The sequence below is a fragment of the Luteococcus sp. H91 genome (assembly GCF_038433135.1).
Taxonomy (GTDB): Bacteria; Actinomycetota; Actinomycetes; order Propionibacteriales; family Propionibacteriaceae; genus Luteococcus.
Map to the genome: position 1 here is coordinate 1 of NZ_JBCDMV010000011.1, position 56,972 is coordinate 56,972.

The window sequence follows — 56,972 nt, forward strand, 5'->3', positions numbered from 1 at the left end:
CCCCCCCCCCCCCCCCCCCCCCCCCCCCCCCCCCCCCCCCCCCCCCCCCCCCCTCCCCCCCCCCCCCTCGCCGGTGGAACTGCTCGGGATCAGGCCTTGGCCGGATCCGGGGTCTCGTCGGTGATCGCGGGAATGGTGGAGGTGTCCACCAGGGAACCCACGCCCTCGTCGGGGGCGGTCTTCTCGACGGCGAGGTGGAAGTCGTCGCCATGGGCGGTGACGCCCTCGACGATCGCGCGTTCCACCGCGGCCTTGGCGTACCGGCCACGCACGATCATCGGATCGCGCGACAGGTCCTTCACCAGGGCCAGCGCCATGCCAACCATGATCACCATGAAGGGCAGGCCGGCCACGATGATGATCTGCTGCAGGCCGCCCAGGGCGTCCTCACCGCCGGTGACCAGCATGATCGCGGCCACCGCGCCGGTGGCGACGCCCCAGAAGATCACATTCCAGCGCGACGGCTCGATGGTGCCGTTCTCGCTCAGGGTGCCCATCACGATCGAGGCCGCGTCGGCACCGGAGACGAAGAAGATGCCGACCAGCACCATCACCAGCACCGAGGTGATGGTGGCCAGAGGCATGGTGTCCAGCAGGGCGAACAGGGTCGCCTCCTCGGAGCCCGCCTTGCTGAGCGCGGCACCCGCGCTCTCCGCGTTGATCGCCGCGCCACCGAAGATGGCGAACCAGATCAGGCTGACGGCGCTGGGAACCAGCAACACGCCGGAGACGAACTGGCGGATGGTGCGTCCCCTGGAGATCCGGGCGATGAACATGCCGACAAAGGGGGTCCAGCTGACCCACCACGCCCAGTAGAAGATGGTCCAGCCGGCCAGCCAACTGGAGGTCTTGTCCCCGCCGCTGACGCCGGTGCGGGCGCTCATCATCATCAGGTCCTGCAGGTAGGTACCCAGCGTGGACGGGATCAGGTTGAGGATGAAGACGGTGGGGCCGACGACGAAGACGAACAGGGCCAGCACCAGGGCCAGCACCATGTTGATGTTCGACAGGTACTGGATGCCCTTGCCGACGCCGGAGACGGCCGACAGGATGAAGCAGATGGTCAGCACGGTGATCAGCACGACCAGGAACTTGTTGCTGGCCTCGTCCAGCCAGCCGACGATCTTGGCACCCTCGGCGATCTGCAGCGCGCCCAGGCCCAGAGAGGTGGCGGAGCCGAAGAGCGTCGCGAAGATGGCGAAGATGTCGATGATCTTGCCGGCGGGGCCGTAGGTCTGGCGCTTGCCCAGCAGGGGCTCGAAGACGGCGCTGATGGTCAGCGGGCGCCCCATCCGGAAGACGCCGTAGGCGATGGCGACACCGACGATGGCGTAGATGGCCCACGGGTGCAGGCCCCAGTGGAACAGCGTGGTGGCCATGGCCTGCTTCACGTCGGCGTCACCGGTGCCGGGCGGCGGGGTGACGAAGTGCGTGAGCGGCTCGGCGGCGCCGTAGAACATCAGGCCGATGCCCATGCCGGCGCTGAACATCATGGCGATCCACGAAGTGGTGGAGAACTCGGGCTCCTCACCGTCGCGGCCCAACGGGATGCGGCCGTAGGGGCTGATGGCCAACCACAGGACGAAGAAGACGAAGCCAGTGGCGGCGGTGGCGAAGAGCCAGCCGGTGTTGCCGACCACCCACTCCAGGCCGTGGCCCGACGCGGTGTTCAACTGACCGGGGGCGATCGCACCCCAGATCACGAAGGCGATGGACAGGACGGCGGTGATCCCGAAGACCACCTTGTCCAGGCTGCCGGGACGCTCGTGCTTCAGGGCCTCGGCGGGCGGCTCGAGGGCCGGGTGCGAGGCTTCCAGAACGCGCCCCTGGCCGGTCAACCGGGCGATGCCGCCGCTGGAATCAAGCAGGTCTCGGGGACGCCCGGCGGTCAGCGGACTGCCGGTGCGGGTCTTGTTGCTGACGGGTCGCGCGGCATTGCCGGTGTGGCGACGCTCGCGTTTACGACCCGGCGGATTGGTGCTTTCAGGTCGATCTTGCTCGGCCATCTGATGTGCCTCCTGGGATTGACAACCCTATGAAGCTACACAGGCACCGGGCCAATGGCTAATTCATCACGGTAGCGCCCTCAGGGGCTCACGACACCCATCAGGTGCTTGTGGGACGCCAGATGTGGCCCTTTTCGAGCGAGAAGATTCATCGCTCAACCTGTCAGAATTCGGGACATTCGCCCAAGTCAGTGGGGGGATCACCACACCGACGAGTCGGGGCCCGGGAGCCGTGTACGGTGCTCCCGGGCCCAGAGGCAGGCGGCCCGCCGCCCCCCGGCAGGATCGCCCAGAATTTGTCAAGTGTTCAGATGTGCGCCGATCGCCTCAGCCGGCCACGATCACGTACAGCGTGCGCGGTCCGTGCACTCCCTCGACGCGGCTCAGCTCGATGTCCGAGGTCGCGCTCGGGCCGCTGATCCAGGTGATCGGGCGGCGTTCCTTCACGGAGCCTTGCAGACGCCCGACGGCCTCGGGGATGTCGGAGACCACCTGGTCCGTGCGCACCACGCAGATGTGGGCGTCGGGCACCAGGCTCAGGGCGCGTCGTCCCTGGTCGTCGGCGTGGTCCAGCATGATGGTGCCGCTCTCGGCCGCACCCACCCGGGCCCCGGTGACCACGGCGCCGGCCGCATTGAGCTGGTCATGGGTCAGGCTCGGCTCGTCCCGCACGACGGCAATGCCGGCTGCCTCGACGGCGGCCCGCCAGCCCTCGGGGATGCCGGACGGCAGGATCGCGTCCTTCACCCCGATCGCCTTCAACCCGTCGACCACGGCCTGCGCGATCTCGGCATCGGAGCCGCCGACGCGCACGACGGTGGCCTTGTAGTCGGCCACCCGCTCGCAGAAGCGGCCGATCACGTCGTCCATCGCGGTGGGCTGCTCATAGGTCCAGACCACCGGGGTGTCGGTGGCCGCGTCGCCGGCCGGCACATCGGCCAGCGCGGTGCGCACCCGACGCAGGATCTCGTCCTTGGCGTTCACTTCTTTTCTCCCTTCGGGGCCTCGACGGGCGCCGTCGCCTGTACTTCCTTCTCATGCGCGTCCCACCAGGCGCGGAAGCTCTGGGTGGGCACCATCGGCACGTCGCGCGCACCCAACCAGCGGTTGAGCGGGCCGGGGATCGGGCCGAAGTGGTCGAAGAAGCGGCCCAACACCTTGCCACCAAGATTCGTCTCGGCACCCAGGGCAGCGCCCCAGAGCTTGCCGTTGCCGAACATGACGCTCGTCGCCTTCATCGCGGTCGGCTCGAAGTGCACGCTGTAGCGCTTGTGGTCGGCCTTCTTCGCCTCGACGGCCTTGTTGCGCTCGTGGACGAGCAACTGCATCAGCGGGATCTTCACCGGGCAGACGTCATTGCACGCGCCACACAGCGACGAGGCAAAGGGCAGCGACCGGTCCACGGGGTTCTTCATGCTGCGCAGCTGCGGGGTGAGCACCGCGCCGATCGGTCCGGGGTAGACCGAGCCATAGGCGTGGCCGCCGACCTTCTCGTAGACGGGGCAGACATTGATGCAGGCCGAGCAGCGGATGCAGCGCAGCGCCTCGCGGCCCACCGGGTCGGTGAGCACGTCGGTGCGGCCATTGTCGATCAGCACGACGTGCATCTCCTGCGGGCCGTCGCCCTCACGGGGACCCGTCCACAGGCTGGTGTAGGGGTTCATCCGCTCGGCGGTGGAGCTGCGGGGCAGCAGCTGCAGGAAGACCTCCAGGTCCGCGAAGGTGGGCACGATCTTCTCGATGCCGACGACGCTGATCAGGGTGTCGGCCAGGGTGAGGCACATCCGGCCATTGCCCTCAGATTCCACCACGCACAGCGTGCCGGTCTCGGCGACGGCGAAGTTGGCGCCACTGATGGCCACCTTGGCGCGCATGAACTTCTCGCGCAGGTGGGCACGGCTGGCGGCGGCCAGGTTCTTCGGTTCGGTGTCGAGGTCCTCGGGTGCGGCCTTGCCGTAGTTGCCCATCTCGTCGAGGAAGATCTCGCGTACCTCGGAGCGATTGCGGTGGATCGCGGGCACCAGGATGTGCGACGGCCGGTCATGGCCCATCTGGACGATCAGCTCGGCCAGGTCGGTCTCCCAGGCGGCGACACCATTGGCCTCGAGGGCCTCGTTCATGTCGATCTCCTGGGTGGCCATGCTCTTGACCTTGACCACCTCCTGGTACGGCTCACCAGCGAGCTTGCCCTTGACCAGGCCGACGATGATCTCGTTGGCCTCCTTGGCATCACGGGCCCAGTGGACGGTGGTTCCGGCGGCGGTGAGCGAGGCCTCGAGCTGCTCCAGGTAGCTGTCCAGGTGGCGGATGGTGCGGTTCTTGATCGCCTCACCGGCCTGGCGCAGCTCCTCCCAGTTGTCCAGCTCGGCGGTGACGCGGGCACGCTTGGTGCGGATCGTCGTCATCGCGTGGTGCAGGTTCTTTCGCTGCGTCTCGTTGCCCAGTTCGCGACGGGCGGCGGCCGGGAAGAGCGGCGAGTCGGCCAGGTCACCCTCGGGCGGTGCCGGGGTGAGGCGAGCGACGCCATTGTTGTTCTTGGTGACCAGCTTCAGGCCGGGACGGTCACCCTGCTCGACCAGCGCTCCACCAGTTGCGTTCATCTTCTCGCTCACTTTGCGCTCCCCGTCTCGGTGCTGGCCAGGATCTCGGCCAGGTGGATCGGCTTGATGCCGGCCTTGTTCCGATTGAGGACGCCGGAGATGTTCAGCAGGCAGGCGTTGTCGCCGGCGACGAGGTATTCGGCCCCGGTCTCGGTGACATGACGGGCTTTGTCGGTGGCCATCGCGACGCTGACGTCGGGATTCTTCAGGCTGAAGGTGCCACCGAAGCCGCAGCAGCGGTCGGCGTCGGGCAGGTCGAGGATGTCGATGCCGCGCACCGCCTGCAGCAGCTGCATCGGCCGGTCGCCGACCTTGGCGACCCGCACCGAGTGGCAGGTGGGGTGGTAGGTGACCTTGTGCGGGAAGAAGGCACCGACGTCGGTGACCCCGAGCACGTCGACGAGCAGTTCGGTGAAGTCGTAGGTGCGGCTGGCAGCGTCCTCGGCGGCCTTCGCCAGGCCCTCGTCCTTGGCGTGGCGGGCCAGCATCGGGTGTTGTTCGCGCACCGCTCCGGTGCAGGAGCCCGAGGGAGCGACGATGTAGTCGTAGCCCTCGAAGGCCTTCACGTAGTTCTTGACGATGGGCAGGCCCTCGTCGAAGTAGCCCGAGTTGGTGCTCATCTGGCCGCAGCAGGTCTGGGCCTTGGGGAACTCCACGGTGCAGCCGAGCCGTTCGAGCACGGCGACGACCGCCTTCGGGGTCTGCGGGAACATCGCGTCGTTGATGCAGGTGGCAAACAGGGCGACGCGCTTGCCCTTGCCCACCGCGGCAAGGGATCTCACGTCGGTGAGGGTCTGGGTCACGGTGACCTCCTCGGGTCGTTGGTTCGGGACGGCTGGGTTCGGGACGGCTGGGTTGGGAACGGATGTGCGGGTGCTCATGGCAGCATCCAGGACAGGATCGGAGTGGACTGCAGGCCGACCATCAAGCAGATCAGTGCCAGCAGGCCCAGGGAGTAGCCGATGGTCTTGCGCAGGATCAGCGATTCCTTGCCCACCAGCCCGACGGCGGTGGCGACGATGGCGATGTTCTGCGGGCTGACCAGCTTGCCGGCGACGCCGCCCGTGGTGTTGGCGGTGGCCAGCAGCGCGGGGTTGAGGCCGGTCTCATGCCCGACGGTGGCCTGCAGGCCGCAGAACAGGGCATTGGCGGAGGTGTCGGAGCCGGTGACGGCCACGCCGATCCAGCCGAGCACCGGGGAGAGGAAGGCGAAGGCGGAACCCGCGCCGGCGATCCAGGTGCCGATCGTGGTGGTCTGGCCGGACAGGTTCATCACATAGGCGAGGGCGACGACCGAACCGATGGTCAGCACGGTGTAGCGCAGCTTGTAGGCCGTGTCGGTGAATTCCTTCAGCGCGGCGGAGAAGGAGACCTTGTAGATGATCGCGGTCAGGATACCGACCAGCAGCAGCAGGGTGCCGGCGCCGGAGAGCCACTGGAAGGTGTAGATCGTCGACGAGTGCACCTTGCCCGCGCCGGTGAGCACGTGGCCGTGCAGCCCGGGCCAGTGCACCACGACGTCGGTGCTGGTCAGGGCGCGCTTGAGCGGGCCCAGCAGGTTGGCGATGGAGAAGACGGCCACCACCAGGATGTAGGGCAGCAGCGCCATCGCGATCCGGTTGCCGGAGATGTGGCTGTCGACGTTGCGGTCCAGCACGATGTTGCCGCCCTCGGCCGCGCTCTCGTCGGCCAGCCGCTGCTGCGCCTCGGCGGTGCCCTTGGGCTTCCAGAAGCGCATCAGCACGACGCCGGCGGCCATCCCGACCAGCGAGGCGATCACGTCGGTGAGTTCGACGGAGATGTAGTTGGAGGTGATCCACTTGGCGACGGCGAAGGCGCCGCCGATGGCCAGGGCGGCGGGCCAGACCTGCTTGAGGCCGCGGATCCCGTCGACGATCCACAACAGCACGAAGGGCACCACCAGGGCGAGGACGGCGGTCTGCCGGCCGGCGATGGCGCCGATCTGCTCATAGGGGATGCCGGAGACCTTGCCGGCGGTGATGATCGGGATGGCGACGGCCCCGAAGGCGACGGGTGCGGTGTTCGCCACCATCACGGCGATGGCGGCCTTGATCTTGGGGAAACCGACGGCCAGCAGCATCACGCCGGTGATGGCCACCGGGGCGCCGAAGCCGGCCAACGCCTCCAGCAGGCCGCCGAAGCAGAAGGCCACCAACAGGGCGGTGACCCGGGGGTCATCGCTGATCAGGTTGAAGGTGGCCCGCAGATCCTCGAAGCGGCCGCTGACAACGGTGATCTGGTAGAACCAGATGGCCATCAGCACGATCCAGACGATCGGGAAGAGACCGAAGACGAAGCCCTCGGTGGCGCTCAGCGCCGCCAGCCCGATCGGCATCTTGAAGCCGAGTGCGGCGGTGGCCAGTGCGGTGGCGACGGCGGCCAGGCCGGCCACGTGCGCCTTCCACTTCAAGATGCCGAGGCCGACGAAGATCACCAGCAGCGGCAGGAGGGCGACGAGCACCGACCAGAGGGGGCCGAGCGGGTAGAGCTCGGGACGAAACGGGTTCATGGGGACTCCATTGTCCAACTCGGGGAGATTGGTATTACCTCATTTGGTCTAACCATAGATCGGGAAAATGAGCCAAGGGAAGAGTCAATTAGCGCAGGATTTTCGATCGTTAATCCCGCCCGGGCAAGGGGAACAGCTCCGGCGATTCCCCCGGCAAGGTGACACACTGGCCTCATGTCCGACCACATCGAGCAGGCAACGGCCACCGCACCCACCCAGCGAGCCTTCGAGACGGTTCTCCAGCACATCGAGACCCAGATCCTGGAGGGCAACCTGCGCGTCGGCGACCGCCTACCGGCCGAGCGGGAACTCGCCGTTCAGCTCTCGGTCAGCCGCCCCGCGATACGCGAGGCCATTCGCACCCTGGAGGCCCAAGGGGTGCTGGCCAGCCGGGTCGGGAGCGGAGCCCATTCCGGCACTCACGTGATCAACGAGCGCTCCCAGGCCCTCGCCCGTCTGCTCAAGCTCCAGGTGGCCCTCGCCCAGTTCCCGCTGGACGAAGTGGTGGTGGCCCGGATCGCGCTGGAGCGCAGCAGTGTCCAATTGGCGGCCAGCCAGCCCAAGGCCCCGGAGCTGAGCCGGATCGCCGATCTGCTGGACGAGATGGATCGCACCACGGACCCGGCACAGTTCAACGCCCAGGACACCCACTTCCACGTCTGGCTGGCCCAGATCGGCCACAACAACCTGGTGGCCGATCTCACCGAGGCCGTGCGGGAGAGCCTGCGCTCCCCCATCCTGCGCGCCGAACAGCAGATGGACGACTGGCCGGGCTTCCGGGCGCGCCTGGCCACGGAACACCGCGGCATCTTCGACGCGATCCTGGCCGGCGACGGCGCCCTGGCCGCCGAACGCGCGGAGGCGCACATCCGGGGCTCGTACACGATCCTGCCGATGAAGGACCTGCAGTCCGATCGCAAGACCTCGGAATAATTGAACTTTCAATTTCCTTGAGGGGGTATGAACGAACGTCAGCCCATCCTCTTCCTCAGCCACGGCGCCCCGCCGCTGGCCGACGACGCCGCCTGGACCGGCCAGCTGCACGACTGGTCGTCGCGGCTGGAAAAGCCCAAGAACATCCTGATCGTCTCTGCCCACTGGGAGAACGCCCCGGTCACGGTGAGTTCCTTCGAGCGCAAGAATCCCCTGGTCTACGACTTCTGGGGCTTCCCGGAGCACTACTACCAGGTGACCTACGACGCGCCGCTGGCCCCGGAACTGGCGATGGATGCGGCCAAGCTGATCGCCACGCCCGACGTGCCGATCCAGCACGACCCAAGCCGGGGGCTGGACCACGGCGCCTACGTGCCGTTGGTGGAGCTCTTCCCCGACGCCGACGTGCCGGTGCTGCAGATGAGCCTGCCGACGCTGGACCCACGCCAGCTCTTCCAGATGGGCCGAAAACTCGGGGAGCTTCGGGACCATGGGACGATGATCATCGGCTCGGGCTTCACCACGCACAACCTGGCGTGGTTCAACCCGTCGGCCCCCGCCGATGCGACGCCGCCCACCGAGAGCGCCGAGTTCGACCACTGGGCTGCCGATACCGTCGCCAGCGGGGACGTCGACGCAATCCTGGACTTCGAGAACCGGGCGCCCGGCGCGAAGATCGCCCATCCGCGGACCGAGCACTGGGCCCCGCTCTACGTGGCACTCGGCGCCGCCGCCGCCGGGGACCTTGCCGACAACCGGACCGCGATCGACGGCTTCTGGTACGGCCTGAGCAAGCGCTCGTGGCAGTTCAACTGAGGCGGCAGTTCACCTGACCCCAGACACACAGACGCTCGGGTTCCCGCGATCCGCTCGTGTTGCAACACACGCGGAACGCAAGAAACCCGAGCGTCCTTGGGAGCCCCCGGTCCTCGTTACTTCGCCGGGGCCGTGAGGTCGCGCTCCCAGAAGCGGAGCGTTCCGAAGGCCTTCACCGCCGCCTTCGCGTCGGCCAGGTCCACCCAACCCTTGTCCGGCACCGCGCCAGCGGCCACCGCGAGCGGCTTGGCCTCCGGGGTCCACCCGACGAACTTGCAGTTCACGTGCGCCTCGGTGACGAAGTCGCGGGCCTCGGGAATGTCGGCCAACTCCTTGGCAGCGGCCTCGGTGACCAGCAGAGCGACGGCGTCATAGAGCGCCGCCTTGGTGCCCTTGATGAACTGCAGACCGGGCTGCTTGGACCCGTCCGACAGGGTGACGCCACCCACCGTGGGGGTGATCATCTCCACCATGCCGCCGGCACCGGTCACAGCGTCAACCAGGGCCTTCAGCGCCTTGGCGTCGGTCTTGTCACCCACGACCAGGCCGAGCTTTCGGCCCTTGAAGTCCTTCGGTCCGTTCTTCAGGATGCTCAGCGCATCCGACGGGGCCAGGTCCTTGCGCGGCGTCACCGCCGGCTTGGAGGCCTCGGGCAGCTCCATGCCGAGCCCGGTGGCCACGCGAGCCGCCAGGTCCTCGTCGACATTGCGCAGGTTGCCCAGCATCCGCTCCCGGATCTGCGGGACCTCGCACTTGCTCAGCTCGAAGGTGAAGGCCGCGACGATGTGCTGCTGCTCCACCTCGGTCTGCGAGATCCAGAACTGGTGGGCCTGCGAGTAGTGGTCGGCGAAACTCTCCGGGCGCGCCTGGTGCTTCGCGCCGGTCACCTCGGCGGCCTGGAAGCGCAGCCCGAGCTCCTCGCTCTCCCGCGGACCGCGCTCGTCGCCCGTCCACGAATTCGGCTCGTAGTTGGCGCGGCCGGTGTGCACCTGGGTCTGCATGTGACCATCACGATGAAAATTCATCACCGGGCAGCGCGGGGCGTTGACCGGCAGCTGGGTGAAATTGGTAGAACCCAGCCGCTTGAGCTGCGTGTCCAGGTAGCTGAAGTTGCGGCCCTGCAGCAGCGGGTCGTCGCTGAAGTCGATGCCCCGCACGATGTTCTGCGTCATGAAGGCCACCTGTTCGGTCTCGTCGAAGTGGTTCGCGACGGTCCGGTTCAGGGTCATCTTGCCGATGGGGCGGACGGGCACCAGTTCCTCGGGGATCAGCTTGGTGGAGTCCAGCACGTCGAAGTCGAAGGAGTCGGCGAAGTCGTCGTCGAAGACCTGCACGCCCAGCTCCCACTCCGGGAAGTCCCCGGCCTGGATCGCATCCCACAGGTCACGCCGGTGGAAGTCCGGATCCGCCCCGTTGATGGTGAGCGCCTCCGGCCAGGTCACCGACTGCAGGCCCTGCAGCGGCTTCCAGTGGAACTTCACGAAACGCGCCTCGCCCTGGGCGTTGACGAACTTGTAGGAGTGCACGCCGAAGCCCTCCATGAAGCGGTAGGAGCGCGGGATGGCGCGGTCGCTCATGGCCCACATCACCTGGTGGGTGCTCTCCGGCAGCAGGGAGACGAAGTCCCAGAAGTGGTCGTGCGCGCTCTGCGCCTGCGGGAAGCCACGGTCGGGCTGCTCCTTGACCGCGTGGATCAGGTCCGGGAACTTGATGGCGTCCTGGACGAAGAAGACGGGCATGTTGTTGCCCACCAGGTCCCAGTTGCCTTCCTTGGTGTAGAACTTCGTGGCGAAACCGCGCACGTCGCGAGCCAGGTCGAAGGAGCCCTTGTTGCCGGCGACGGTGGAGAAGCGGACGAAGACCTCGGTCTTCTCTCCCTTGCGGGCGAAGATGTCCGCCATGGTGATGTCATCAAGGCTCTCGTAGGTCTCGAAGACACCGTGGGCGCCGGTGCCGCGAGCATGCACCACGCGCTCCGGGATGCGCTCGTGGTCGAAGTGGAAGAGCTTGTCCCGGAAGACGTGGTCCTGCAGCAGGGCAGGGCCCCGCGCGCCGGCGGTGGCGAGGTTCTGGTTGGTGGCCACCGGTCCACCCTGCTGGGTGGTCAGCACGTCGTCGCGGCCCTGGGCCTGCTGGTGACGCTCACCGCCCGGCGCGATGGGATCGTTGGGCCGCACCTCATTGGTCGGCGCGGGCTGGGCGGGGTACTTGGGCTCCCTGGTCTGTGCCACTGTCTTCTCCTCGTCTGGCCGACGCCGGGGCGCCGGGGGGTGGGAGACCACTGTGGCAAGGATCACAGTGGCCAACCACACCCCGACGGGGGCATTTCCTCGGCGTTCGTCGAGGGCTGAAGAACTCCACCCTTGCGGTTCTGCCCGCGATCGGTTGGGCGGACCGGCCGGTTGCCGGCATGAGCTAGGATTGACCAGTTGGTCCGCCCAGTCTTGCCGCGGGCCCTCGGTGATCGGAGTGCTTCATCCCCTTGCGGGTTTGGCTCCGCTGGCCGCGCCGCACCATCGTTCGTGATGGGTCAAGCTGAGCGCGACGCGCAAGACACCGATTGATTGGTATCTCCACTTGTCTGAACGCAATACCACTGTGTCCATCAACACCGTGCCCACCGCTGGCTTCACCGAGCTCGGCGTGCCGCAGAACCTGACCGACGCCCTGGCGGCGCGGGGAATCACCAGCCCCACCCCGATCCAGCTGGCCACCCTGCCCGACTCGCTGGCCGGGCGCGACGTGCTGGGCCGGGGCCGTACCGGTTCCGGCAAGACCTTCGCCTTCCTGCTGCCCACCGTCGCCCGGTTGACCTCCTCGCCGAAGCGCCGGGTGGCCAAGAAGCCGCGCGCGCTGATCCTGGCGCCCACCCGCGAGCTGGCCAGCCAGATCGAGGAGTCCCTGCTCCCGCTGGAGAAGAGCTCCGATCTGGTCAGCCTGACCATCTTCGGCGGCGTCGGCCAGAACCCGCAGGTCCGCACCCTCGCGAAGGGTGTCGACGTGTTGATCGCCTGCCCCGGGCGCCTGTTGGACCTGATGGGCCAGGGCCTGGTGGAGCTGTCGGCCGTCGAGATCTGCATCCTGGACGAGGCCGACCACATGGCCGACATGGGCTTCCTGCCGATGGTCAAGCGGATCCTGGACAAGGTGCCTGCCGACGCGCAGAAGATGCTGTTCAGCGCCACCCTGGACAATGGGATCGACGTGCTGGTCAAGCGCTACCTGCACCAGCCCGTCACCCACGAGGCCGATTCCGCCGTCTCCCCGGTGTCCGCAATGGACCACCATGTGCTGGAGGTGGGCAAGGACGACAAGACCGGCATCCTGGCCGATCTGGCCGCCGCGCCCGGAAAGACCATCCTGTTCACCCGCACCAAGCACGGCGCGAAGAAGCTGGCCAAGCAGCTGTTGGCGCGCGGTATTCCCGCCGTCGACCTGCACGGCAACCTCGCGCAGAATGCCCGCACCCGCAACATGGATGCCTTCCACTCCGGCCGGGTCTCCACGCTGGTGGCCACCGACATCGCGGCCCGCGGCATCCACGTCGACGACGTGGAACTGGTGGTGCACGCCGATCCGCCCACCGAGCACAAGGCCTACCTGCACCGCTCCGGGCGCACCGCCCGCGCCGGCAAGGCGGGCACCGTGGTCACCATGGTCACTCCCGATCAGCGGCATGAGGTGCGCGGCCTGATGCGCGCCGCCAAGATCACGCCGACCATCTCGCACGCCGACCGCGCGACGCTGGAGGGCCTTGCCCCCGGCGAGCGCACCTTCCTGAGCGCCGAGGATGCCGAGAAGGCCGCCTACCCGAACAAGGTGGAGCAGCCCCAGGGCACTGCCAATGGCGGTGGCCGGGGTCGCGGTGGCAACGGTGGTGGCCGGGGCCGCAGCGGTCAGGGTTCGCGTGGCGAGGCCGGTCCGGCTCGCTCCGGTGGCCGTGGCCGCTCCGATTCGGCCCGCCCGCAGGCCTCACGCACCGATGCCGGCCGCTCCCAAGGCAGTCGTTCCGATGGCACTCGCTCGGAAGGTTCGGCGCGTCCCGCCCGCTCGGGTGGCCGCCCGGGCGCCGGTGCCCAGAGCGCCGGCAGCAACCAGGGCGCGGCCGGTCTCTCGGCCGTGCAGGGTCGCCGTCGCGGCCGCCGCTGAGTCTCTCAACACAGACACCGGCCCGGCACCCCATTCTCGGGGTGCCGGGCCGGTGGCTGCTCTGGCCGGGTTGCCCCGTCAGCGGTCGTTGACCTTGGCCTCGAAGAGGTCGTCGGACAGGCCGTAGGCGTAGTGCAGGATCTCGACCGGGTGAACGGTGTTCACACCGGACCCCTTGCGGATCTGCCAGCGGCAGGTCTCGGTGTCGCAGGCGCCGACGCCGTGGTCATGCTTCTTCATGTGCTCGAAGACCGGCTTGCCGACGGCCTGCGCCACCTCGTACTTCTCCTTCTTCAGGCCGTAGGTACCGGCGATGCCGCAGCACGGCTGCCCGGACTCCTGCACGGTGACGCCGGGGATCAACTCCAGCAGGTGCATCGCGGGCATGCCCATCCCCTGGCTCTTCACCTGACAGGGCTGGTGGTAGGGGATCTCGATGTTCATCTCCCGCATGTCCAGCGGCAGTTCACCGGCGTCGGCCAGCTCCAGCAGGAATTCGCTGATGTCCCGGGCGCGGGTGCCGACATCCTTCAGCTCCTCCGCGTCGACGCCCATGATCTCGTGCGCCTCGTGCTTCAGCATGCCGACGCAGGAACCCGACGAGCTGATGATCGTGAGGTCCTTGCCGGCGCTGGTCAGCTGCTTGCACAGCTTGAGCACGTGCTTGGTGGCCTGCTCGAACAGGCCATTGGACTGTTCGGCCAGGCCGCAGCAACCCTGCTTGGGCACCAGCACCTCGTAGCCCAGGAATTCCAGCAGCTCGATCGACTTCTTGCTGGTCTGGACCTCGAAGTAGCCGCCGGCGCAACCGGTGAAGAAGACCACCGGGCCACGGGGGGCGGGGGTGGTGCGCGCCGGGCGCTTCTTCAGCCACATCCGCAGGGTCTCGAAGTGCGCCTCGGGCATCGGGGCGTCGCGGTGCACCCCGATCACCTTCTCGATCACGGTGCGCACCGGCTTCATCCCCAGCGCGGCATTCGCGACCGGGGCCAGCGGGCTCATCACCATGCCCTCGAGCATGGTCTGGGTCATCAGCCGGTCGCGGACCGGCATGTGGTCGGACTTCATCACGGCGCGGGCCTGCGAGTTCAGCTCCGCGATCTGCACGCCCTGCGGGCAGCTCAGCGTGCAGATGCCGCAGCTGGAGCAGTAGTCCAGCGAATGATCCACCGATTCGCCATTGCGGAAGCGCTCGGCCTGCGGACCGACGAACTTGGGCCCGCTGAACAGCGGGGTCACCCGGGCCACCGGGCAGGCGGTCTCACAGATGGTGCACTTCACACAGTGGTCCAGCGTGGCGCGGGTCAGTTCGTCCATCGCATGGTCGAGCGCCGCCTTCGCGGCCTCCCGCTGCTGGATCGGGGCAACCTGTTCGGTCTGGTCGGTCATCAGTTCGTCTCCTTCGCGGACAGGATCGCGTTGCAGGCTCGCACCGCGCTGCCAAGGGCGATGCCTTCGCCCGACTTCTCGGTCCACCGCTGGGCACCCGCCAGGATGCCGCCGCAGGCGTACAGGTTGGGGTACACGACGGCGTCATCGGGCCCGACGACGCGCATCTGGCGGTCGACGGCCAACCCGGCCTTGAACAATGGCTGGTCGCCGCCCCAGTAGTCGCCGTGCACCATGTCGTCGATCTTCCCGCCGCGCACCGGCAGCCCGAAGATCGTCTCGTGCAGTTCGTTGTGACTGTCCAGGGTCAGCGCGCCGGACTCGAAACCACCGGCGGCCAGCACGAAGTGTTGCGCGGTGTACTCCTGCTCGTGCCCGGTGCCGTGGATGGTGACCCCCTTGATCACGCCGTCCTCGACGCGGGCGCGGATCACCTTGGTGCCATTGACCACCCGCACCCGGGAATCCTTGACTGCCTGCAGCAGGGCCTCGTTCTGGCGCCAGCCCGGAACCGACGGCGGGGGCAGCGGGATCTCGAAGACCGGGGCCCCCAGCTCGTCCTGGATCTCGCGCCAGGCGGTGACATCGGTGGCGCCCAGCACGGCGGGCAGACCGACGGTCTCCCCCTCGCGAACCAGCGGCCTGAGGGCGGCGACGAAACGCTGCCGGGTCGCCGGATCGTCCAGCGCCCGGGCGATGTTCAACCCATTGGAGTCCGCCTCGCCGGCCCGGGCCGGGAAGCTGAGGTACTCGGCCCGGGTCTCAACCCGGCCACCGCCGGGCAGGTCGGTGCGGGCCAGATTCTCGGCCACCAGCTGCGAGTAGAAGTCCTTCAGCTCGCGGATGCCGACGATGACGAACTTCTTGCCGGCAACGCATGCGCCGTTGGCCATCGACGGCGGCACCAGCGCGGTGGGGCGCATCGCGCCAACCGCCGTCGGGTACAGCTCATTGCGGTGCAGATCACCGTTGAGCTGCTCGGTGCCCAGCACCTCGCCCAGCCAGCGGATGCCCTGTTCGATGTCCTGGCGCTCCAGCGTCGCGTAGGGGTGTTCGGGGTGCTCGGCGACGAAGGCCTCCAGCGCCTCGATGGGCCGCTCGACCCGGTGTGGCGCATAGCCCAGGATGTCGATGGTGCCCTGGCCCAGCTGCAGGCCGCCGATCCCCTTGTTCAGCAGGGTGACGGTCTTGCCCGCCTGGCGCAGCCGCAGCGCGGCGGTCAGCCCGGCCAGACCGGCTCCAATCACGATGACGTCGCTCATCACATGCCTCGCTTCGGCTCGACGGGGGTGGTGGCTGCGGCGCCGTCATGCGCCGAGCCCTCGATTGTGCCGGCATCATCGGTCTGTTCTTCGGCCCCGCGCTGGGTGCTCGGGACGGCGAACTGGTCGGGCCCCTCACCCGGGATCAACGGTCCGGAACCGGCGGGTGGCAGGTGCTCGATGTCCAGCGTGCCCTTGAAGATCCAGTTGTCCAGGGCGGTCTGGCGCACCTGGTCGCCGTAGAGGATCGGCCACAGCCCCACCCAGCGGTTCTTGAGGAACAGGCGTAGCTGCTCGGTGGCGCGGTCGACGTCGGCATGCCCGGTCTCCAGCGCGATGCCGGCGGCTCGAGTGGAACAGAAACCGCCCTGGCAAGGGCCCATGCCCAGCCGGAGCTGGCGACGCAGGTCGTCGAAGGTGGCGGCGGGCTGCTCGTCCATCAGCTCGGTCAGCTGGCGACGGCTCATCAGCTCACACTCGCAGATGATCTGGTCCTCCAGCCGGTCCTGCTCGCGTTCGTGCAGCCGGTGCGTGACCTGGTAGTTCTTGCCGGACTCGCTACCGGGCACCGCCTCGGTCTCGGTGGTGCAGGGCCGGTCGTCGCCGAGCTGTTCACACATCACGTCCACGATGTTCTTGGCCATCAGCCGGTAGGTGGTCAGCTTGCCGCCGCTGATGGTCAGCAGGCCCTTCACTCCATCGCGGGCCTCGTGGTCGATGATGCTCATGCCGCGGCTCATGTGCCGGGTGTCGGTCAGCGCAACCCGGGAGTCCTTCACCAGCGGACGGGCGCCGGACCAGGCGTGCACGGCGCGCGCATTTCGGAAGCCGGGCACCAGCGCCTCGCCGGCGTCCAGCATCTGCTGCACCTCCAGCCGTGGGATGGCCAGCTTGTCCGGGTCGTCCACCTTCACGTCGGTGGTGCCGATGATGCACACGGTGTGCACCGGCACGAGGATGTCGCCGTCGGCGGGGTGGATGCAGCGGTTGACCACCTGGTTCACCAGCCGGTGGTTCATCGCGATCATGATGCCGCGGCCGGGGACGACGTCCACGCCGGGGCATTCGGCCATGCCGGCGATCTGCCCGGCCCACGGGCCGCCGGCATTGATCACGAAGCGGGTGTCGATGGTGACCTGCTCATTGGTCTTCATGTCGGTGCAGATCACGCCGGTCACCTGGTCGCCGTCGCGGGTGATCCTGGTGACGGAGTGATAGGGAAGCACTTTCGCACCGTGGTCCATGGCGCTCCTGGCGGCCCCCCAGACCATCTGCCAGCCGTCGACGGTGCCGTCCTGCACGGCGAAGGCGCGCTTGATGCCGGGATTGAGCCGCGGTTCCCGCCGCAGTGCCTCGGCGACGCTGATCTCCTCGCACGGCACCTGGGTGGCATCGGCCGCGGCCTGGAACTTGTCGGCGTGCTCCTCGGTGTCCTGTGGGGTGACGACGAACAGGCCGCCGGTGGCCTCCACCGCGTCGGCGTGGATCCGGGTGATGATCGCATTCTCCTGCGCACACTCGGTGGCCGAGTGCGGATCGCTCACCACATAGCGGCCGCCGGAGTGCAGCAGGCCGTGGTAGCGACCGGTGGTGCCCTGCCCCAGGTCAGCCCGGTCCACCAGGATCGCGGTGTAACCGCGCATGGCCACGTCGCGCACGACCCCCGCGCCGGTGGCACCGCCACCGACCACGACCACATCGGCCTGCATTGTCCTCATGGAGTTGCTCCCGTCGTACGCCGGTGGACGCCGCTCCTGTGCGGAATCCCTCCGTCGCGATCAGCCTACGGATCGCCTCCGACAGTTTTCGACTCCTGGACGTAGATCCCCCCGACGTGCAACCAGACGACGACGCCACTGCACAATCGTTCACGCGACTCGGACATTTGTGCAAGAGCTCTCCTCAAGTGCCGCAGCCCCGCAGACCGACCCGCTTTCCGAAAACCGCCCTCCAGATTCGCTCACAGCGAGCCGCCCCACGCTCCGCACCCCGGACGTGGGCGAATCCGTGGGGCGATTCTCGGAATTGGACGCCTGATCCACCTGCTCGAAGCGCTCCGGTGGACCCCGGGGGTTCCCTTTCCAGCGATCCCGGCTTGAATGGAGTCATGGCTTCCACTGCTCTGTCCGCAACTCCCGACGCCGCGATCAACCTGCGCCTCGCCCTGCTGGGCCTGCCCTTGGCCGCCCAGCCCGGCTCCGACGCCGAAGACCAGCTGGTGGCGCCGATCATCGCCCGCCAGCGCGAACTCTCCCGTCGTCTGGGGGAGCGCCTGTCCGCCCCGGACCTGCGGATCCAGAACTTCCTTGATGACTACCTCAGCAATACCGGCACCAAGCCGGAGCTGCCGCACCGCACCCTGGTGCTGGATGCCCCGGGGCTGGCGCGGGCGCTGAGCCTGCCGCACGATGGTGACGAATTCCACTCCGACCTGCTCAGCTCCTACCGGCTGGCCAATGGCGTGCTGCACAACCCCGCCAATGACCGTCGCACCACCGCCGGTGTCTTCCACATCGCGGAGGGCGGGCTGCCCATCCAGGACGACAAGCTCGCCGTCCCGCTCGAGGTCTTCGGCCGCCTGCTGGAACTCGCCTTCCAGCCACCCGAAGAAGACATGGTGCTGCCCTACACCGCCAACCAGGAGGAGAAGGCGGCCTGCTTCGTCTCCCTGTTGATGCGCCCGCTGGTGCTGCCCGCCGTCCCCGGCTTCGCCCGGGAGCGCACGATGGAGGTCCGCTTCATCGTGCCCGGTGGTCTGGTGGCCAACCTGGACTTCGTTGAGGGCATCTTCGGCAATGCCGGCGATCCGCACCTGCCGGAGAACGACGCCAGTCTGGATCCGGAGGGCTGGACCGGCACCACCGGTGGGGTGATCCTGGCGCCGCACCTGACCAAGGTGACCAAGAAGTCGCTGGGCCTGCCGCACGTCAACGACGCCACCGATCGGCAGAAGCGCGACGGCATGTGCTGGGAGAACGACGACGAGTTGTACAACGGCGGCCAGGCCTTCAAGATCTGCGCCCGCGACGAGCGCGGCGTGATCGTCACCGTGATCGCGGACAACTACTTCGGCTACTGCAAGAAGGAGGTCAAGACCCAGATCTCCTACTCCGCCAACCTGTTCGGCCTGGCCGAGGAGGAGCACTCCGGCGGCGCCGTGGCCTTCCCCGCCTACAACCTGGGCCAGGAGTGGACCGACACCTACACCCCCGACGACTACACCGTCGCCGACGTGGTGGCCCGCAATCCGGAGCGCTTCGAGCAGCAGCCCGAGGGCCACGCCCTCGACAAGGAACAGGACACCCTGGTGGTGGTGCCCGGCAAGGCGTCGTACTCCATGCGGGAGCAGCTGATCAGCTGGACCAATCCCGACGGATCGCAGGGCAGCACCAAGCTGCTGGCTGGCAAGACCTATCTGGCGCCCAATGGCTACCGGGTACATGCCAAGCCGCGCGACGCGGACCCGACCCAGTGGCACCTGATCGGCACCTCGCCGCATTCGTCGCAGCTGCACAAGCCGGCGACGGTCTCCGGCGGCGGCAAGAGTGAGATCAGCAAGAGCCTGCTGGACGCCTTCGTCTTCGGCAGCGCCTACACCGCCGACTTCGACAAGGACATGGATCTGGTGCAGGAGCTGTTGGAGCACGACTACTCCAACCGCTTCCGCGACCCGGCCGCGCACGACGAACGGCCCCTGCTGGCCGACAGCCGGTCGCTGGGTTCGGTGATCAAGCTGCTCACGCCTCGGGCCGAGTTCACCGACGAGTACAACCAGTGGCTGGGCACGATCCCCGCCCACGTCAGCGAGCTGGTCTTCACCGTGAAGCGCTACTACAAGCCGGAATGGGGCACCGACTGGCGCAGCCACTTCACCGTCGGCATCACCAATGGCCGCAAGGGCAATTCACTGCGGCTGGACGGTGAGAAGATCATGGTCAACATGCTGCGGGTCGGCTTCGAGGCCGACGGCAGCTGGCGGCTGTTCAGCCTGCGGCCGGACTTCTCCCCCGCGGCCAAGGTGCAGACGGAGGACGACATCACGGCCTCGGTCGTCGCCCCGCCCGAGGGCCAGACCAGCGATCCGGTCAGCGCCAAGTACGTGAAGAACTGCGAACAGTTGCTCTTCCAGCGCCCCGACGACGCCATCCACCGCGGCTATGACAAGCAGACGGAGAAGGACATGGCCGGGGATGACTCGTTCATCTCCAACTTCCATCCGCTGACCCGCGCCGAGGCCCGGGAGATGGTGGCCGATGCTCCCGGACTGAGCCTGTTCACCGAGCCGATGCGGGAGCGGATCACCCGTTTCGCGGAGGGCGCCGACGAGGAGCGCCCGTTCTTCCTGGCCGTCTCCTCCGAGCCGCGGATCGTCGGCGAGGGCAAGCGCTCCAAGAACCCGCGCTACCTGCAGAAGCGGCCCGACCTGACCAATCCGGAGGCCACGGCCGCCGCCGATCTGGCCGCCCACCTGCTGCGCAGGGCCCCCGCCCAGGATCCCATCCGCATGCCGGTGGACGTGGTGGCCGCCGGACGGCGCAACAATGCCGCGGAGGCCGGGGTGCCGCCGCTGTGCGCCTACAACCCACTGCACTACATGGAACTGCCGGAGCTGTTCATGGAGTTCATCAGCTCCATGACCGGCAAGTCGCCGTCGACGACGGGGGCCGGCTCCGAGGGTGCCATGACCAAGGCGCCGTTCAACGCGCTGCCGTCGATCATCGACCTGAATGCCGCGCTGCTCAGCTACGCGCTGACCGAGACCGACGGCTGGCTGAGCTCGGCCGGCGTGATCGGCCCCAAGGTGCGGGTGGATCACGACATCTCGCTGCTGGTGCCGGAGATCTTCAGCCGGATGTGGCCCGACGAGCGCAAGGCAGCCACCCTGATCCAGGGCGGCTACCTGGAGAAGATCGGCGACTTCGAGCACAACGGTCGCACCGTGCAGGCCAGTCGGCTGGGTTACCGGATGAACGAGCTCTTCGCCACCACCTACTTTGGCCGGATCTTCCTGCACCCCGACGTCGTCTTCACCCCCGAGATGCTGCGTCCCGAACTGCAGGATGCCGACGTCTTCGCCGAGAGTGTCGACGTGATCGTCACCACCCACCAGCGGGTGGCCGAGACCTACTTCACCGACGGCACGATCGACCTGGCGATCCCGCCGTTGCGGGCCCTGCTGGAGATCATGGCGCACGGCCAGTCCGCCAAGGGCTGGACGCTGGACAGCCCCGACTTCCGGGCGCTCTTCGGCCGGCAGGCGATCCTGGAATCCGGATGGTATGCGCAGCGTCTGGCCGCCAAACAGGCCGCGGACATCGCGCTGCTGAAGCACGGCGTCGCGGATCTGGCACCCTTCGTCAAGAACGAAGGCAATGCCCGCCCCGTGGAGCGGCTCGGCCTGACCGACCGGCTGGCCAGCCTGCAGCGGCAAGTGACCCTGGTGCAGTCCCCCAAGTATCTGGAGGCACTCAACGGCACACTTGGACGTCAGGTGAACTTCGGCTGACGAACTGGCACCATTCAGAGGTGGAGACTTTCGGGGAGGCGCTCAAGCGGCGCCGCAAGGAGTCCGGAATGCGCCAGGTGGACGTGGTCGACGCGCTCGACCATGTGATCGCGCGTTCCACGCTGGCCAATGTCGAGGCCGGGCGGGAGCGTCCCTCGGCCCGGTTCTGGGCAAGCCTCCAGGAGTGCTTGCCGGACTGGGCCGAGGCGCTCGCGCCCTGCCACCCCGACCGGGCCCTCGCCCACCCCATGGCCCCGGATAAGTCCAGCTTCGACGTGGTGGAATCCACCTGCAGCTACACCTTTCGGGAGCACTCGTCGCCGGAGGAGATCCTGCTGACCCGCCGGGTGCGGGCCATCGTCGACGGCGTCGACGGTTATGACCTGCAGATCACCAGCGACCGTTCCGCCTTCGGGCTGGAGAGCGAACCGGTCTTCGGCGGTTGGATCGAGCGCAGCGAGCGACGGCTCGGCGCCGAGAACAGCGTCTACCTGACCCGCTTCCACTTCGACCGCACGCTGCGGGCCGGTGATGAGCACGAATTCGCGCTGCGCTCCTGGGTCAGCGGCGCCGATCCGGGCTGCTCCGCGCAGATCACCTTCACCTCCCCCACCCGGCACGCCCGGCTGACGCTGAACTTCTGGGGCAGCCGGCGGCCCACCGCCGTGTGGCGCTTCGGCCCGCTGCCCGACCCGCCGTTGATCCCCCCCGACGGCAACGGCTGCGAGCGGATCGAGCCGATCGCACCCGGCACCTATTCCTGGCGATTGAGCTCCCCGGAGCTGATGCGCACCTATGGGATGGGCTGGGCCTGGTGAGCACGACGTCGAGGGCCTGAACCGCCCTTCGGGCCAGACCGGGACCCCGCCCTCCCACAACGGGAGCGAAGGTCTTAGGGTGGTTGCCAACTCAACGAGGAGAGGCAATGACGCACCCACTCGACACTCCACCAGCCGAGGCATCCGACCAGCCCGACACCGCCCCCGTGGACGCGCAGAATCCCGGGTTGGCCGCCCTGCGCGAGATGCGTGAACGAGCCTTGTTGGGCGGCGGCCAGAAGCGGATCGACGCGCAGCACGCCAAGGGCAAGATGACCGCCCGCGAGCGGCTGGCGATCCTGTTGGACGAGGCCTCCTTCCAGGAGCTCGGCGCGCTGGCCACCCACCACACCACCGACTTCGGGATGGCCGAGCAGCGCTTCCCCGGCGATGGCGTGATCACCGGCTTCGGCAAGATCAACGGCCGTCGGGTGGCGGTCTTCGCGCAGGACTTCACCGTGCTGGGCGGTTCCTTCAGCGAGGTGCAGGCGCAGAAGATCAGCCGGATCCAGGATCTGGCGCTGGAATCCGGCATCCCGCTGATCGGGCTGAATGATTCCGGCGGCGCCCGGGTGCAGGAGGGGGTGCGCTCGCTGGCCGCCTATGGCGAGGTCTTCTACCGCAATGTGGCCGCCTCCGGCGTGATCCCCCAGATCAGCCTGATCCTGGGCCCGTGCGCGGGCGGCGCGGTCTACTCCCCCGCCCTGACCGACTTCACCGTGATGGTGGAGACCACCTCCAACATGTTCCTGACCGGCCCGGAAATCATCAAGGCGGTCACCGGTGAGGATGTCAGCGCGGAGGATCTGGGCGGTGCCCATGTGCACAACGGCCGCTCCGGCGTCGCTCAGTTCAACGCGGTGGGCGAGCAGCAGGCGATCGAGACGGTCAAGCGGCTGCTCAGCTACCTGCCGCAGAACAACACCGAGGATGCCCCGGCGATCGTCGCCTATGACTCGCCGGACCGGATGGACGAGGCGCTCAACTCGCTGATCCCGGTTGACGACACCACCGCGTACGACATGCTGGACGTGTTGGACAGCGTCTTCGACGCCGGATCGGTGCTGCAGGTGCACGAGCAGTGGGCCGGCAACGCCATCTGCGCCTTCGCCCGGCTCGACGGGCACTCGGTGGGGATCATCGCCAACCAGCCGATGGTGATGAGCGGCTGTCTGGACATCGACTCGTCGGACAAGATCAGCCGGCACATCCGCATCTGTGACATGTTCAACATCCCGATCATCACCTTCGTCGACTGCCCCGGCTATCTGCCCGGCGTGCAGCAGGAATATGCCGGCGTGATCCGGCACGGCGCCAAGGTGATCTACTCCTACTGCCAGGCCACGGTGCCGAAAATGAGCGTGGTCACCCGCAAGGCGATCGGCGGCTCCTATGTGGCGCTGAGCTCCAAGCAGATGGGCAATGACGTCGCCTTCGCCTGGCCCAGCGCACAGATCGCCGTGATGGGGCCCGACGGTGCCGCCCGACTGCTCAACCGGCGCCAGATCCAGCAGGCCGAGGATCCGGCCGCGGAGGAGAAGCGCTTCGTCGACGAGTACCGGGAGAAGTTCTTCAATCCCTACCGGGCCGCCGACGTCGGGCAGATCGACGAGGTGATCGAGCCCTGTGAGACCCGTCCCCGGCTGATCCGTGCGCTGGAGGTGTTGCGCACCAAGGTGCAGACCAACATCCCCAAGAAGCACGGGCTCTTCCCGGTCTAGGAGGCTGAGATGAACAATCTTGGTTGGGGCCTGGAGATGACAGTGGTGGGGATGGGCGTGGTCTTTGCCCTGCTCGCATTGCTGATGGGCGTGCTCACCCTGATGGGCAAGCTGGACCGGCCGGAGGATGCGGCCAAGCCGGTGGAGGCCGCCCCCCTGGCTGCCCCCTTCGGAGCCAACGATCCCGAAGATGCCGCCGAGCCCGCCGACGTCAGCCCACCGGCTGAGACCGCCCCCGCTGCACCGGCCTCCTCCGTCGAGGTCCTCACCGACGGACTCACCGTCGACCAGGCCACCGCCGTCGCGCTCGCCGTGATCACCCACGCCGAGGTGCGACGCCAGCAGGCCGCCCCCGCCATGCGCACCCACGCGCCCGGCAGCCAGATCCACACCAGCCGCTGGGTCGCGGTGGGACGTGGCAACCAGAACACGTCCTGGAAGAGGAGATGACCCCCATGCGCCGCTACACCATCTCGATCAACGGTTCCGACCACGAGGTCGACGTCGAAGAGGTCACCGCCAACACCTTCCGGGTGCAGATCGCCGGGCACGGCGTCGACGTCCGGCTGCGCGACCACCAGGATCTGGCCCAGGCCATGATCACCCCGAATGTGGAGGTTGGCCGGGCCAATGTCGTCGAGTCCGTCGACGCCCGGGACGTGCTGCCCGCCAGCCAGGCCACCGCCCCCGCACCCGCACCCCGCCCGGTGGCTGCACCCGTCGCCACCCCGGCGGCCGCCGCCACCGCCCCCGGGGCCGCCAGCTCCATGACCGCGCCGATGCCCGGCGTCGTGCTCACCGTCAGCGCGCAACCGGGGCAGAGCGTCAAGCGCGGCGACCCGCTGCTGGTGCTGGAGGCGATGAAGATGAAGAACGAGCTCAAGGCCACCCGCGACGGCGTGATCGCCCAGGTGCTGGCCGAGGTGGGCGCGCAGGTGAAGTTCGGCGATCCCCTGGTGGTGTTCGAATGACTGTCGCGATGGAGTCCACCATCGACCTGCTGCTGCGTGGCATCACCAATGTCACCTGGCAGTCGGTGGTGATGATGCTGGTGGGCTGCGTGCTGATCGCGCTGGCGGTGGTCAAGGAGTACGAGCCACTGCTGCTGCTGCCGATCGGTGCGGGCTGCCTGCTCACCAATCTGCCCTTGTCACCTCTGGTCGGCGACGAGGGCATGCTCACCGTGCTGCGCCATGCCGGCGTCGACAACGAGTTGTTTCCGCTGCTGATCTTCATCGGGATCGGCGCGATGACCGACTTCGGGCCCTTGTTGGAGAACCCGAAGATGGTGCTGCTGGGCGCCGCCGGCCAGTTCGGCATCTTCCTCACCCTGATCCTGGCCGCCCTGATGGGTTTCACCCGGCAGGAGTCCGCCTCGATCGGCATCATCGGTGCGATCGACGGCCCGACGTCGATCTATGTCAGCCGGCAGCTGGCACCACAACTGTTGGCGCCGATCACGGTGGCCGCGTATTCCTACATGTCGTTGGTGCCGATCATCATGCCGCCGATCATGCGGCTGCTGACCACCAAGAAGGAACGCAGCATCCGGATGCCGTACTCGCAGCGCGAGATCAGCAAGCGCACCCGGATCCTCTTCCCGATCGTCGTCACGGTGATCGTCGGCATCCTGGTGCCCTTCGCCACCCCGCTGATCGGCATGCTGATGTTCGGCAACCTGATGCGCGAATCCGGCGTGGTCGAGCGGCTGGTCGGCGCCTCCTCCAATGAGATCGCCAACACGGTGACCCTCTTCCTGGGCCTGGCCATCGGCTCCACCATGGTGGGCGCGTCCTTCCTGAAGTGGTCGACGCTGATGATCCTGGTGCTGGGCCTGATGGCCTTCTGCCTGGACACGGCCGCGGGGGTGATGTTCGGCAAGCTGATGAACCTGCTCTCGGGTGGCAAGTTCAACCCGCTGATCGGGGCGGCCGGCATCTCGGCCTTCCCGATGGCCGCCCGGGTGGTGCAGAAGGAGGCCTCCAAGGAGGACTTCGAGAACTTCATCCTGATGCACGCGATGGGCGCGAATGCGGCCGGACAGGTGGCCTCGGTGGTGGCCGGCGGCGTGCTGCTGGCCCTGATGGGCGCCGCCTGAGCGGATCACGAACACCGGCCGATCAGCCGCCTCCGGCTGCCGATCGGCCGGTGTTTTTCGTTGCTTTCTTGAGGAAATCTCAGCAACTTGTTGGGCTTTGGGGCTGTCCAACCCGTTGTGCCGACCGTCTGGTCACCGTACTGTCGAGTACATGAAGATTGGCACAGACCCCGGACAGGAGCATCGGCTGCGCACCCGAATCGCCGCCGTGGCCCTGATCGCGGTGGCGGCGCTCTTCGCCGAACCCGCCCTCACCCACCAGTCATCACCCGTCGCGCCCATCCTGCAGCAGCGCTGACCCAGACCTTCCACAACGTGCCCCAGCCATCGGCTGGGGCACGTTGCCGTTCTTCCCCCGACCTGTTGCCATAAGTGGAAGCTGAGACCGGGGGTAGTGCTTCTATTGCGTTGATCTTGGTTCTGGCCGCCACTTGTGGCACGGGTCAGGCGGCCTTCAATCCGCGTCGGGCACCCCACCAGTGATCCCCCCGGCGGATCATGGCAAGCAGGGACTGTTCCACCGTCGCCCAGCCGAACATCACCTGCTCGTAGGTGAGCCGAACCACGATGTATCCCAAGGCTCTCAGCTCCAGATCTCGCTCGCGGTCCTTGGCGTAGTTCTCCTCACCCGTGTGGTGGGCCTTGCTGTCCACCTCGATGATGAGCCGCTCCCCCACCAACAGGTCCACCCGCCCAACCTCACCAATTTGAACCTGGGTACGCAGTTGAACCTTCCGGCTGCGCAGCCGAAGCCGGGTGAACGTCTCGGTACCGGACTCGGCCCGGTCGCAGCGATCCAGCGCCTGTTCTGCCCGGGGGATCCCACCCAGGGCCGCTCGCACCTCGCCGAGGGTGGCCAGCTTGTGATGAACCACGGAGTCAACCGCAGCGATGAAGTTGTCCTCATCCAGACAACGCCAGGCGGAGCGGAGAGCGGTCAGCACATCATCGACTCCGCTCCGAGGTGACCTGTCCGGGCCGCCCACCGGTCTGCACCGAACCACCCCCACCGGTAGACGGCCGGATTCGTGATGGTCCGTGCGGATGTGGAGGGTGGTGTTCTCCGCCACCCAGACGCCGTGCAGTCGTAGTGCAGAGACACAGCCAACGCAGCCACGTAGCTTGACGGCACGCTCCACGGTGCCGTCCGATCGTGCCTCGGCATACCAGCCCCGGCGGAGATGCCGCAGGGACCCGCTCCGTAGGCGTTGGCGGATGAGAGTCTGTCCCAGGCCCGCATCGTTGAGTTGTCTGGTTGTCCACACTCCCCCGAGGGGTTCAATTGAGTCGCTCACACCAGAGAGTTTCGAAATCGGACCTCGAGAATTGTCACGGAACCGGCACCTGTGGAAAACACCCGCCCACTCACCGCGGCTGTGGAAAACTCCCCGCTGCCACAAATGGCCACTGAAACCAAGATCAACTCATCTAATGCACTATCCCTGCTCTCAGCTTCCACTTGCGGCAGGCGCCCAGGTCTACTTGCCCGTGTGCCACTTGCGAATGAGCCGGATCCGGGAGTCCACCTGGTCGGTGGAAGCCCGGGACAGCGGCGGGCCGCCGGCCTGGCGTCGCAGTTCGGCGTGGATGTGGGAGTGCGGTATGCCGCGGGAGCGCGCGTACTGGCTGACCAGCGAGTTGAGCTCCTTGCGCTTGGTCTCCAGCGCCCGGTGCAGGCTGATCTCCGGGGCAACGTGCTCCTTCTTGTCCCGCCGTTCCTGCCGCTTGAGCTGGCGGCGCTGTCGTTCCCGCAGCAGGTCAGTCACCTGCTCGGGCTCCAGCAGGCCGGGCAGGCCCAGATAGTCGCGTTCCTCGTCGGAGCTGGGTTCGGCGTTCAGCCCGAACTGCTGGGAGTCGAACATCACGTGGTCAAACTGCGCCACGGATTCCAGCGCCTCCCACTCGCCCAGCAGGTCGTCGGAGGCCTTCGCGTCCTGGTTGGCCTGCTCCACCAGCAGGTCCTCCTGGGCGAACAGGTCGTCCTCGTCGGACTTCTTGCGGCCACCGAGGACGTGGTCACGCTGCTGCTCCAGCAGGGCGGCGTGGGAGAGGATCACCGGGACGGTGGGCAGGAAGACCGTCGCCACCTCGCCCCGGCGGCGGGTCCGCACGAAGCGCCCGACGGCCTGGGCAAAGAACAAGGGCGTGGAGGTGGCCGTCGCGTAGACCCCGACGGCCAGCCGGGGCACGTCGACGCCCTCGGAGACCATCCGGACCGCCACCAGCCAGCGGTCGTCGGAGCCGCTGAAGGCCTCGATCCGTTTGGAGGCACCTTCCTCGTCGGAGAGCACCACCGTCGGCTTCTGGCCGGTGACGTGGTGCAGGATCTTGGCATAGGCGCGGGCCTGGGTCTGGTTGGTGGCGATCACCAGACCACCGGCGTCGGGGACGTGCCGGCGCACCTCACTGAGCCGGATGTCGGCGGCCTTGAGCACCGACTGCATCCACTCACCCTTCGGGTCCAGCGCGGTGCGCCAGGCGTGGGCGGTGAGGTCCTTGGTGAGCGCCTCGCCCAGGTTGGCGGCCAGTACCTCGCCCGCCTTGGTGCGCCAGCGCATCGGGCCGCCGTAGGCCATGAAGATCACCGGGCGCACGACATTGTCGCGCAGTGCCTCGGCATAGCCGTAGGTGTAGTCGGCCCGGGACTGCTTGGCGCCCGACGGCAGTTCCTCGTAGGTGACGAAGGGGATCGGCGACTCATCGGAACGGAAGGGGGTACCGGTCAGCGCCAGCCGACGCACGGCGGGTTGGAAGGCCTCCTGGATGGCGTCGCCCCAGCTCAGCGCGTCGCCGGCGTGGTGCACCTCGTCGAAGATCACCAAGGTCTTGAAGTTCTCCGCCCTGGCCCGGTAGTGGTGCACCCGGGCGGCGACGCCGGCATAGGTGACGGCGATCCCCTCGAATTCCTTGGAGCGGCCGCGCATGGAGCCGCCCAGCCCGGGATCGATGTTGATGCCCACCTTGCTGGCCGCCTCGGCCCACTGCACCTTGAGGTGCTCGGTGGGGGCGACGACGATGATCCGCGCGATGATCCGCTGGTGCAGCAGTTCGGCGGCAATCCGCAGCGCGAAGGTGGTCTTGCCTGCGCCGGGGGTGGCGACGGCCAGGAAGTCGCGGGGCTCGTCGCGCAGGTAGAGCTCGAGCGCCTCCTGCTGCCAGGCGCGCAGGCTGCGGGCGGTTCCCCACGGGGCGCGGCCGGGCCATGCCGGGGAGATGTGTTCGAAGGCCGAGGTGCTCATCGCGATGCACTCCTGCCAGCGACTGCCGGGGTCTGCTGGAGGTCACGCATGGGAGTTCGAGAGTACCCGAATCCGGTGACGGGCCAGAACGACGGCCAACCGCCAGCACCACGAAAAGGCCCTAGTCAGACACTTGTCCAAGAGCAGATCTGCCGCCAGAACCGCTAGTCAGAGCGCTTTACGAAACTGAAGATCTGCCGCACTGACGCCCAACTTGGTTGCGACGGCCAGTTCAACAATGCGAGCATCGAGACAGGCGGTGGGGACCGCCAGCAGGAAGACTCCTTGGCCGCGGGCCCAGGGAAGCAGAACTTCGCGGCGGGGGCCGCAACCAGTAGGACATTGCTCACGCTCCTTACCGAAGGACTCGTCATGGTTGCTCTCATCATCGCCGTTGCCGCCCTGTGGCTGGTTGCAGGCGTTCTCTGGCTGGCCGATGGCAGCAAGGCGCGTCCCAGCGTCGACGCGATCCTGGCCGACCGCAGCGAACCCATCACGCTCGACGACGTCCGTCAGCGCGAGGGGATGCAGCAGGTCGCTTGAAGGGATGACGAGCAGCCGCCACAGCAGGCTGCACAGTAGACCCAGCGCCGCCATGACCCGGCCCCCCCCTTCTGGGGAGGTCGGGTCTTGTCATGGGCGGGCATTGGTGAAATTCACCACCAGGGGCGCTACAGTTCTCTTCACCTCGATGACGAGGTGCGGTGATCGGGGGACCACCGTTTCGAGGAAGCACTGATCAGTGCTTCTCCACCCCACAGGAGAACCCATGACCGCACTTGCCGCCGTCGGCATTGTTGCCGCCCTCTGGCTGATCGCCGCCACGCTGTGGCTGATCGACGCGCCAGATCCCCGCCAGACCGCTGAACTGGTACTGGCCAACCGAGAAACTGATCGGGTGCACCAGCCGCTCCATCTGGCCAGCTGAATCCTCGACGAACAGTCCGGAGGCCGCCGACGCAGTGCGTCGGCGGCCTCCTCCATGTGTGGGTGAGTCAGAACAGCGCCGGGATGTTCTGCACGCCGATCCACAGCGACAGGCCAACCAGTAGGCAGGCGAAGGCGAACTGCAGGTGGCGTGGATCGGCCAGTCGGGCGATCCGCCCACCCGCCAGGCTGCCCAGGCTGGCGCCCACCGCGAAGGGTAGGATCACGGCCCAGTCCAGGTGCACCCCGATCGCCAGCCGGGAGCCCAGGGCGGTCAGGCAGTTGATCGCGATCACCAGCAGCGACGTCCCGATCGCCTGCCGGACGGGGAATCCCAGCACCAGGATCAGCGCGGGAACCACGGCGAACCCGCCGCCCACTCCGAAGAAGCCGGTCAGCATTCCCACCGCGGTGGCGGTCAGCAGGAGTTGCCAGAAGGGTCGGGGCACGCCGGCACCGTCACTGCGTCCGCGCCGACCCGAACGGAACATCAAACCGGCCACCACCAACAGCAGGACGCTGAACAGGCTGAGCAGCACAGCACCGGGAACACGCGAGGCGGCGGCGGAACCCGCCATGGATCCGACGATCCCCAGGGCACCGAACAGGGCTCCGTCGAACCAGCGGACCCGCCCACCCCGGGCGTGCGGCCACAACCCAACGAGCGACGAGATGGCGATGATCACCAAGGATCCCTCGGTGGCGACATGCGGGCTCTGGTGCAGCAGGTAGACCAGCAGCGGCACGGTGAGGATGGCACCGCCGCCGCCGAGGCTGCCCATCACCGCCCCGACCACCATCCCCAGAGGCAGGGTCCACCAGGTCATCCGCCGACACGCAGGGCGATCACCCGGCCGTCCAGGCTCAGCACCCGCAGGTTGCCGAAGGTGGCGCCGGTCTGCTCAGGCAGCGGCTGGTAGAAGTGCTCCGGCTGGGTGGCCGGTTCAAAACGATTCACGGTGGCGGTGCGCGTGGTCAGCTTGGCATTGCCGCGGTAGTGGACGTCGGTGCTGGCCACCTGGATGTTGACGCGTCGCCAGGTGACGTCACTGGGCAGCGCCGGGCGGGCGGCCCCAGTCAGGGCGTTGAGGAAGGTGCGGCCACCCGGTTCGTTCACCACGACGCCTGTGCCGCTGGTGCCGAGCGCACCCGCATCACGCCCACCCACTGCGAAAGGACGGCTGGTCCACACCCGATGCCCGTTGTTGGGGTCGATCCTGGAGACCACCATCCGGCCCCCGTCGATGACGCCGCTGGGACGCACGGTGCCGGCCTTCCACTCGCAGACCAGGACCACGTCGGTGCGCGAGCTGCAGCCGATATCGGCCCCTGGGATCTTCCACTTGGTCGCGCCGGTGTTGGCGTCGAAGCCGAGGGTGAGCCGGCGCTGGGGCATCGGGTGCACCACCCCGGCCCGGGGCAGGCCCACGGTGCCGTAGATCACCTTTCCGAAGCCGTTGAAGTTCCAGCCGCCATTGGGCGAGAGCTTGCCGAACATGTCGGCCTCCAGCCGGTGCCAGACCAGCTTGCCCTTGCGCTCCACACCGATCGCGGCCTTGCGGGTCTTGGGCTCCAGATAACGAACCAGCCCATAGCGGCCCAGGTCTTCATAGCTGTCGCCCACGTCGGGCAGGGGGCTTGCGGTCCAGCGACTCCGGACGGGCAGCCGTACCTCGACCGGTTTCACCCCAGCCAGGGCCTTGGCACACACAGCAGCCGAATCGTCGGGGCAGACCTCGGGAAAGCTGGTGAACTGGAAGATCCCGGTGTCGTTGATCGCCTTGCCACGCTCTTGCACGTCGAGCAGCCGCAGGCGGGCGCGCTGCCCGGGGCCACGCAGCGGTTCGAGCACCGCCACATAGCGCCCCTGCACCACGGTGACGGGCATCGCAAACTGCGGCGGCACCATGGAGGAACTCACCTGATGTGCCCATTTCACCGAACCATTGGCCAGGTCGAGCTCCTGCAGTTCCAGGTGCTTGTCCACGCTGGCCAGCACAATGGCGTGCCCCGACGCGTTCACCACGTCGCTGGCCGGTCGCGAGGCCGTGCTGCTCCAGACCACGGGCGCCTCGGACGGCTGGTTGGGGTCCGGTTTGATCTGGCTCTCGGTGTGCTCCGGCTGGCTGGCCGAATCCGTGGCGCTGGGTGAGCCGCTGGCACCACCGGGGTTGGGTGCGGCCGGCTCGGGCGTGCAGCCGGCCAGCACCAGGAGCGCGCAGGCACCAAGCAGGGTGACCCGCTTCAGAGGGCCAGGGCTCGATGCACACATACTCCGAGCCTACGCGGACACGGGCTCCAACTCACACCACGACCATCCGGCAGGGCGCCGCGACAAGCCACGAAAGAGCTGCATCCGGCACCAACAGGGTTCATCCCGGGTCAGCTGAATCGGCGGATTCCGAAAACCGACCGCCAGATATTGCCCCAGCAGGCCCCCGAGGCTGGCGGCGGCCGAGGTCGGCGGAATCTGGTGGTCACTTTCCGGAAGTGGTCACCTGACCATGAGCCTCCGCAAGGCTTCAGCCTGTGCCGCGCGGTCATGACACCTGTCATGGCCAGGACGTGACAGCCACCCGAGGCGTACACGGGCATGGCCGGGGAGGCTGCATCGAGCTGACGGATCTGCACAAGCACTTCGGCTCCGGCACCGGTACGGTGCGGGCCGTCGACGGGATCAGTCTGGGCATCGCACCCGGCGAGATCGTGGCCTTCCTGGGGCCGAATGGCGCCGGCAAGACCACGACGCTGGACGTGGTGCTGGGCTTCACCCGCCCCACCTCCGGATCGGTGAAGGTCTTCGACGGCAGCCCCTCGCAAGCGATCGCCACGGGCCGGATCGGCGCGGTGCTGCAGACTGGCGGCCTGCTGCGTGACCTGACGGTGGGCGAGACGGTGCGCTCAATCGCCGCCCTGCAAAGGGGTTCCCGGCCGGGCGGCGAAGGTGATGGCGCAGGCCAACATCGCCGCCCTGGCCAACCGCAAGGTCTCCAAGTGTTCCGGCGGCGAGCAGCAGCGGATCAAGTTCGCCCTGGCCCTGCTGACCAATCCGGACCTGCTGGTGCTGGACGAAGCGACCGCCGGCACGGACGTCGGCGCCCGGCGAGCCTTCTGGGCGTCGATGCGCAGCCAGGCCGAGGCGGGCAAGACCATCCTGTTCGCCACCCACTACCTGGAGGAGGCGCAGGACTTCGCGCAGCGGGTGGTGCTGATCGGCAAGGGCAGGATCCTGGCCGACGGCCCGGTGGCCGAGGGGCCGGCGGCCGGGATCTGGTGATCAGCGCCCCGACCCTGGAATCCACCTTCCCTGCACTCACCCACGAGGACGCAGCATGAACGCCACCTACATCCGGATCGACCTGATTCGGCAGTTGCGCAGCATCCCGACGATCGCCTTCACCTTCCTGATGCCGGTCTTCATGTACCTGCTCTTCGGCGGCCGCGCCCCCTATGGTGAACAGGCCGCGGGTGATGGCAATGTGAAGTTCTACGTGATGGCCTCGATGGCGGCCTATGGCGCGGCCACCGCGGCGGTCAGCATCGCGTCGATGGCCGCCACCGAATCCATGCTGGGCTGGGGTCGCCAGCTGGGCCTGACCAGGCAGCCGTCCTATGGCTTCGTGGTGAACAAGCTGGTGGTGGCGACCCTGATCGCCGCCGTCGCCCAGGCCCTGGTCTACCTGTCGGGTTGGGCCACCGGCGCGCACGCCACCACCAGGTAGGTCAGCCACCAGGCGTCGTGAAGGATGCGCCCGCCGACGAGCTGGCGGAGGCGGTCCGACGGGTGCACGCCGGCCTGCGGGTGGTGGATGCCGAGCTGGCCCAGGCGTCGCTGATGGAGGGCCCCAACCCGCTCAGCCAGCGCGAACAACAGGTGCTGCGGCTGGCGCGCCAAGGCCTGTCGGTGGCCCGGATGGCCGAACGCGGCTGGATCTGAGGGGGCGGCAGCTACTTGCGGTGCAGCAGCTTGGCCAGGGTGGACTGCTTGGTCTTGGGGTGGTTCTTCTCCCCGGTGCGCTCGTCAAGCTCGATCCAGCGGGAATCGCAGCCGGGGCAGCGGTAGACGGGCGCACCCTCCACCTCGTCCTTGGTCTTGATGATGCCGCAGGCGTCCTGACAGGTGTTCGCCTCAATGAATCGTGCCGCCATGTTTGCCATGGTGCACCCCGGGTCAACTCCGCCGCCAATCAGGGTAGGGACTTGGGATGCTTCAGAGGGCTGCAATTGTGGTGGGCTGAGCGATTTCCCAAGGACGTTGGAACCTGCAATCCCACCCCGGACGACGCAGAAGCGCCCCGGCCGAAGCCGGGGGCGTGTACTGCTGGGGGTCCGGGTTACTTCTCGCTGGTCAGGTCGTAGACGGTGGCGCTGCCCACGGTCGTGGAGCTGAAGTTGGCGGTGACCCACTCGGTGATCTCGGAGGCCGAGCCGGAGTTGCCGCCGGGGCCGCCACCCATGCCGCCGCCGGAGATGAAGTAGCTGATGTCCCCACTGGCGACGTAGGCCTTGAACTGCTCCAGGGTGACGTTGTTGTCGCTGCCGCTCCAGCCGCCGATCGACATCACCGCCGTGTCCGAGTTCAGGATGTAGCCCGCCGCCGTCTGGTCACCGATCACGGCCGCCGACCACCGGGAGCTGGTCTGGTTGAGCAGGTCGGTGAGTTCGGAGTTGGTCGACGCCGATCCGCCGGGCCCGCCCTGGCCACCGTCCTGACTGGCGGTACTGCCCGAACTGGTACCCGTCCGGGCCGTGCCTGTGGGGGCAGCGCCGCTGGGGGCGGCACCATCCTGGCCGGTGGTGCCGGTGGGCGGGGTACCACCCATCCGGCCGCCACCCACCAGGGCGACGTAGCCCATGGCCCCGGCGATGCCACCGATCAACGCCACGTAGCGGATCCAGGAGTGCCAGCCCGACGCGTTGAGCGCCAGCAGGTGGTAGCCCCAGCCCGCGGTGACGGCAATGGCCAGCCCCAGGACGGTGCGCCAGGCGACGCCGATCACCCCGTCGCGCAAGCCCGCGCGGAAGACCTCTCGGCCGGCCACCGCGATGGTGGCGGCGATCCCCCGGGGTCAGGGCGACGGCGTAGTAGGAGTGCACGGTGCCCTGCATGAAGCTGAGTACCAGCGCGGTGGAGAGCATCCAGCCGCCCCAGAGCACCAGCGAGGCGCGGGAACGGTCGGTGCGGGAGGCACGGCCGCGGGCCATGAAACCGGCGACCAGCAGGATGATCGTGGCGGGCAGGAACCAGCTGATCTCGGTACCGAACTGGCTGTTGAACATCCGGAAGATGCCGGTGCTGCCGCCGAAGCCACCGCCCTGGCCACCCCCGCCGCCACCATTGCCGGAGCCGCCGAAGATGCGGCCCAAGCCGTTGTAGCCCAGCGCCAGTTCCCACAGGGTTGTTGGTGGAGCCGCCGATGTAGGCGCGCTTGGCCGCGGGCCACAGCGAGACCAGGGTGATGAACCAGCCGGCGCTGACGATCATGCTGCCCGAGGCGGCCAGCAGGTGACCGATCCGGGTCATCAGGCTGTGGCGCGATGCAATCAGGTAGGCCAGCACGAAGCCGGGCAGCACCAGCAGGCCCTGCAGCATCTTGGTGAGGAAGGCGAAGCCGATCGCGGCACCGGCCGCCACCATCCACCACATGGCCCGGCGAGAGGCCCGCCCGGCACGCTCGCCGAGTCCGTCGAGGGCACGTCGAGCGCACGGACCACGAAGTAGCCGGCCAGGCTCATCAGCAGGGTGAGCATCGCGTCGGGATTGTCGAAGCGGAACATCAGCGCGGCAACCGGCGTCGCCAGCACCAGCGCGCCGGCCACCAGACCGGCCAGGTGGCCATGCCAGCGGCGCACCGCGGCGGCCACCGTCGCCACCGTGCCGACGCCCATCAGGGCCTGCGGCAGCAGCAGGGAGAAGGAGCTGAAGCCCAAGATCCGGGCGCTCAGGCCCATCACCCACAGCGAGGCCGGGGGCTTGTCGACGGTGATCGCATTGGCGGAGTCCAGCGAGCCGAAGAGCCACGCGCTCCAGCTCTGGGTCGCGGATTTCACGGCGGCGGCGTAGAAGTCGTTGGCGTAGCCGCTCACGGTGAGGCTCCACAGGTAGACGACGGCGGAGAGCGCCAGCAGCACCCAGAGCGCCGGGCGGGCCCAGGCCGGGTCGGTGGCGGATCCTAGGAAGAGGCGGGCCAGTCGGCCCCGCTGGGCAACGGTTCGCGGTGAGGCGTGGGCGTCGGGCCCGGGCTCGCTCACGGCGAGCGTCCCGACGGCGGGAGCCGCCCTTCGCTCGTCGAGCAGTGCGGCGGAGGTCATGGTGACAGAGCCTTTCGTTCAGGTACTGCTCCACCGTCGCGTCGGAGTCTGTGTGCCTGCTGTGCAGGCTCGGGGAGGCATCTGTGCATCGGATGTTTGAACGAAAAACTTCTCACTGCCCGGTTGCTTCCGGTTGGTAAGCAAGTGTGTTGCTTTCTCCAAGAATTCCGTGAACACCCTTACGAGCGCGGGATTGGCGGACTGATATTGACCCAGCACCCCCATGGAACCCAAGGAATGCGAGGAAGCATGCCCGCCAACATGATTCTGGTGGTGGAACGCGAGTTCCCCTATGACCGGGAGGTCATCTTCGACGCCTGGACCGTCCCGGAACAGATGAGCCAATGGCGCGGATCCCCCGGCTGGCACGTCGACCCGGCAACGGTCAGCAGTGACCTACGCGCGGGCGGCCGGCATCACCACGACAAGATCCGCGAATCCGACGGCCATGTGGTCGGCACCGACGCGATCTTCACCGAGTTCTTCCGCCCCGACGTCTTCGTCGCCAAGCAACGGATCACCGGCGACGACGGGATCAACCCCGACCAGCCGCTGGAACTGCGCGTCGAGTTCACCAAGATGGGCAAGAAGGGCACCCTGGTGCGGATCGTCCAAGGCCCCTATGACCCGTCGCAGAGTGAGCTGCACACCGAGGGCTGGACGCTGGAGCTGGAGCGCTTCAACCAGTGGCTGCAGAACAATGCCACCCCGGTGGGAGGTGCGCGATGAGCACCAGCATCACCACCGTGCGGCAGAAGCCGCTGATGAACATGAAGCAGATCCTGCTGATGAACCTCGGCTTCTTCGGCATCCAGTACTCGTTCGGCATGCAGCAGACCGCGATCAACCCGATCTACTCGATGCTGGGCGCCAGCCCCGAGGAGCTGCCGCTGCTCAACCTGGCCGGCCCGATCACTGGCCTGTTCATCCAGCCGCTGATCGGCGCGCTGAGCGACCGGACCTGGATTGAGAAGGGCTTCTTCCGTGGCCGTCGCCGTCCCTTCTTCCTGATCGGCGCCATCGGCTGCGCGGTCTGCCTGTTCCTCTTCCCCTTCGTCTGGGCCGTCTGGATGGCCGCGCTGCTGCTGTGGTTGCTGGACGCCAGCAACAACACCGCGATGGAGCCCTACCGTGCCTTCATCGCCGACAAGCTGCCCCCGTCGCAGCTCGGCAAGGGTTTCCTGGCGCAGAGCTTCTTCACCGGCCTGGGCATCACCCTGGCCAACCTGTCGATCAGCCTTTTCCAGGCCATCTTCGGCCTGGGCACCGGCGTCGGCATCCCCAAGTGGGCCTTCGGCGCCTTCATGCTGGGCTCGGTCTGCTCGCTGGTGACCGTGCTGGTCTCCGTCATCTCGACGCCGGAGAATGTTCCCTCCGACGCCGAACTGGCGGCCCTCAAAGAGAAGAAGAGCAGCGGCGGCGCCGGGGCCTTCCTCCGCGAGATCGGCGACGCGATCGTCGGCATGCCCACCGCGATGAAGGTGCTGGCACTGGTCTACTTCTTCCAGTGGTACGCCATGAACTGCTACTGGCAGTTCATCAGCCTGTGCATCGCCAAGGTGCTCTACGGCACGACGGACACCAAGTCGGCGCTCTACCAGGAGGCCGTGGCGCAGACCGGCAAGGTGAATGCCACCTACAACATCGTCACCTTCTGCATCGCCTTCAGCCTGGTGGCGCTGGCCAAGAAGCTGGGCGCCAAGTGGGTGCACGCGATCTGCCTGTGGTGTGCGACGGCCGGGTTGCTGATCTTCCCGCACATGAACAATCGTTGGCTGGAGATGGTGGCCATCGTCGGTCTGGGCATCGCCTGGGCCTCCATCATGGGCGTGCCGTACATCATGGTGGTGCGGATGATCCCCTCAACCCGTTACGGCGTCTACATGGGCATCGTGAACATGATGATCGTGATCCCGATGCTGATCCAGACGCTGACCTTCGGCTGGGTCTACAAGCACCTGCTGGGTGACAACCCGGTCAACGCCATCACCTTCGCGGCGGTCTTCCTGGCGATCGCCGGCGTGGTGATGTTGTTCATCAAGGAGCCGCCAATCGTCAAGGACGTCGAGGACATTGGCGCCGAACCCGGAACCGCAACGGTGGGAGCACACTGATATGTCCATGAATGACTACGAGACCATCGTCGTCGGCACCGACGGCTCCGCGCTGGCCGAGCCGACGGTGGCCCGGGCCGCCTGGCTGGCCGCCCGGGAGGATTCCGACCTGATCATCGTCTGCGCCTGGTCCAGCATGTCCCGCCGGGCCGAGGCCAAGAATGTCAACGCCCTGGGCAATGACGCGTCCAGTCTGGGGCAGGTGCACGGCCGGCAGGCCGCCACCCAAGCCGTGCAGCAGGCCGTTCAGATCGCAAAGAGCCACAAGGCCCGGGTCAAGGCAGCCCTGTTGGTGGACGGCGAGCCCGGATCGGCGCTGATGCAGGTGGCCGGGCAGCACCAGGCCGACCTGATCGTCGTCGGCGCGATCCAGGACGTGTCGATCGCCGATCGGCTGCTGGGCACAGTGGCCACCGACGTGGTCAAGCGCGCCACCTGCGAGGTGCTGATCGTGCGGCCCGCCATGCCGGTCACCGAGCTGGAGGTGCCGGAGGACAACACCGACGCCCCGGCGGTCCCCGAGGAGGTCCCGCTGGGCTGAGGTGCCCGCCGGGCGCACCACCCGCACCCGCTGACCGAGCTGGCCAAGGCCCCACCTTGGGTGGGTCGCCCGTCCAATTCCGAAAAGTGACCGCCAGATTCACCCCGATCCGGCCGCCCCCGCGGCGCCCACGCAGCAGGGACCGATCTGGCGGTCGTTTCTCGGAATCCGCCCCGTGAGTGCTCGTCGGACTACCCTGTGAGCGCCCACCGAAGGGAGCCACGATGAGCAATGCCCGACTTCAGTACGCGGCCTTGGTCAGCATCCTGCAAGTGCTTGCGCTGGTGGGGATGGTGTGGATCCTGGCCAATCTGACGGGCCGAAGTGTGCGTGCGGCCGCGCTGGCAATCTGGCCCGCAGTGGCCGCCGGTGCCGTCGGCATCGCGATCACCGCCACCCGCACCTACCGGTCCGGCCCTCCCGGGGATTCGCCCCGGGACTAGAGTCGTCTCACCGGCGTCCAGGGAGGTACGCGTGACCGAGTTCTTCGAGACCTTCAACAATGGCGCGCGCCATCTGCGCGAGGAGAAGGAATTCCAGAAGGTCAATGTGCTGCAGGCCAAGCGGGGTGGCCGCGGGCCGCAGCCGCTGGACCTCGAATCCGGCCGGATCGTGCTGGTGCGCCCCGGGGAACGGGTCGCCACCCGCGGGATCGAGGTGCGACGGGCCACCGCGGAGGATCATCGGGCCGCGGCCCGGGTGGCGGTGCACGCCTATCTGGACGGCGGGGAGCTGCGGCATGACGACCCCTACCTGGAGGTCTTGCGCGACTGCACCACCCGGGATCGCGACGGCGAACTGTGGGTGGCGCTGGACGGTGCTCGGGTGGTCGGCACCCTGACGTGGTGCCCGGCCGGCTCCCCGCTGCAGGAGGTGGCCGGCCCCGGCGAGGGTGAGTTCCGGGTGCTCGGGGTGGACCCGACCGCCCAGGGCAGTGGCGTCGGACGGCTGCTGGTGCAGGCCGCGATCGACCGGGCCCGAGCCGACGGCCTGAGTGCGATCGTGTTGTCGTCGTCCGAGTGGATGACCACCGCACACGCGCTCTACCGCTCGTTGGGTTTCGTCCGCACGCCCGAGCGCGACTGGTCGCCCCGCGAGGACGTGCACCTGCTCACCTACCGCCTGGAGCTGTGATTCGCCGCTGAGGGACCTCACAGGCTGCACTCCCATTGGGCTCGGCCGCCGTGGTCAGCTCCCTGCCCCACGAACCCACCCACGGTCCCCGAGCCTGTCGAGGGGTGCTGCGAGCGCGAGGAACGAGCGTGAGCAGCCCGCCCAGGCAGCGCGAGGAACGAGCGCGAACGCCTGGGCGGAACAGAAGGAACGGAGCGGAGCGACTCCCGAAAAGAGGGAACCCGGCCACCCACCAAAGTGGATGGCCGGGCTCGCTCAAGCCAGACTCGGGGCGCAGCCCCGATGGGGGTCCACGGGGGCGAAGCCCCCGTGTGTCAGCTCAGGGCCGCGCGGGCGATCTCGCGGGCTTCCTGGGTGTTGTTGGCAGCCAGGACCGCGTCGGCGGCGGCCTTGCACTGCTCGGGGGTGACCTTGGCCAGCTGGGCCCCGACGGCCGGGATGGCGGCGACGGCCATGCTGAGCGAGGTGACGCCCAGGCCCACCAGGACGCAGGCCAGGTAGGGATCGGCGGCGGCCTCGCCACAGACACCGACGGGCTTGCCGAGCTTCTGGCCGGCCGCGGCGGTCAGGCCGATCATGGCCAGCACGGCGGGCTGCCACGGATCGGTCAGCTTGGCGAGCTTGGGGCTCATCCGGTCGGCGGCCATCGTGTACTGGGTGAGGTCATTGGTGCCGATGCTCATGAACTCGACGTGCTCCAGGAACTTCTCGGCCTGGACGGCGACGGCGGGAACCTCCACCATGATGCCGGGCTTGAGGCCCCGCTCACGGCAGAGCGCGGCAAAGTCCTTGGCCTCGTCGATGGTGGCGATCATCGGCGCCATCACCCAGGTGGGCTTGCCGTCGCTGGCGGCCTTGACGGCATCCAGCTGGTTGGTGAGGATGGCGGGCTGGTTCTCGGCGATGCGCACGCCGCGCACGCCCATGGCCGGGTTCTCCTCCTCGTCGAAGTTGGCGAACTTCAGCGGCTTGTCGGAGCCCGCGTCCAGGGTGCGAACGACGACCTTCTTGCCGGGGAAGGCGCCGATCACGGAGCGGTAGATCTTGGCCTGCTCCTCGATGCTCGGCTCGTTCTCCGCGCTCAGGAAGCACAGCTCGGTGCGGAACAGGCCGATGCCCTGCGCCTCGCTGGCGGCGGCGCGGCCGGCGCCGGCGCCGTCCTGCACATTGGCCAGCACGTCAACCGGGGTGCCATCGGCCAGCTGGGCGGGTCCGCGCCAGCTGCGGATCGCCTCACGACGATCAAAATCGGCCTTGACCAGCCCTTCGGCCTCGCCGGTGTCGACGCCGGTCTTGATGGAGCCGGCGGCGCCGTCGATCAGCAGCTGGGTGCCAGCAGCGATGTGCTGCAGGCCCTCGACGGCCACGATGCACGGAATGCCCAGCTGGCGGCTGATGATGGCGGTGTGACTGGTGGGGCCACCAAGCTCGGTGACCAGGCCGATCACCAAGGTCGGATCCAAGCCAGCGGTGTCGGCGGGGGCCAAATCATCGGCCAGCAGGATGGAGGGCTGCTCGGGGGTGGGGACGCCAGGCTCCGGCTTGCCCAGCACCTCGGCGATCACCCGGTCACGGATGTCCTTCAGGTCGGTGGTGCGCTCGGCCATCAGGCCACCGATCTTCTCGAACATGGTGACGAACTCGTCGGTGGTGCGGGCGATGGCCAGGTGGCTGGGCATGCCGGTCTTGATCCGCTTGATGATCGCCTTGTGCCAGCCCTTGTCACTGGCCATGGAGGCATTGGCCTCCAGCACATTGGCGGCCACGCCGGTGGCATGGGAGGCACGCTGGGAGAGACGGCTGCTGACGGCGGCGGCAGCGGCCTGGAACCTGGCCACCTCCGCGTCGCGGCCGTTTTCGGGGATGTTCGGGCTGTGCTCGGGGAGCTGGGGCCGTGGGGCCGTCCAGATGGCGGGGGCGTAGGCGACCCCGGGGACGACGCCGGTGCCACGGAGTTCGGATGCACTGTTCATGTGGGAAAACCCTTCCAAGTCTCGCCGACGGCTTCGGCCGAGCTCGGCCGACAGCATCGAGAACCATCTGCTTCCACGCAGGTGTGGCAACACACTAGACCAAGCCTCCGACGCTTTTCAGGGGTCTGGACGAAATCAGCCGCGGGAGAAAGTTCCCCAGGAAGTTTCGCCTCACCTCTTGTGCATTCCCACACATAGCCATAGTCTTCAAACATAATCAGACACAAACCAATGTTGAATTGGGTCTGGTTGCGCCAAAGGAGGACGCACGCATGTATGCCGAGGAGCGACGACAGCTGATCGTCCAGCTCGCCCGCAGCCAGGGCCGCGTGCAGGTCAGTGCCGTCGCGGACCAGTTCAATGTCACCCCGGAGACCATCCGTCGCGACCTCGAGGTGCTGGACCGCCAGGGCGTTCTGCATCGGGTGCACGGCGGGGCGATGCCCTCGGAATTCCTGCCGCTGGGTGACCTGGCCGTCGTCGACCGGGAGAACAGTGCGGCCGAGCAGAAGGAACGGATCGCGCTGGCGGCCCTGCGGCTGCTGCCCAACCAGCCCTACAGCTCCATCCTGATCGACGCCGGCACCACCACCAGCCGCCTGGCCGCGGCGATCCCCACCAGCACCAAGATGACGATCTTCACCAATTCACTGCCAATCGCGGCCACCCTGAGCTCCCGCACCAGCGCCGATGTCCAGCTGCTGGGCGGGCACGTCCGCGGCGTGACCCAGGCCTGCGTCGGCGGCAACACCGTCGCCTGGCTGAGCAAGCTGCGGGTGGACGTCTGCTTCCTGGGGACCAACGGGATCTCCGCCGGCCACGGCCTCTCGACACCGGACAGCGAGGAGGCCATCGTCAAGGAACAGATGGTCCGCTGCGGGCGTCGCGTCGTGGTCCTGGCCGACAGCCGCAAATTCGGCGCCGAAACCGCCACCAGCTTTGCCACCATGGATGACATCGACGTGGTCGTCACGGATGCCGTCACCGATCTGCAGCGTCGCAGCTGCACCGAACGAGGAATTGAGGTCGTCGTCGCATGATCATCACCTTCACCGCCAATCCCAGCCTGGACCGCACCGCCCGGGTTGAGGGCACCGTGACCCGGGGCGGAGTGAACCGGCTGGGGCCGGCCACCAGCGAACCCGGCGGCAAGGGCGTCAATGTCGCCCGCGCCATCCAACTGGCCGGCCAGCCGGTCATCACCGTGCTGCCCGCCGACGACAAGGATCCGCTGCTCGCCGGGCTGGATGCCCTGGGCGTCGCCTACCGCAATGTGCCGACCGGCCGCCCGGTGCGCTCCAACCTGACCCTGGTGGAGGCCGACGGCACAACCAGCAAGTTCAACGAGCCCGGCCCGACGCTGGACGAGGAATTGCTGGTCACCCTGCGCAACACCGTGGTGGGCGCTGCCCGGCAGAGCAATGGTTCGGTGGCCAGCTGGGCCGTCCTGGCCGGATCGCTGCCGCCCGGCGCCCCCACCAACTCCTACGTCCACCTGATCAACCAGCTGCACGAGCTTGGCGTGCGGGTGGCCGTCGACACCTCCGACGCCCCGCTGCAGGCCCTGGCCGCGGTGCTGCCGAAGACCGCCCCCGACCTGGTCAAGCCAAATTCGGAGGAGCTGGGGCAGCTGTGCGGGATCGACGGGCTGGCGCTGGAGGACGAGGCTGCCAAGGGCAACTGGGCGCCGGTATTGGAGGCCGCCCGCAGCCTGACCGCGCAGGGGATCGGCTCCGTGCTGGTGACCCTCGGCGGCTCCGGCGCCCTGCTGGTCACCGCCGACGGCGCCTGGCATGCCACCCCCCCGGCCATCACCGTCGCCTCCACCGTGGGCGCCGGCGACTCCTCGCTGGCCGGCTACCTGCTGGCCGACGTCGAGGGCCTGGACGCCCCGGAGCGACTGCGTCGGGCCGTCGCCTATGGCTCGGGCGCCGCCGCGCTGCCCGGCTCCCAACTCCCCCACCCCGATCAGACGCTGCCCGACCAGGTCACCGTCACGCCCGTGGGCTGAGCCCAAACCCACCGCACAGCACCCGCAGTATTAACACCCCAGAGCCCACGGGCTCACCCATCTGGAAGGTTCCACATGTCCACACCATCACTGATCGAGCCGGGCCTGGTTGCCCTGGACACCGATCTTGGCCGCACCAAGGACGAGGTGATCCGCGGCCTGGCCGGCATCGTCGCCGCCACCGGGCGCGCCGAGGCCGACGGCCTGGCCGCCGATGCCCTGGCCCGCGAGGCCAAGTCCCCCACCGGGATGCCCGGTGGCTTTGCCATCCCGCACTGCCGCTCCGCCGCGGTGAACACCGCCTCACTGGGCTTCGCCCGGCTGAGCACTCCGGTCGACTTCGGTGACAAGGGCGGCCCGGCCGACCTGGTCTTCCTGATCGCCGCCGCCGAATCCGGTGGCGCGGACCACATGAAGCTGCTCACCAAGCTCGCCCGCGCGCTGGTGAAGAAGGATTTCCTGACCGCGCTGCGCGAGGCTCGAACGGCCGACGAGATCGTCACCCTGGTCAGGGGCGTGGTGGAGCCCGACGGCATGGACGCCGCCGCTGCCCCCGTCGCCGCCGCGGCCGCCGGTTCCACGGCTGCCGTCGCCAGCACCGAGGTCGGCAAGCCGTCGATCATCGCGATCACCGCCTGCCCCACCGGCATCGCGCACACCTACATGGCCGCCGACTACCTCACCGGCGCCGGCGAGGAGATGGGCGTCGAGATCGTCACCGAGCCGCAGGGTTCGACGGCAACCGATCCGGTGAGCGCGGATCAGATCAAGGCCGCCACCGCCGTGATCTTCGCCACCGACGTCGGCGTCAAGGGCCGGGAGCGCTTCGCCGGGCTGCCGGTGATCGAGTCCGGCGTGAAGCGCGCGATCAACGAGCCGAAGAAGATGATCGAGGAAGCCCTGGCGGCCGCCAAGGATCCCAATGCTCCCCGGGTGAAGGGGGATGCCGCCGCGGCGGCCGCCGGTGCCGGTGGTGCCCGGAGCCAGCTGGGCTGGGGCAAGCGGATCCAGCAGGCCCTGATGACTGGTGTGTCCTACATGGTGCCCTTCGTCGCGGCCGGCGGTCTGCTGATTGCCCTGGGCTTCCTGCTGGGCGGCTACCAGATCCCCTTCGTCGGGGATCACATCCTGGGCAACTACTCGATCACCAACCTGCCCAGCTACACCGAGGTGGCCAATGCCACCAAGGACGGCGCGGCCCTGTTCACCCCGGACAAGGTGAACAGCCTGCCGCACAACGGAATCCTGCTCTACCTGGGCGCGATGCTGTGGAAGCTGGGCGCCCTGGCCTTCGGCTTCCTGCTGCCCGCCCTGGCCGGCTACATCGCCTTCGCGATGGCCGACCGCCCCGGCATCGTCCCCGGCTTCGTCGCCGGTGCCGTGGCCGGCGCCACCGACGCGGGCTTCCTGGGTGCCCTGGTCGGCGGCCTGATCGCCGGTGCCGTGGCCGCCTGGATCGGTGGCTGGAAGGTGCCCCGCTGGCTGCGCGGCCTGATGCCCGTCGTGATCATCCCGCTGTTCGCCAGCCTGGTTGCCGGCGGCCTGATGTACCTCGTGCTGGCCAAGCCGATCTCCGCGCTGATGCGGATGATGACCAATGGCCTCAACGGCATGACGGGCGCCTCGATCGTCCTGCTGGGCGTGATCCTCGGCCTGATGATGTGCTTCGACCTGGGTGGCCCGGTCAACAAGACCGCCTACCTGTTCGCCACCACCAACCTGACCGTCGCCGCCGTCGCCACGCCGTCGATGAAGATCATGGCCGCCGTGATGGCCGCCGGCATGGTGCCCCCGATCGCCCTGGCGATCGCCACCGCGCTGCGGCCCAAGCTGTTCACCAAGGTGGAACAGGAGAATGGCACCGCCTGCTGGCTGCTGGGCGCCTCCTTCATCAGCGAGGGTGCGATCCCCTTTGCCGCGGCCGATCCGCTGCGGATCATCCCGGCCACCATGGTCGGCGGTGCCATCACCGGCGGCCTGACCATGGCCCTGGGCGCGGCCTCCAAGGCCCCGCACGGCGGCTTCTTCGTCTTCTTCGCGATGGACAAGTTCTGGGCCTTCGTGCTCTCGATCCTGATCGGCTCGGTGGTTGCGGGCCTGCTGGTGATCGTGCTGAAGTCGATGAAGAAGAAGGAAGTTTCGGACCCGACTGCCGTCGCGGCCTGAGATCAGTCACAATTGACCCACTCACTGTTGAAAGGAACCACCATGGCTAGCAAGACCGTTACCGTCGGCTCCAGCGTCGGCCTGCACGCCCGCCCCGCCGCCATCATCGCCGAGGCCGCCGGCGAGTACGACGACGAGATCACCCTGTCGGTCGATGGCGAGGAGGGCGTCGACGCCAGCTCCCCGCTGCTGATCATGACCCTTGGTGCCGAGAAGGGTGCCCAGGTCACCGTCGAGAGCGACGACGAGGCTGCCGTCGAGGCCATCGCCGCGCTGGTCGAGAAGGACCTCGACGCCGAGTGAGCATCCCCGCCTCCCGTCGCCGACGGGAAGCATGAAGAGGGCCGGACACCAATGTGTCCGGCCCTCTTTGACTTCCATGGACCCTCACCCCACCCCCTCGCCACGCATCGGTTCGAGATATGCCACTATTAGCACGGAATCTTCCGTACTAAAGGGGAATGTCTTGTCACTCAAGGAAAGTGCGCCGCCGGGAGGCGCCCAACCCGTCCCGCGCACCACCGGCCACCGGATGTCCAGCCGGGATCGCCGCTGGTGGATCGCCCTGGCCACCGTCGTCCTGGGCTCCTTCGTCGTGCTGCTCTACATGGGCATGCGGATCGACCACTCCAAGCCACCGATCCCCACCAGCGTGGTGGCCGCCGACGGCACCGAGCTGATCAGCAAGGGCGAGATCATGGACGGCCAGCGCGTCTGGCAGTCCATCGGCGGCCAGCAGGTGGGTTCGATCTGGGGCCATGGCGCCTACGTCGCCCCGGACTGGACGGCCGACTGGCTGCACCGCGAATCCACCTTCCTGCTGGACGGCTACGCCAAGGCCGATGGCGCCAAGGACTACGCCAGCCTCGACGCGGAGAAGCAGGCCGCCCTGCAGGCCCGGCTCAAGAAGGCCATGCGAACCAATACCTATGACTCCCGGACCGGCACCATCACCCTGGCGCCCGGCCGTGAAGCGGCCTTCAAGGCCAACTCCGCCCACTATGCGGACATCTTCGCCAACGGCCACGAGCCCTACGCCATCGCCAAGGGCGCCGTGAAGGATCCCGAGGCCATGAAGAAGATGAATGCCTTCTTCTGGTGGTCCAGCTGGGCCGCCTCCACCGACCGCATGGACGGCAGTGAGTCCTACACCGCCAACTGGCCGCATGAACCCCTGGTGGGCAATGCCCCCACCACCACCAATGTGCTGTGGAGCATCATCAGCTTCATCCTCTTGCTGGGTGGCATCTCCGGCATGGTCTGGTACCACAACCTGCATGACGAGGACGAGGTGACCGACGAGGCACCCGTCAACGACCCGCTGCTGGGCTACCAGGCCACCCCGTCGCAGAAGGCCACGCTGAAGTACTTCTTCGTCGTCGGCGGCCTCTTCCTGCTGCAGATCGCCATGGGCATCCTGTCCGCCCACTACGGCGTCGAGGGTGGTTCCCTGTACGGCATCCCGATCGACAAGATCCTGCCCTACACCGTCGTGCGCACCTGGCACACCCAGTTGGGCATCCTGTGGATCGCGACGGCCTGGCTGGCCACCGGCCTGTACGTCGCGCCCGCCGTGGGTGGCCGCGAGCCCAAGCTGCAGAAGCTGGGCGTCAACGTGCTCTTCTACGCGCTCGTGCTGGTGGTGCTGGGCTCCATGCTCGGCGAATGGCTGTCCATCCGCGGCTCCCTGGGCTACGGCACCGAACTGAGCTGGTGGCTGGGCACCACCGGCATGGAATACCTGGACCTGGCCCGTCTCTGGCAGATCGGGCTGTTCATCGGCCTGTTCCTCTGGTTCTTCCTGATGGCCCGCGGCATGTGGCCGGCGATCGGCCGCGCCAAGCAGCAGGGCCGGGTGGAGCCCACCGACGAGGCTCCGCTGCAGTCCGGCTCCCAACGCACCCTGGTGGCCATGCTGCTGATGAGCTGCCTGGCGATCGCCTCCTTCTTCGGCGCCGCCTTCGGGATGGGCCACGACACCCACCTGTCGATCACCGAGTACTGGCGCTGGTGGGTGGTGCACCTGTGGGTGGAGGGCTTCTTCGAGGTCTTCGCCACCGTGGTGATCGCCTTCCTGTTCAGCCGGCTGCGGCTGGTCCGTCCTGCCGTCGCGGCGACGGCCACCATCTCGTCGACGACGATCTTCCTGTTCGGCGGCATCATCGGCACCGGACACCACCTCTACTTCTCCGGTTCCGACGACGTGGTGATGGCGCTGTCCGCCGCCTTCAGCGCGCTCGAGGTGGTGCCGCTGGCCCTGATCGGCTTCGAGGCCATCCGCAACCTGCGGATCCTCAAGGTCAGCGAATGGGTGGCCGGCTACAAGTGGGCCATCTACTTCTTCGTCTCCGTCTCCTTCTGGAACATGCTGGGCGCCGGCGTCTTCGGCTTCCTGATCAACCCGCCGATCTCGCTGTTCTACGTCCAGGGCCTGAACCTCACCCCGCTGCACGCCCACACCGCCCTGTTCGGGGTCTACGGCATGCTCGGGATCGGCCTGATGCTGTTCTGCGTGCGCAGCCTGATGCCCGGCCGGGAGTGGAATGAGCGCTGGATCAAGTGGGGCTTCTGGCTGATGAATGGCGGCCTGCTGGCGATGAGCCTGCTCAGCCTGCTGCCGCTGGGTCTGGCGCAGGCCTGGGCCAGCATCTCGGTGGGAACCTGGTGGGCCCGCAGCGCGGACTTCCTGTACACCCCGACACTGACCGTGCTGCGTTGGATGCGCACCCCCGGCGACATCCTGTTCGCCCTGGGTGCGCTCTCGATCGGGCTGTTCATGGTGGGCCTGCTGACCGGCCACTCCTACCGCAGCCACGAGCCGATCCACCGGGCCGGACGACTGGAGGCGGACCCGCTGGAGGAGGACCAGCTGGTCTGAATTCCTCCTCCTAGTCCGGAGGGGTTTTCACGACGAGGGGTGGGGCTTCGGCCCCGCCCCTCGTCGGCATTCGCCGAGGCTGAGGATGTCTCAGCGAACCCTTGTCGAATTAACACCGGATCTGGTCTGAAGTACCCCTTGGGCGGGGGTTGGATGGACCTGTCACCCGCTGAGGGTCCCGGGTCGCGGGTGATGACGTCGAAGGGGAAGCAATGTTCAGCTCAGTCCGCAAGGGCCTCAACCGGGCCCTGGCCACCACGCTCACCACCGTCATGCTCGGCGGCGGTTTGTTGGGTCTTGGTTCCGGACAGCACAGTGCCGAGGCCGCCGGTGCCACCCACTCCTACCTGGTGAACGCCCGCACCCCCCAGCAGACCGCCGCCGCCCAGGCCGCCGCCGTGAAGGCCGGCGGCAAGGTGGTGCAGAGCTGGCCGCAGATCGGCGTGATCGTGGTGCGCTCCACCAACCCCAACTACCTGAGGTCGTTGAGCCGGCAGCGCAACAAGGCCGTCCTCTCCGCGGGCGACGCGCGGATGGAGGCCGCGCGAGAGAAGGCCGTGACCGGCCGTTCCGTCGCGGTCCCCGCGACCGTGCGCAAGGTGACCTCCGCCACTTCCCCCAGCGCCTCGCGAGCCAAGACCGACCCGATGGCCAGGAAGCAGGCACATCTGGGGGTCGTCCGCGCCACCTCCGCGCAGCAGCTGACCCTCGGTTCCCGCTCCGTCGTCGTGGGCGTGCTGGACACCGGCATCGACGACCGCCACCCCGACCTGAAGGCCAATTTCAGCCGGGCCGACTCGATCGACTGCACCGCTGGTGGCCGGCCGAACACCGCGAACCAGGCCTGGCGGGGCAACGACAGCCACGGCACCCACGTCGCCGGCACCATCGCCGCCGCCCGGAATGGCTACGGCGTCACCGGCGTCGCCCCCAATGTGAAGGTCGCCTCGGTGAAGGTGGTCAACTCCGCGGGCGAGAGCTTCCCCGAGTACCTGGTCTGCGGCTTCATGTGGTCCGGGATGCGACAGCTGACCGTCACCAACACCTCGCTCAACCTCTTCGACCTGTGGTGCGGCGAGCTGGGGATCACCGGCCCGGCCCGGCTCTCCGTGACCCGCGCGATCAACTACGCCGCCGGCCGCGGCGTGCTGCACGTCTCGTCTGCCGGCAATGCCGGGATGGACGTCAGCTGGCAGCGCGGCGAGACCTGCCACGACCCGGTGGCCGAGAGCCCCAATGTGCTGCACGTGGCCTCCGTGACCAACAAGGGCCGACTGAGCGAGTTCTCCAGTTATGGCCGACGCATGGTGGACATCGCGGCGCCCGGCGAGGGCGTGCTCTCCGACTCCACCGGCCGCGGCTTCGAGAAGCGCACCGGCACCTCCCAGGCCGCCCCGCAGGTAGCCGGCACGTTGGCGCTGATGAAGTCCCGCAAGCCGTCGGCCAGCAACACCCGACTGGTCAGCACCCTGCGCAAGACCACCAAGGCCGTGCTGCTGCGCACCGTCGGCCCCGACTGCCGGGGCACTGCCCGAAACAACAGCTGCACCGGCGCCGGCCAGCTGGACAGCTACGCCGCGGTCAAGGCGATCCGCTGACCAGACGTCGCGTTCGATTGGCCGCAGAACCCCGCCCCGCGTTATAGTTGCTCTTCTTGCGGGTGTAGTTCAGTAGCAGAACACCCACCTTCCTGGTGGGAGAGCTTGGTGCAATTCCCGGCGCCCGCTCCAAGACTCAGGGCCTTGGCCATCCGGCCAGGGCCCTGTTTTCATGACTGACCTGCAGACTTCGGTCGGATGGCCGTCGGTCCTGGGCTCCGTAGGCTGGTTGGTGTGACCTTCCCCATTGCCACGCCCCGCCCGTCCCTGCCCCGACGCCTGTTCCGCTGGGCCGTGCGCCTGCTGCTGGCGGGGGCGGTACTGCTGGGGCTGCTGGCCGGGATGAGCTGGTACGAGGTGACCCACACCAAGGTCGCGAAATTGGAGCTGACCAGCAGCAAGATCACCGGGCGAGCGCTGCGCGTGCTGCAGATCACGGACCTGCATGATCTGCAGTACACCAGTCAGCGCGATGACCTGATCACGATGGCGCGGACGCAGAATCCGGACCTGATCGCCCTGACCGGGGACTTCGTGAACACCAATACCCGCGACTTCGGCCGGCTCGACACCTGGTTCGGCCAACTGGAGGAGCTGAAGATCCCGATGTTTGCGGTGCCCGGCAACCACGACCACTGGCAGGGCAACCTGCCCGGGCTGGAGAAGATGCTGACCAGCCACGGGGTGGCCGTGCTGGACGACCGGCACGTCCGCCTCGACGGCCCGTGGGGCGCGCTGGACGTGATCGGCACCGATGACTACTACACCCGGCGCGGGCGGCTGGCACTCGCGATGGACGGCACCCGGCCCGACGCGTACCAGCTGGTGCTGACCCACGCGCCGGAGATCCGGCGGGACCTGGCCGCGTCCACCGCCGATCTGGTGATCTGCGGCCACACCCACGGCGGACAGGTACGGATCCCCGGGGTGGGGGCCATCGTGGCGCCCGGCCAGCCCTACTTCCCGGACTATGACAAGGGGCTCTACGAGATCGGAAAGTCCAAGCTGTACATCGATTCCGGGGTGGGCCAGACGGCACCGCTGCGCCTGTTCGACCAGTCCCAGATGACCCTGATCGCCATCAGACCCACCCGCTGAGCCATTCCCCGGGCAGGGCCACCAATTTCTGTCGGTGGCGAATGCTAGGTTCCCTGCATGGCACGAATCGGCTTCATCTCGCTGCACACTTCCCCGCTCGATTCGCCCGGCTCCAAGGACGCGGGCGGGATGAACGTCGTCGAGGTGCACCAGGCCAAGGCGCTGGCCGACCGGGGGCACGTCGTCGAGCTGGTCACTCGTCGGGACAACACGGAGCTGCCCGACGTGACCGAGATCCACCCCGGGGTGACGGTCCGGCAGATCGTCGCCGGGCCCACCGAGCCGCTGGCCAAGAGCGCCCAGGATGAGTGGATCGACGACTTCTCCGCCGCGCTGGCCCGGCTGGAACCCTATGACGTCGTGCACTCGCAGCACTGGATGAGCGGGGTGGCGGCGCTGCCGGTCGCGAAGCGCTGGGGCGTGCCGCACGTGCAGAGCTTCCATTCGGTGGCGGCGCTGCCGGGTGATCCGCTGAGCGAGGGCGAGCCGCCCGAATCGCCCGGACGCAATGCCGGGGAACGACTGATCGCGCGCGAGTCGGATCTGGTGATCGCCGTCAGCCAGTACGAGGCGAAGACCATCGTCGAGCGTTGCGGGGCCGATCCGGAACGCGTCATGGTGGTGCACCCCGGGGTGGACACGGAGCTCTTCCACCCGCTGGACGACGACTGCCGCCGGTGGAACCCGGAGCTGAACAGCCCGGACGAGCCGCCGCAGTTCGGCCCGGTCTGCGTCGCCCCCAATCCCAATGGCTACCTGCTCTTTGCCGCCCGGCTGCAGCCGCTGAAGGCGCCCGATCTGGCGCTGGTGGCGGTGGCCGGCATCCCCGACGAGCTCCGCCCCACGCTGGTGATCGCCGGCGAGGCCAGCCAGGATTTCGCCAGCTACCGCGACGAACTGATCGACCTGAGCCAGAACCTGGGGATCGCCCACCAGACCTGTTGGCTGGGATCCCAGACCCGGGAGGATCTGGCCCGACTGGTCCGAGGAGCCCGCGCGGTGCTGGTGCCGTCGTTCAGCGAGACCTTCGGGCTGATCGCCCTGGAGGCCCAGGCCTGTGGCGTCGCCGTGGTCTCCGCCGATTCCGGCGGCCTGCGGGAGGCCGTGGCCGACCAGGAGACCGGCGTACTGGTGACCGAGCGAAGCGCCGAGGCATGGACGTCGGTGTTGACCGATCTACTGCGTGCCCCGGACCGGTTGTGCGAACTGGGCCGGGCCGGCCGCCAGCGCGCCCTGGGCTTTGGTTGGGATGCGGTGGCCGGGCAGTTGGAGACCCATTACGAGTCGCTGGCCGGCAAGGGCCCCCTTGACAAAGCCTGTCCTGAGCCTGTCGAGGCCCCTCTCGCCCCGGCCGACCGCAGCATCCTGCAGGGTGTCACCCGGGTGCTCTTCTGCCACGCGCACCCCGACGACGAAACTCTCGCCACCGGAGCTCTGATCGCCCACCTGACCGGCCGCGGGATCGCCTGTGACCTGGTGACCGCGACCCGTGGCGAGATGGGCGAGGTGGTTCCCGGGCCGCTCAGCCACCTGGCCGGGACGCCGCAACTGGAGGCCCACCGGGAGGGTGAGCTGACCGGGGCGTTGCGGGAACTGGGCATCCAGCGGCACGTCTGGCTGGGCACCGAACCCGCCCGGGCCGATGCGCTGCCCACCCGGATCTACCGGGATTCGGGGATGGAGTGGATCCGCCCCGGTCTGGCCGGCTCCGCCGATGCCACCGACGAGCGCAGCTTCACCTTTGCCGACATCGATGATGCGGTGGCGGATCTGGCGAGCGCGATCAATGCCTGGCGGCCGGATCTGGTGGTCAGCTACGACGCCGAGGGCGGCTACGGTCACCCCGACCACGTCCGGATGCACGAAGTGGCCGGGCGCGCCGCCCGCCAGCTGGGGGTGCCGTTCGCGGAGATCCGGCACCAGCCGGGCCCGTCCGTGGAATGGTTCGAGCTGCCGGAGACCCTGCCCGTCGTCGCGAAGGCGCTGCGACAGCACGCCACCCAGCTGACGGTGCAGCCCAATGGCACCGAGGTGGTGCATTCCGGCGGGCAGCGGGATCCGATCGTGACCGCCGTCGGACTCGCGGCCCACTGACCCGGGAGCGACCCGGACACGGCAGGACCCCGGCCAGCTGGCCGGGGTCCGCCGTGGACAGGGTCAGCGGTGGCCGCGGATCCGCTTGTCCAGCAGGGTGTACAGGCTGACGGCGGCACCGGTGAAGGCCAGGCCTAGCGCCACGTGCAGCCACTTCAGGCCGCCGCTGCCGCCGATCATCTCGCCCAGACCGGTCTGCAGGATGGCCAGCACCGGCAGGCTCAGCGAATGGAAGAACAGGCCCTTGGCGCTCGCGTCGGCCTTGCGGGTCTGGAAGGCGAAGAAGGCGGCGACGACGCTGGCCAGCAGGGTGAGGTAGCCGAAGCCGCTGTGCGCCTTGGCGATCGCGACGGAGTTGTACCCGGTGAGCATGGCGATGCCCAGGGCGAGCTGCACGAAGACCGAGGCGATGATCACCAGCGCGGTGGTCTTGAGGCGGGAAAGGGTGGGAGTGACGGTGGTAGCCATGCTCTGAGCCTACGGGATTCTCCGTCGGTGACGGTTCACCCTCCGCGGCCACCGGCGCGCGCCCGCGACGCTAGTCTGGTCCCACCACCACCCGCGGAAGGCACCTCGTGAAGGACATCGTCATCTTCTCCGGAACGGCCCATCAGCAGTTGGCACAGGAGATCTGCCAGAACCTGGGCGTGCAGCTCAGCGGGGTCGACATCCGTCGTTTCAGCAATGACTGCATCCAGGCACAGCTGCTGACCAACTGCCGCCGCCGCGACGTGTACATCGTGCAGCCCCTGGTTCCCCCGACACAGGAGAACCTGATGGAGCTGCTGCTGATGATCGATGCCGCCCGCGGCGCCTCCGCCGAGTACATCACCGCCGTGATGCCGCACTATGCCTACGCGCGCAGCGACAAGAAGGACGCCAGCCGGATCTCCATGGGCGGCCGGCTGGTGGCCGACATGTTGAAGACCGCCGGTGCCACCCGCGTCCTCACCATGAGCCTGCATTCCCCGCAGGTGCAGGGATTCTTCTCCATGCCGGTGGACCAGCTGACCGCCATCGGGGTGTTGGCCGAGCACTATCAGGGCAAGGACCTGACCGATTGGGTGGTGGTCTCCCCCGACTTCGGCAATGCCAAGGAGGCGGCCACCTTCGCCCGGCTGCTCGGGCTGCCGATGGCCGTCGGCTCCAAGAAGCGGGTCTCCGACGACAAGGTGGTGATCGACTCGATCGTCGGCGACGTGGTGGGCAAGAAGGCCATCGTGATCGACGACGAGATCGCCACCGGCGGCTCGATCCTGGAATTGCTGGACAAGCTGGAGGAGTTCGGCTGTCAGCAGGCCTCGGTCTGCACCACGCACGGCTTGTTCAACGGCAAGGCCGTCGAGCGGCTGCAGGGTCACCACATGATCACCGAGGTGGTCACCACCAACACCGTTCCGCAGGATCACCCCGACTGGACCCACCTGCAGGTGCGCAGCGTCGCCGGGCTCTTCGCCGAGGCGATCCGCCGCACCCACGACGGCAAGAGCGTCAGCAAGCTCTTCCGCGGAGTGGATCCGCAGTACGCCCCTCCGCCGCCCCGCGACGGGCTCTTCTGATCAACCCGGTCTGGATCACCCCAGTGGAGTGAAGGGCCAGCCCTCCACCATCCCGTTCGGGTTGCCGTGCTCCCGGTAGAACTCCCGGCCGAACATGGCCGCGAAGGACGCGTCGTCGAAGCCGGTCAGCATGCCGATGTCGGTGACCTGGCTGGCGTGGCAGAGCAGCGCCTGGCGCTTCAGCGACAGCTGCGCCGAGACGTCCACCGACCAGTGGATCTCCGCCTGGGGCGTGCCCATCGGGTTGCCGTCGTCGGCCGGGCCGGTGGGGTCGAAGGCCAGCTCCATCCCCTGCTCCTTGGCGGCCTGCACCATCCGGACGGTCTCGTCACGGTTGATGGTCACCTCCAACACCCGGGGGCGACGCCTGGCCAGGGCCGCGGCCCGGTAGGCGACCGGGTGCACCTTGACGTGGTCGGGGTGGCCGTAGTTGCCATGCCAGTCATAGCCGACCAGCACGTCGGCGTCCTCCTCGTCCAGGATCTTCGCCAGCCGAGCCGCGGCCTCGTCCAGATCCGCGGCGTGGAAGGAGCCGGGGTCGTCATTCATCTCCCAGCCGGTCATGCCGGAATCGCTGTAGCCCAGCCATTCAACCCGGGCGGTGCCCAGCACCTCGGCAGAGGCAGCGGCCTCCTTGCGTCGCCGCTCGACGATGGTCTCGCCCGGCGCCAGATCATCAGGCACCTCGCCGTGGTCGCCATTGGTGGCATAGACCAGGACGACGCGGTCACCCTGCTGGGTGGCTCGGGCCATGGAGCCGGCGGTGCCGGAGGCCTCGTCGTCGGGGTGGGCGTGCAGGAAGACGATCGTGCTCATGGGCTCCATCATCCCACGCAGAGCAGTTGATTCCTCAATTACCCGGATCTCCGAAAAGCGACCTCCGGAACCCGGTCGGTCGACCGCTTCCCGCGTGGGCTTGCTCGGCGGAGGCGAATCTGGTGGTCAATTCCCGGAATTGGTCGCCCGACCCTACCCTTGAGTCATGACCCCCGCCCTGATTGCCGTCATCGTTGCCATGCTCGCCCTGGTCGGGCTGTGCGGCATCATCGTCCCGGCCCTGCCCGGAAGCCTCACCGTCGGGCTGGGCGCCCTGGTCTGGGCCATCTGGGGCAACTCGTCCTGGGGTTGGGTCGCCTTCGGCGTCGCCGCAGTGCTGCTGGCCATCGGGATGGGCTCATCAATGCTGCTGACCAAGCGTGATCTGGACCGGCGCGAGATTCCGCAGTGGCCGATCTTCGTCGGGCTGGCCAGCGGCCTGGTGGGCGCCTTCGTGCTGCCGGCGCTGGGCCTGCCGATCGGCTTCGTGCTGGGCCTGTTCTGCGCCGAGCTCTTCCGGGTGCGCAATGCCTCCACCGCGCTGACCACCAGCGTCGCCGCCATCAAGACGATCGGCACCGGCATGCTGATCGAGCTGGCCTGCGCGATGACCGCCACCGCCGTGATCGGCGCCAGCGTGATCAGCGGCCTGGTCTGACCGCTCCCCTTCGGCGCCGGGAGCCG

Annotated in this window: 49 protein-coding genes, 1 tRNA gene and 2 pseudogenes; 32 read left to right on the forward strand and 20 right to left on the reverse strand. The window is 68.0% G+C overall.

What is annotated here, in order from left to right; genetic code table 11:
* Window positions 1–89: 89 nt before the first annotated feature.
* From AAEX57_RS07085 to AAEX57_RS07105, 5 genes are all read right to left on the reverse strand, one after another.
* On the reverse strand, window positions 90–2,006 hold the full coding sequence (locus tag AAEX57_RS07085) for a BCCT family transporter (RefSeq protein WP_342091643.1): 1,917 nt from the start codon (window positions 2,004–2,006) through the stop codon (window positions 90–92).
* A 327-nt stretch (window positions 2,007–2,333) separates the two neighbouring features.
* A complete protein-coding gene (locus tag AAEX57_RS07090) occupies window positions 2,334–2,990 on the reverse strand; it encodes a LutC/YkgG family protein (protein ID WP_342091644.1) in 657 nt (218 codons plus the stop codon).
* Complete coding sequence (locus AAEX57_RS07095; protein WP_342091662.1) at window positions 2,987–4,606, reverse strand: LutB/LldF family L-lactate oxidation iron-sulfur protein; 1,620 nt, start codon at window positions 4,604–4,606, stop codon at window positions 2,987–2,989. The genes AAEX57_RS07090 and AAEX57_RS07095 overlap by 4 nt, the downstream gene beginning before the upstream one ends.
* Window positions 4,607–4,614: 8 nt before the next feature.
* The gene (locus AAEX57_RS07100) at window positions 4,615–5,409 is read right to left on the reverse strand and encodes a (Fe-S)-binding protein (protein WP_342091645.1); all 795 of its coding nucleotides are present in this window, start codon (window positions 5,407–5,409) and stop codon (window positions 4,615–4,617) included.
* Between the two features lie 74 nt (window positions 5,410–5,483).
* Complete coding sequence (locus AAEX57_RS07105) at window positions 5,484–7,136, reverse strand: L-lactate permease (RefSeq protein WP_342091646.1); 1,653 nt, start codon at window positions 7,134–7,136, stop codon at window positions 5,484–5,486.
* 174 nt (window positions 7,137–7,310) lie between these two features.
* On the opposite strand from AAEX57_RS07105, the gene AAEX57_RS07110 reads away from it, so the two are divergent.
* Window positions 7,311–8,069 (forward strand): FadR/GntR family transcriptional regulator, encoded by a 759-nt coding sequence (locus AAEX57_RS07110; protein WP_342091647.1) that lies wholly within the window; start codon window positions 7,311–7,313, stop codon window positions 8,067–8,069.
* A gap of 27 nt (window positions 8,070–8,096) precedes the next feature.
* Window positions 8,097–8,885: a dioxygenase family protein gene (locus AAEX57_RS07115; protein WP_342091648.1), complete on the forward strand. Its 789-nt coding sequence runs from the start codon at window positions 8,097–8,099 to the stop codon at window positions 8,883–8,885.
* A gap of 116 nt (window positions 8,886–9,001) precedes the next feature.
* Here the strand turns inward: AAEX57_RS07115 and AAEX57_RS07120 are convergent, their stop codons facing one another.
* The gene (locus AAEX57_RS07120) at window positions 9,002–11,116 is read right to left on the reverse strand and encodes a catalase (RefSeq protein WP_342091649.1); all 2,115 of its coding nucleotides are present in this window, start codon (window positions 11,114–11,116) and stop codon (window positions 9,002–9,004) included.
* Window positions 11,117–11,483: 367 nt separating this feature from the next.
* Between AAEX57_RS07120 and AAEX57_RS07125 the strand changes: the two genes are divergently transcribed.
* Window positions 11,484–13,034, forward strand: a complete 1,551-nt coding sequence (locus AAEX57_RS07125) for a DEAD/DEAH box helicase (RefSeq protein ID WP_342091650.1) — start codon at window positions 11,484–11,486, stop codon at window positions 13,032–13,034.
* 78 nt (window positions 13,035–13,112) lie between these two features.
* Here the strand turns inward: AAEX57_RS07125 and AAEX57_RS07130 are convergent, their stop codons facing one another.
* From AAEX57_RS07130 to glpA, 3 genes and pseudogenes are all read right to left on the reverse strand, one after another.
* Window positions 13,113–14,351 carry an anaerobic glycerol-3-phosphate dehydrogenase subunit C gene (locus AAEX57_RS07130; protein WP_342091663.1) on the reverse strand — a complete coding sequence of 413 codons (1,239 nt, stop codon included), beginning with the start codon at window positions 14,349–14,351 and terminating at the stop codon, window positions 13,113–13,115.
* A gap of 71 nt (window positions 14,352–14,422) precedes the next feature.
* Complete coding sequence (gene glpB / locus AAEX57_RS07135) at window positions 14,423–15,685, reverse strand: glycerol-3-phosphate dehydrogenase subunit GlpB (protein WP_342091651.1); 1,263 nt, start codon at window positions 15,683–15,685, stop codon at window positions 14,423–14,425.
* A gap of 167 nt (window positions 15,686–15,852) precedes the next feature.
* A pseudogene (gene glpA / locus AAEX57_RS07140) lies at window positions 15,853–17,403 on the reverse strand (anaerobic glycerol-3-phosphate dehydrogenase subunit GlpA); the annotation flags it as partial.
* A 389-nt stretch (window positions 17,404–17,792) separates the two neighbouring features.
* Between glpA and AAEX57_RS07145 the strand changes: the two are divergent.
* The 7 genes from AAEX57_RS07145 (at window position 17,793) to AAEX57_RS07175 (ending at window position 26,126) form a co-directional block, all read left to right on the forward strand.
* On the forward strand, window positions 17,793–21,191 hold the full coding sequence (locus AAEX57_RS07145) for a hypothetical protein (RefSeq protein ID WP_342091652.1): 3,399 nt from the start codon (window positions 17,793–17,795) through the stop codon (window positions 21,189–21,191).
* Between the two features lie 20 nt (window positions 21,192–21,211).
* Window positions 21,212–22,009 carry a helix-turn-helix domain-containing protein gene (locus AAEX57_RS07150; protein WP_342091653.1) on the forward strand — a complete coding sequence of 266 codons (798 nt, stop codon included), beginning with the start codon at window positions 21,212–21,214 and terminating at the stop codon, window positions 22,007–22,009.
* A gap of 107 nt (window positions 22,010–22,116) precedes the next feature.
* On the forward strand, window positions 22,117–23,730 hold the full coding sequence (locus AAEX57_RS07155) for an acyl-CoA carboxylase subunit beta (RefSeq protein ID WP_446721111.1): 1,614 nt from the start codon (window positions 22,117–22,119) through the stop codon (window positions 23,728–23,730).
* Window positions 23,731–23,739: 9 nt separating this feature from the next.
* Window positions 23,740–24,180: an OadG family protein gene (locus AAEX57_RS07160; RefSeq protein WP_342091654.1), complete on the forward strand. Its 441-nt coding sequence runs from the start codon at window positions 23,740–23,742 to the stop codon at window positions 24,178–24,180.
* The gene (locus AAEX57_RS07165) at window positions 24,177–24,701 is read left to right on the forward strand and encodes a biotin/lipoyl-containing protein (protein WP_342091655.1); all 525 of its coding nucleotides are present in this window, start codon (window positions 24,177–24,179) and stop codon (window positions 24,699–24,701) included. Before AAEX57_RS07160 ends, AAEX57_RS07165 begins: the two co-directional genes overlap by 4 nt.
* A complete protein-coding gene (locus tag AAEX57_RS07170; RefSeq protein WP_342091656.1) occupies window positions 24,698–25,828 on the forward strand; it encodes a sodium ion-translocating decarboxylase subunit beta in 1,131 nt (376 codons plus the stop codon). Before AAEX57_RS07165 ends, AAEX57_RS07170 begins: the two co-directional genes overlap by 4 nt.
* A gap of 151 nt (window positions 25,829–25,979) precedes the next feature.
* Window positions 25,980–26,126, forward strand: a complete 147-nt coding sequence (locus tag AAEX57_RS07175) for a hypothetical protein (protein WP_342091657.1) — start codon at window positions 25,980–25,982, stop codon at window positions 26,124–26,126.
* Between the two features lie 145 nt (window positions 26,127–26,271).
* Here AAEX57_RS07175 and AAEX57_RS07180 read toward each other — a convergent pair whose 3' ends face one another.
* Together AAEX57_RS07180 and AAEX57_RS07185 are read right to left on the reverse strand one after the other, a co-directional pair.
* Entirely contained in the window at window positions 26,272–26,772 is a 501-nt protein-coding gene (locus tag AAEX57_RS07180) for an endonuclease domain-containing protein (protein WP_342091658.1), read from the reverse strand.
* A 534-nt stretch (window positions 26,773–27,306) separates the two neighbouring features.
* Window positions 27,307–29,067 (reverse strand): DEAD/DEAH box helicase, encoded by a 1,761-nt coding sequence (locus AAEX57_RS07185; protein ID WP_342091659.1) that lies wholly within the window; start codon window positions 29,065–29,067, stop codon window positions 27,307–27,309.
* 372 nt (window positions 29,068–29,439) lie between these two features.
* On the opposite strand from AAEX57_RS07185, the gene AAEX57_RS07190 reads away from it, so the two are divergent.
* Complete coding sequence (locus AAEX57_RS07190; RefSeq protein ID WP_342091660.1) at window positions 29,440–29,610, forward strand: hypothetical protein; 171 nt, start codon at window positions 29,440–29,442, stop codon at window positions 29,608–29,610.
* Between the two features lie 226 nt (window positions 29,611–29,836).
* A complete protein-coding gene (locus AAEX57_RS07195; protein WP_342091661.1) occupies window positions 29,837–29,995 on the forward strand; it encodes a hypothetical protein in 159 nt (52 codons plus the stop codon).
* Between the two features lie 67 nt (window positions 29,996–30,062).
* Here the strand turns inward: AAEX57_RS07195 and AAEX57_RS07200 are convergent, their stop codons facing one another.
* Together AAEX57_RS07200 and AAEX57_RS07205 are read right to left on the reverse strand one after the other, a co-directional pair.
* Window positions 30,063–30,821 (reverse strand): sulfite exporter TauE/SafE family protein, encoded by a 759-nt coding sequence (locus AAEX57_RS07200; RefSeq protein WP_342091665.1) that lies wholly within the window; start codon window positions 30,819–30,821, stop codon window positions 30,063–30,065.
* A complete protein-coding gene (locus AAEX57_RS07205) occupies window positions 30,818–32,266 on the reverse strand; it encodes a hypothetical protein (protein WP_342091666.1) in 1,449 nt (482 codons plus the stop codon). Before AAEX57_RS07205 ends, AAEX57_RS07200 begins: the two co-directional genes overlap by 4 nt.
* Window positions 32,267–32,700: 434 nt before the next feature.
* Here AAEX57_RS07205 and AAEX57_RS07210 point away from each other — a divergent pair.
* The 4 genes and pseudogenes from AAEX57_RS07210 to AAEX57_RS07225 form a co-directional block, all read left to right on the forward strand.
* Window positions 32,701–32,862, forward strand: a pseudogene (locus AAEX57_RS07210) (ATP-binding cassette domain-containing protein); the annotation flags it as partial.
* A 79-nt stretch (window positions 32,863–32,941) separates the two neighbouring features.
* Window positions 32,942–33,271 carry an ATP-binding cassette domain-containing protein gene (locus tag AAEX57_RS07215; protein ID WP_342091667.1) on the forward strand — a complete coding sequence of 110 codons (330 nt, stop codon included), beginning with the start codon at window positions 32,942–32,944 and terminating at the stop codon, window positions 33,269–33,271.
* A gap of 55 nt (window positions 33,272–33,326) precedes the next feature.
* Window positions 33,327–33,716 carry a hypothetical protein gene (locus tag AAEX57_RS07220; RefSeq protein WP_342091668.1) on the forward strand — a complete coding sequence of 130 codons (390 nt, stop codon included), beginning with the start codon at window positions 33,327–33,329 and terminating at the stop codon, window positions 33,714–33,716.
* A 17-nt stretch (window positions 33,717–33,733) separates the two neighbouring features.
* Window positions 33,734–33,931, forward strand: coding sequence for a hypothetical protein (locus AAEX57_RS07225; RefSeq protein ID WP_342091669.1), 198 nt, complete (start codon window positions 33,734–33,736; stop codon window positions 33,929–33,931).
* A gap of 11 nt (window positions 33,932–33,942) precedes the next feature.
* Here the strand turns inward: AAEX57_RS07225 and AAEX57_RS07230 are convergent, their stop codons facing one another.
* The 4 genes from AAEX57_RS07230 to AAEX57_RS07245 form a co-directional block, all read right to left on the reverse strand.
* The gene (locus tag AAEX57_RS07230; RefSeq protein WP_342091670.1) at window positions 33,943–34,143 is read right to left on the reverse strand and encodes a hypothetical protein; all 201 of its coding nucleotides are present in this window, start codon (window positions 34,141–34,143) and stop codon (window positions 33,943–33,945) included.
* A gap of 185 nt (window positions 34,144–34,328) precedes the next feature.
* Window positions 34,329–35,036 carry a hypothetical protein gene (locus AAEX57_RS07235; protein ID WP_342091671.1) on the reverse strand — a complete coding sequence of 236 codons (708 nt, stop codon included), beginning with the start codon at window positions 35,034–35,036 and terminating at the stop codon, window positions 34,329–34,331.
* Window positions 34,991–35,641 carry a glycosyltransferase family 39 protein gene (locus tag AAEX57_RS07240; RefSeq protein ID WP_342091672.1) on the reverse strand — a complete coding sequence of 217 codons (651 nt, stop codon included), beginning with the start codon at window positions 35,639–35,641 and terminating at the stop codon, window positions 34,991–34,993. Before AAEX57_RS07240 ends, AAEX57_RS07235 begins: the two co-directional genes overlap by 46 nt.
* Window positions 35,539–36,306 (reverse strand): ArnT family glycosyltransferase, encoded by a 768-nt coding sequence (locus AAEX57_RS07245; protein ID WP_342091673.1) that lies wholly within the window; start codon window positions 36,304–36,306, stop codon window positions 35,539–35,541. Before AAEX57_RS07245 ends, AAEX57_RS07240 begins: the two co-directional genes overlap by 103 nt.
* Window positions 36,307–36,555: 249 nt before the next feature.
* Here AAEX57_RS07245 and AAEX57_RS07250 point away from each other — a divergent pair, with 249 nt between their 5' ends.
* The 5 genes from AAEX57_RS07250 to AAEX57_RS07270 all read left to right on the forward strand — a co-directional run bounded on the left by AAEX57_RS07250 (window position 36,556) and on the right by AAEX57_RS07270 (window position 40,095).
* Window positions 36,556–37,035, forward strand: coding sequence for an SRPBCC family protein (locus AAEX57_RS07250; RefSeq protein ID WP_342091674.1), 480 nt, complete (start codon window positions 36,556–36,558; stop codon window positions 37,033–37,035).
* A complete protein-coding gene (locus AAEX57_RS07255; protein ID WP_342091675.1) occupies window positions 37,032–38,420 on the forward strand; it encodes an MFS transporter in 1,389 nt (462 codons plus the stop codon). The genes AAEX57_RS07250 and AAEX57_RS07255 overlap by 4 nt, the downstream gene beginning before the upstream one ends.
* Window positions 38,421–38,427: 7 nt before the next feature.
* Window positions 38,428–38,961, forward strand: a complete 534-nt coding sequence (locus AAEX57_RS07260) for a universal stress protein (RefSeq protein WP_342091676.1) — start codon at window positions 38,428–38,430, stop codon at window positions 38,959–38,961.
* Between the two features lie 224 nt (window positions 38,962–39,185).
* Window positions 39,186–39,404 (forward strand): hypothetical protein, encoded by a 219-nt coding sequence (locus AAEX57_RS07265; RefSeq protein ID WP_342091677.1) that lies wholly within the window; start codon window positions 39,186–39,188, stop codon window positions 39,402–39,404.
* A gap of 31 nt (window positions 39,405–39,435) precedes the next feature.
* Entirely contained in the window at window positions 39,436–40,095 is a 660-nt protein-coding gene (locus AAEX57_RS07270; RefSeq protein WP_342091678.1) for a GNAT family N-acetyltransferase, read from the forward strand.
* Window positions 40,096–40,409: 314 nt separating this feature from the next.
* On the opposite strand, the gene ptsP is transcribed toward AAEX57_RS07270, so the two are convergent.
* The gene (gene ptsP, locus AAEX57_RS07275; RefSeq protein WP_342091679.1) at window positions 40,410–42,068 is read right to left on the reverse strand and encodes a phosphoenolpyruvate--protein phosphotransferase; all 1,659 of its coding nucleotides are present in this window, start codon (window positions 42,066–42,068) and stop codon (window positions 40,410–40,412) included.
* A 272-nt stretch (window positions 42,069–42,340) separates the two neighbouring features.
* On the opposite strand from ptsP, the gene AAEX57_RS07280 reads away from it, so the two are divergent.
* From AAEX57_RS07280 to AAEX57_RS07320, 9 genes are all read left to right on the forward strand, one after another.
* The gene (locus AAEX57_RS07280) at window positions 42,341–43,108 is read left to right on the forward strand and encodes a DeoR/GlpR family DNA-binding transcription regulator (protein ID WP_342091680.1); all 768 of its coding nucleotides are present in this window, start codon (window positions 42,341–42,343) and stop codon (window positions 43,106–43,108) included.
* A complete protein-coding gene (locus AAEX57_RS07285) occupies window positions 43,105–44,079 on the forward strand; it encodes a 1-phosphofructokinase family hexose kinase (RefSeq protein WP_342091681.1) in 975 nt (324 codons plus the stop codon). Before AAEX57_RS07280 ends, AAEX57_RS07285 begins: the two co-directional genes overlap by 4 nt.
* Before the next feature lie 75 nt (window positions 44,080–44,154).
* Window positions 44,155–46,245 carry a PTS fructose transporter subunit IIABC gene (locus AAEX57_RS07290; RefSeq protein ID WP_342091682.1) on the forward strand — a complete coding sequence of 697 codons (2,091 nt, stop codon included), beginning with the start codon at window positions 44,155–44,157 and terminating at the stop codon, window positions 46,243–46,245.
* 42 nt (window positions 46,246–46,287) lie between these two features.
* A complete protein-coding gene (locus AAEX57_RS07295; protein WP_342091683.1) occupies window positions 46,288–46,548 on the forward strand; it encodes an HPr family phosphocarrier protein in 261 nt (86 codons plus the stop codon).
* Window positions 46,549–46,711: 163 nt separating this feature from the next.
* Window positions 46,712–49,123 carry a nitric-oxide reductase large subunit gene (locus AAEX57_RS07300; protein WP_342091684.1) on the forward strand — a complete coding sequence of 804 codons (2,412 nt, stop codon included), beginning with the start codon at window positions 46,712–46,714 and terminating at the stop codon, window positions 49,121–49,123.
* A gap of 212 nt (window positions 49,124–49,335) precedes the next feature.
* Complete coding sequence (locus tag AAEX57_RS07305) at window positions 49,336–50,721, forward strand: S8 family serine peptidase (RefSeq protein ID WP_342091685.1); 1,386 nt, start codon at window positions 49,336–49,338, stop codon at window positions 50,719–50,721.
* 58 nt (window positions 50,722–50,779) lie between these two features.
* Window positions 50,780–50,853 (forward strand) — tRNA-Gly (locus AAEX57_RS07310).
* 102 nt (window positions 50,854–50,955) lie between these two features.
* Window positions 50,956–51,819, forward strand: a complete 864-nt coding sequence (locus AAEX57_RS07315) for a metallophosphoesterase (RefSeq protein ID WP_342091686.1) — start codon at window positions 50,956–50,958, stop codon at window positions 51,817–51,819.
* A gap of 57 nt (window positions 51,820–51,876) precedes the next feature.
* Window positions 51,877–53,913: a glycosyltransferase gene (locus AAEX57_RS07320; RefSeq protein ID WP_342091687.1), complete on the forward strand. Its 2,037-nt coding sequence runs from the start codon at window positions 51,877–51,879 to the stop codon at window positions 53,911–53,913.
* A gap of 63 nt (window positions 53,914–53,976) precedes the next feature.
* Here AAEX57_RS07320 and AAEX57_RS07325 read toward each other — a convergent pair whose 3' ends face one another.
* Window positions 53,977–54,381, reverse strand: a complete 405-nt coding sequence (locus AAEX57_RS07325) for a hypothetical protein (protein ID WP_342091688.1) — start codon at window positions 54,379–54,381, stop codon at window positions 53,977–53,979.
* Between the two features lie 107 nt (window positions 54,382–54,488).
* On the opposite strand from AAEX57_RS07325, the gene AAEX57_RS07330 reads away from it, so the two are divergent.
* Window positions 54,489–55,472 carry a ribose-phosphate diphosphokinase gene (locus AAEX57_RS07330; RefSeq protein WP_342091689.1) on the forward strand — a complete coding sequence of 328 codons (984 nt, stop codon included), beginning with the start codon at window positions 54,489–54,491 and terminating at the stop codon, window positions 55,470–55,472.
* A 15-nt stretch (window positions 55,473–55,487) separates the two neighbouring features.
* Here AAEX57_RS07330 and AAEX57_RS07335 read toward each other — a convergent pair whose 3' ends face one another.
* A complete protein-coding gene (locus tag AAEX57_RS07335; protein WP_342091690.1) occupies window positions 55,488–56,288 on the reverse strand; it encodes a PIG-L deacetylase family protein in 801 nt (266 codons plus the stop codon).
* A gap of 166 nt (window positions 56,289–56,454) precedes the next feature.
* Here AAEX57_RS07335 and AAEX57_RS07340 point away from each other — a divergent pair, with 166 nt between their 5' ends.
* Window positions 56,455–56,946 carry a DUF456 domain-containing protein gene (locus tag AAEX57_RS07340; RefSeq protein ID WP_342091691.1) on the forward strand — a complete coding sequence of 164 codons (492 nt, stop codon included), beginning with the start codon at window positions 56,455–56,457 and terminating at the stop codon, window positions 56,944–56,946.
* Window positions 56,947–56,972 lie beyond the last annotated feature (26 nt).

Excerpts from the sequence above, each read along its gene's own strand:
- AAEX57_RS07085 (WP_342091643.1), bottom strand. The coding sequence starts at position 2,006 with ATGGCCGAGCAAGATCGACCTGAAAGCACCAATCCGCCGGGTCGTAAA.
- AAEX57_RS07095 (WP_342091662.1), bottom strand. The coding sequence starts at position 4,606 with ATGAACGCAACTGGTGGAGCGCTGGTCGAGCAGGGTGACCGTCCCGGC.
- AAEX57_RS07105 (WP_342091646.1), bottom strand. The coding sequence starts at position 7,136 with ATGAACCCGTTTCGTCCCGAGCTCTACCCGCTCGGCCCCCTCTGGTCG.
- AAEX57_RS07110 (WP_342091647.1), top strand. The coding sequence starts at position 7,311 with ATGTCCGACCACATCGAGCAGGCAACGGCCACCGCACCCACCCAGCGA.
- AAEX57_RS07115 (WP_342091648.1), top strand. The coding sequence starts at position 8,097 with ATGAACGAACGTCAGCCCATCCTCTTCCTCAGCCACGGCGCCCCGCCG.
- AAEX57_RS07130 (WP_342091663.1), bottom strand. The coding sequence starts at position 14,351 with ATGGACGAACTGACCCGCGCCACGCTGGACCACTGTGTGAAGTGCACC.
- glpB (WP_342091651.1), bottom strand. The coding sequence starts at position 15,685 with ATGAGCGACGTCATCGTGATTGGAGCCGGTCTGGCCGGGCTGACCGCC.
- AAEX57_RS07145 (WP_342091652.1), top strand. The coding sequence starts at position 17,793 with ATGGCTTCCACTGCTCTGTCCGCAACTCCCGACGCCGCGATCAACCTG.
- AAEX57_RS07155 (WP_446721111.1), top strand. The coding sequence starts at position 22,117 with ATGACGCACCCACTCGACACTCCACCAGCCGAGGCATCCGACCAGCCC.
- AAEX57_RS07160 (WP_342091654.1), top strand. The coding sequence starts at position 23,740 with ATGAACAATCTTGGTTGGGGCCTGGAGATGACAGTGGTGGGGATGGGC.
- AAEX57_RS07165 (WP_342091655.1), top strand. The coding sequence starts at position 24,177 with ATGACCCCCATGCGCCGCTACACCATCTCGATCAACGGTTCCGACCAC.
- AAEX57_RS07170 (WP_342091656.1), top strand. The coding sequence starts at position 24,698 with ATGACTGTCGCGATGGAGTCCACCATCGACCTGCTGCTGCGTGGCATC.
- AAEX57_RS07175 (WP_342091657.1), top strand. The coding sequence starts at position 25,980 with ATGAAGATTGGCACAGACCCCGGACAGGAGCATCGGCTGCGCACCCGA.
- AAEX57_RS07185 (WP_342091659.1), bottom strand. The coding sequence starts at position 29,067 with ATGAGCACCTCGGCCTTCGAACACATCTCCCCGGCATGGCCCGGCCGC.
- AAEX57_RS07190 (WP_342091660.1), top strand. The coding sequence starts at position 29,440 with ATGGTTGCTCTCATCATCGCCGTTGCCGCCCTGTGGCTGGTTGCAGGC.
- AAEX57_RS07195 (WP_342091661.1), top strand. The coding sequence starts at position 29,837 with ATGACCGCACTTGCCGCCGTCGGCATTGTTGCCGCCCTCTGGCTGATC.
- AAEX57_RS07200 (WP_342091665.1), bottom strand. The coding sequence starts at position 30,821 with ATGACCTGGTGGACCCTGCCTCTGGGGATGGTGGTCGGGGCGGTGATG.
- AAEX57_RS07205 (WP_342091666.1), bottom strand. The coding sequence starts at position 32,266 with ATGTGTGCATCGAGCCCTGGCCCTCTGAAGCGGGTCACCCTGCTTGGT.
- AAEX57_RS07215 (WP_342091667.1), top strand. The coding sequence starts at position 32,942 with ATGGCGCAGGCCAACATCGCCGCCCTGGCCAACCGCAAGGTCTCCAAG.
- AAEX57_RS07220 (WP_342091668.1), top strand. The coding sequence starts at position 33,327 with ATGAACGCCACCTACATCCGGATCGACCTGATTCGGCAGTTGCGCAGC.
- AAEX57_RS07230 (WP_342091670.1), bottom strand. The coding sequence starts at position 34,143 with ATGGCGGCACGATTCATTGAGGCGAACACCTGTCAGGACGCCTGCGGC.
- AAEX57_RS07240 (WP_342091672.1), bottom strand. The coding sequence starts at position 35,641 with ATGTGGTGGATGGTGGCGGCCGGTGCCGCGATCGGCTTCGCCTTCCTC.
- AAEX57_RS07245 (WP_342091673.1), bottom strand. The coding sequence starts at position 36,306 with ATGACCTCCGCCGCACTGCTCGACGAGCGAAGGGCGGCTCCCGCCGTC.
- AAEX57_RS07250 (WP_342091674.1), top strand. The coding sequence starts at position 36,556 with ATGCCCGCCAACATGATTCTGGTGGTGGAACGCGAGTTCCCCTATGAC.
- AAEX57_RS07255 (WP_342091675.1), top strand. The coding sequence starts at position 37,032 with ATGAGCACCAGCATCACCACCGTGCGGCAGAAGCCGCTGATGAACATG.
- AAEX57_RS07260 (WP_342091676.1), top strand. The coding sequence starts at position 38,428 with ATGAATGACTACGAGACCATCGTCGTCGGCACCGACGGCTCCGCGCTG.
- AAEX57_RS07265 (WP_342091677.1), top strand. The coding sequence starts at position 39,186 with ATGAGCAATGCCCGACTTCAGTACGCGGCCTTGGTCAGCATCCTGCAA.
- ptsP (WP_342091679.1), bottom strand. The coding sequence starts at position 42,068 with ATGAACAGTGCATCCGAACTCCGTGGCACCGGCGTCGTCCCCGGGGTC.
- AAEX57_RS07280 (WP_342091680.1), top strand. The coding sequence starts at position 42,341 with ATGTATGCCGAGGAGCGACGACAGCTGATCGTCCAGCTCGCCCGCAGC.
- AAEX57_RS07285 (WP_342091681.1), top strand. The coding sequence starts at position 43,105 with ATGATCATCACCTTCACCGCCAATCCCAGCCTGGACCGCACCGCCCGG.
- AAEX57_RS07290 (WP_342091682.1), top strand. The coding sequence starts at position 44,155 with ATGTCCACACCATCACTGATCGAGCCGGGCCTGGTTGCCCTGGACACC.
- AAEX57_RS07295 (WP_342091683.1), top strand. The coding sequence starts at position 46,288 with ATGGCTAGCAAGACCGTTACCGTCGGCTCCAGCGTCGGCCTGCACGCC.
- AAEX57_RS07305 (WP_342091685.1), top strand. The coding sequence starts at position 49,336 with ATGTTCAGCTCAGTCCGCAAGGGCCTCAACCGGGCCCTGGCCACCACG.
- AAEX57_RS07320 (WP_342091687.1), top strand. The coding sequence starts at position 51,877 with ATGGCACGAATCGGCTTCATCTCGCTGCACACTTCCCCGCTCGATTCG.
- AAEX57_RS07325 (WP_342091688.1), bottom strand. The coding sequence starts at position 54,381 with ATGGCTACCACCGTCACTCCCACCCTTTCCCGCCTCAAGACCACCGCG.
- AAEX57_RS07335 (WP_342091690.1), bottom strand. The coding sequence starts at position 56,288 with ATGAGCACGATCGTCTTCCTGCACGCCCACCCCGACGACGAGGCCTCC.
- AAEX57_RS07340 (WP_342091691.1), top strand. The coding sequence starts at position 56,455 with ATGACCCCCGCCCTGATTGCCGTCATCGTTGCCATGCTCGCCCTGGTC.